The sequence below is a fragment of the Streptomyces peucetius genome (assembly GCF_025854275.1).
Classification (GTDB): Bacteria; Actinomycetota; Actinomycetes; order Streptomycetales; family Streptomycetaceae; genus Streptomyces; species Streptomyces peucetius_A.
In genome coordinates, this window is the sequence record NZ_CP107567.1 from 3,870,457 (window position 1) to 3,925,971 (window position 55,515).

At 70.0% G+C, this 55,515-nt stretch carries 55 protein-coding genes and 6 pseudogenes (2 of these 61 cut by a window edge); 35 read left to right on the top strand and 26 right to left on the bottom strand.

What is annotated here, in order from left to right; translation table 11 throughout:
* From OGH68_RS17750 to OGH68_RS17760, 3 genes and pseudogenes are all read left to right on the top strand, one after another.
* Positions 1–1,872: the 3' portion of an MFS transporter gene (locus OGH68_RS17750; RefSeq protein ID WP_264245148.1), read on the top strand. Its footprint begins 585 nt before the window's first position; 1,872 of the gene's 2,457 nt are visible here — the last part of the coding sequence; its start codon lies off the left edge, out of view; the stop codon is at positions 1,870–1,872.
* A gap of 183 nt (positions 1,873–2,055) precedes the next feature.
* Positions 2,056–2,914, top strand: a pseudogene (locus OGH68_RS17755) (YceI family protein).
* A 10-nt stretch (positions 2,915–2,924) separates the two neighbouring features.
* Positions 2,925–3,392: a PPOX class F420-dependent oxidoreductase gene (locus tag OGH68_RS17760; RefSeq protein WP_264245149.1), complete on the top strand. Its 468-nt coding sequence runs from the start codon at positions 2,925–2,927 to the stop codon at positions 3,390–3,392.
* Positions 3,393–3,433: 41 nt separating this feature from the next.
* Here OGH68_RS17760 and OGH68_RS17765 read toward each other — a convergent pair whose 3' ends face one another.
* The 6 genes and pseudogenes from OGH68_RS17765 to OGH68_RS17790 form a co-directional block, all read right to left on the bottom strand.
* Positions 3,434–4,204: a TetR/AcrR family transcriptional regulator gene (locus OGH68_RS17765; RefSeq protein WP_264245151.1), complete on the bottom strand. Its 771-nt coding sequence runs from the start codon at positions 4,202–4,204 to the stop codon at positions 3,434–3,436.
* 70 nt (positions 4,205–4,274) lie between these two features.
* Positions 4,275–4,915 (bottom strand): annotated as a pseudogene (locus OGH68_RS17770) (MFS transporter); the annotation flags it as partial.
* Positions 4,916–4,946: 31 nt separating this feature from the next.
* Positions 4,947–7,076, bottom strand: coding sequence for an ArnT family glycosyltransferase (locus OGH68_RS17775; RefSeq protein ID WP_264245154.1), 2,130 nt, complete (start codon positions 7,074–7,076; stop codon positions 4,947–4,949).
* Positions 7,073–8,362, bottom strand: coding sequence for a bifunctional glycosyltransferase family 2/GtrA family protein (locus OGH68_RS17780; protein ID WP_264245155.1), 1,290 nt, complete (start codon positions 8,360–8,362; stop codon positions 7,073–7,075). Before OGH68_RS17780 ends, OGH68_RS17775 begins: the two co-directional genes overlap by 4 nt.
* A gap of 26 nt (positions 8,363–8,388) precedes the next feature.
* Positions 8,389–10,137 carry a sensor histidine kinase gene (locus tag OGH68_RS17785; RefSeq protein WP_264245157.1) on the bottom strand — a complete coding sequence of 583 codons (1,749 nt, stop codon included), beginning with the start codon at positions 10,135–10,137 and terminating at the stop codon, positions 8,389–8,391.
* Positions 10,130–10,867, bottom strand: coding sequence for a response regulator transcription factor (locus tag OGH68_RS17790; RefSeq protein ID WP_319020214.1), 738 nt, complete (start codon positions 10,865–10,867; stop codon positions 10,130–10,132). Before OGH68_RS17790 ends, OGH68_RS17785 begins: the two co-directional genes overlap by 8 nt.
* 80 nt (positions 10,868–10,947) lie before the next feature.
* Here OGH68_RS17790 and OGH68_RS17795 point away from each other — a divergent pair, with 80 nt between their 5' ends.
* A complete protein-coding gene (locus OGH68_RS17795) occupies positions 10,948–13,680 on the top strand; it encodes a LuxR C-terminal-related transcriptional regulator (protein WP_413470997.1) in 2,733 nt (910 codons plus the stop codon).
* 427 nt (positions 13,681–14,107) lie between these two features.
* Positions 14,108–15,919 carry a S8 family peptidase gene (locus OGH68_RS17800; protein WP_264245161.1) on the top strand — a complete coding sequence of 604 codons (1,812 nt, stop codon included), beginning with the start codon at positions 14,108–14,110 and terminating at the stop codon, positions 15,917–15,919.
* Between the two features lie 238 nt (positions 15,920–16,157).
* Here the strand turns inward: OGH68_RS17800 and OGH68_RS17805 are convergent, their stop codons facing one another.
* The 3 genes and pseudogenes from OGH68_RS17805 to OGH68_RS17815 form a co-directional block, all read right to left on the bottom strand.
* Complete coding sequence (locus OGH68_RS17805; protein ID WP_264245163.1) at positions 16,158–17,051, bottom strand: amidohydrolase family protein; 894 nt, start codon at positions 17,049–17,051, stop codon at positions 16,158–16,160.
* 61 nt (positions 17,052–17,112) lie between these two features.
* Positions 17,113–17,368, bottom strand: a pseudogene (locus OGH68_RS36460) (antibiotic biosynthesis monooxygenase).
* A 140-nt stretch (positions 17,369–17,508) separates the two neighbouring features.
* Entirely contained in the window at positions 17,509–18,375 is an 867-nt protein-coding gene (locus OGH68_RS17815; RefSeq protein ID WP_264250142.1) for a DUF2797 domain-containing protein, read from the bottom strand.
* 232 nt (positions 18,376–18,607) lie between these two features.
* On the opposite strand from OGH68_RS17815, the gene OGH68_RS17820 reads away from it, so the two are divergent.
* The 5 genes and pseudogenes from OGH68_RS17820 (at position 18,608) to OGH68_RS17840 (ending at position 22,389) form a co-directional block, all read left to right on the top strand.
* Positions 18,608–19,891, top strand: coding sequence for a magnesium transporter (locus OGH68_RS17820; protein ID WP_264245164.1), 1,284 nt, complete (start codon positions 18,608–18,610; stop codon positions 19,889–19,891).
* A gap of 2 nt (positions 19,892–19,893) precedes the next feature.
* Positions 19,894–20,481 carry a hypothetical protein gene (locus OGH68_RS17825; RefSeq protein WP_264245166.1) on the top strand — a complete coding sequence of 196 codons (588 nt, stop codon included), beginning with the start codon at positions 19,894–19,896 and terminating at the stop codon, positions 20,479–20,481.
* Positions 20,478–21,227 (top strand): ATP-binding cassette domain-containing protein, encoded by a 750-nt coding sequence (locus OGH68_RS17830; protein ID WP_264245168.1) that lies wholly within the window; start codon positions 20,478–20,480, stop codon positions 21,225–21,227. Before OGH68_RS17825 ends, OGH68_RS17830 begins: the two co-directional genes overlap by 4 nt.
* A 286-nt stretch (positions 21,228–21,513) precedes the next feature.
* A pseudogene (locus OGH68_RS17835) lies at positions 21,514–22,051 on the top strand (GNAT family N-acetyltransferase).
* Positions 22,052–22,071: 20 nt separating this feature from the next.
* A complete protein-coding gene (locus tag OGH68_RS17840; protein WP_319020215.1) occupies positions 22,072–22,389 on the top strand; it encodes a hypothetical protein in 318 nt (105 codons plus the stop codon).
* Positions 22,390–23,278: 889 nt separating this feature from the next.
* Here the strand turns inward: OGH68_RS17840 and OGH68_RS17845 are convergent.
* A complete protein-coding gene (locus tag OGH68_RS17845; RefSeq protein ID WP_264245170.1) occupies positions 23,279–23,491 on the bottom strand; it encodes a hypothetical protein in 213 nt (70 codons plus the stop codon).
* Complete coding sequence (locus OGH68_RS17850; protein WP_264245172.1) at positions 23,488–23,883, bottom strand: carboxymuconolactone decarboxylase family protein; 396 nt, start codon at positions 23,881–23,883, stop codon at positions 23,488–23,490. The genes OGH68_RS17845 and OGH68_RS17850 overlap by 4 nt, the downstream gene beginning before the upstream one ends.
* 320 nt (positions 23,884–24,203) lie before the next feature.
* Here OGH68_RS17850 and OGH68_RS17855 point away from each other — a divergent pair.
* Positions 24,204–24,377 (top strand): annotated as a pseudogene (locus OGH68_RS17855) (IS3 family transposase); the annotation flags it as partial.
* A gap of 421 nt (positions 24,378–24,798) precedes the next feature.
* Here the strand turns inward: OGH68_RS17855 and OGH68_RS17860 are convergent.
* The gene (locus tag OGH68_RS17860; protein ID WP_264250461.1) at positions 24,799–25,029 is read right to left on the bottom strand and encodes a hypothetical protein; all 231 of its coding nucleotides are present in this window, start codon (positions 25,027–25,029) and stop codon (positions 24,799–24,801) included.
* On the opposite strand from OGH68_RS17860, the gene OGH68_RS17865 reads away from it, so the two are divergent.
* Positions 25,016–25,450, top strand: a complete 435-nt coding sequence (locus OGH68_RS17865) for a universal stress protein (protein ID WP_264250143.1) — start codon at positions 25,016–25,018, stop codon at positions 25,448–25,450. The two genes, OGH68_RS17860 and OGH68_RS17865, sit on opposite strands and share 14 nt — an antisense overlap.
* Positions 25,451–25,534: 84 nt before the next feature.
* Positions 25,535–27,199: a cation:proton antiporter gene (locus OGH68_RS17870; protein WP_264245174.1), complete on the top strand. Its 1,665-nt coding sequence runs from the start codon at positions 25,535–25,537 to the stop codon at positions 27,197–27,199.
* Between the two features lie 34 nt (positions 27,200–27,233).
* Here the strand turns inward: OGH68_RS17870 and OGH68_RS17875 are convergent, their stop codons facing one another.
* A complete protein-coding gene (locus OGH68_RS17875) occupies positions 27,234–27,668 on the bottom strand; it encodes a hypothetical protein (RefSeq protein WP_264245176.1) in 435 nt (144 codons plus the stop codon).
* Positions 27,669–27,997: 329 nt separating this feature from the next.
* Between OGH68_RS17875 and OGH68_RS17880 the strand changes: the two genes are divergently transcribed.
* Together OGH68_RS17880 and OGH68_RS17885 are read left to right on the top strand one after the other, a co-directional pair.
* Positions 27,998–28,468 carry a cation:proton antiporter regulatory subunit gene (locus OGH68_RS17880; protein WP_264245178.1) on the top strand — a complete coding sequence of 157 codons (471 nt, stop codon included), beginning with the start codon at positions 27,998–28,000 and terminating at the stop codon, positions 28,466–28,468.
* A 2-nt stretch (positions 28,469–28,470) separates the two neighbouring features.
* The gene (locus tag OGH68_RS17885) at positions 28,471–29,715 is read left to right on the top strand and encodes a cation:proton antiporter (RefSeq protein WP_264245180.1); all 1,245 of its coding nucleotides are present in this window, start codon (positions 28,471–28,473) and stop codon (positions 29,713–29,715) included.
* 515 nt (positions 29,716–30,230) lie between these two features.
* Here the strand turns inward: OGH68_RS17885 and OGH68_RS17890 are convergent.
* Positions 30,231–31,751, bottom strand: coding sequence for a potassium/proton antiporter (locus OGH68_RS17890; RefSeq protein ID WP_264245182.1), 1,521 nt, complete (start codon positions 31,749–31,751; stop codon positions 30,231–30,233).
* A gap of 624 nt (positions 31,752–32,375) precedes the next feature.
* On the opposite strand from OGH68_RS17890, the gene OGH68_RS17895 reads away from it, so the two are divergent.
* From OGH68_RS17895 to OGH68_RS17905, 3 genes are all read left to right on the top strand, one after another.
* Positions 32,376–33,332: a HAMP domain-containing sensor histidine kinase gene (locus tag OGH68_RS17895; RefSeq protein ID WP_264245184.1), complete on the top strand. Its 957-nt coding sequence runs from the start codon at positions 32,376–32,378 to the stop codon at positions 33,330–33,332.
* On the top strand, positions 33,329–33,991 hold the full coding sequence (locus OGH68_RS17900) for a response regulator (protein WP_264245185.1): 663 nt from the start codon (positions 33,329–33,331) through the stop codon (positions 33,989–33,991). Before OGH68_RS17895 ends, OGH68_RS17900 begins: the two co-directional genes overlap by 4 nt.
* A gap of 718 nt (positions 33,992–34,709) precedes the next feature.
* The gene (locus OGH68_RS17905) at positions 34,710–34,895 is read left to right on the top strand and encodes a hypothetical protein (RefSeq protein ID WP_264245188.1); all 186 of its coding nucleotides are present in this window, start codon (positions 34,710–34,712) and stop codon (positions 34,893–34,895) included.
* A gap of 115 nt (positions 34,896–35,010) precedes the next feature.
* On the opposite strand, the gene OGH68_RS36465 is transcribed toward OGH68_RS17905, so the two are convergent.
* Positions 35,011–35,211 carry a DUF2180 family protein gene (locus tag OGH68_RS36465; RefSeq protein ID WP_413471115.1) on the bottom strand — a complete coding sequence of 67 codons (201 nt, stop codon included), beginning with the start codon at positions 35,209–35,211 and terminating at the stop codon, positions 35,011–35,013.
* Between the two features lie 114 nt (positions 35,212–35,325).
* On the opposite strand from OGH68_RS36465, the gene OGH68_RS17910 reads away from it, so the two are divergent.
* The gene (locus tag OGH68_RS17910; RefSeq protein WP_264245190.1) at positions 35,326–36,222 is read left to right on the top strand and encodes a universal stress protein; all 897 of its coding nucleotides are present in this window, start codon (positions 35,326–35,328) and stop codon (positions 36,220–36,222) included.
* Between the two features lie 74 nt (positions 36,223–36,296).
* On the top strand, positions 36,297–38,123 hold the full coding sequence (locus OGH68_RS17915) for a glycoside hydrolase family 15 protein (RefSeq protein WP_264245192.1): 1,827 nt from the start codon (positions 36,297–36,299) through the stop codon (positions 38,121–38,123).
* Positions 38,124–38,389: 266 nt separating this feature from the next.
* Here OGH68_RS17915 and OGH68_RS17920 read toward each other — a convergent pair whose 3' ends face one another.
* The 3 genes from OGH68_RS17920 to OGH68_RS17930 form a co-directional block, all read right to left on the bottom strand.
* Positions 38,390–38,971: a TerD family protein gene (locus tag OGH68_RS17920; RefSeq protein WP_264245194.1), complete on the bottom strand. Its 582-nt coding sequence runs from the start codon at positions 38,969–38,971 to the stop codon at positions 38,390–38,392.
* 43 nt (positions 38,972–39,014) lie between these two features.
* Complete coding sequence (gene tatA / locus OGH68_RS17925) at positions 39,015–39,278, bottom strand: twin-arginine translocase TatA/TatE family subunit (protein ID WP_264245195.1); 264 nt, start codon at positions 39,276–39,278, stop codon at positions 39,015–39,017.
* Between the two features lie 76 nt (positions 39,279–39,354).
* Entirely contained in the window at positions 39,355–39,930 is a 576-nt protein-coding gene (locus OGH68_RS17930; RefSeq protein WP_264250145.1) for a TerD family protein, read from the bottom strand.
* A gap of 284 nt (positions 39,931–40,214) precedes the next feature.
* Here OGH68_RS17930 and OGH68_RS17935 point away from each other — a divergent pair, with 284 nt between their 5' ends.
* Genes OGH68_RS17935 through OGH68_RS17945 form a run of 3 tightly spaced genes read left to right on the top strand, consistent with a single transcriptional unit; the run spans position 40,215 to position 41,764 of the window.
* Positions 40,215–40,619: a BlaI/MecI/CopY family transcriptional regulator gene (locus OGH68_RS17935; protein ID WP_264245198.1), complete on the top strand. Its 405-nt coding sequence runs from the start codon at positions 40,215–40,217 to the stop codon at positions 40,617–40,619.
* 4 nt (positions 40,620–40,623) lie between these two features.
* Complete coding sequence (locus tag OGH68_RS17940; protein WP_264245199.1) at positions 40,624–41,562, top strand: M56 family metallopeptidase; 939 nt, start codon at positions 40,624–40,626, stop codon at positions 41,560–41,562.
* A 58-nt stretch (positions 41,563–41,620) separates the two neighbouring features.
* Entirely contained in the window at positions 41,621–41,764 is a 144-nt protein-coding gene (locus OGH68_RS17945; protein ID WP_264245200.1) for a hypothetical protein, read from the top strand.
* 23 nt (positions 41,765–41,787) lie between these two features.
* On the opposite strand, the gene OGH68_RS17950 is transcribed toward OGH68_RS17945, so the two are convergent.
* From OGH68_RS17950 to OGH68_RS17970, 5 genes and pseudogenes are all read right to left on the bottom strand, one after another.
* A complete protein-coding gene (locus tag OGH68_RS17950; protein WP_264245203.1) occupies positions 41,788–42,633 on the bottom strand; it encodes an alpha/beta fold hydrolase in 846 nt (281 codons plus the stop codon).
* A 268-nt stretch (positions 42,634–42,901) separates the two neighbouring features.
* A complete protein-coding gene (locus OGH68_RS17955; protein ID WP_264245205.1) occupies positions 42,902–43,357 on the bottom strand; it encodes a tellurite resistance TerB family protein in 456 nt (151 codons plus the stop codon).
* A 107-nt stretch (positions 43,358–43,464) separates the two neighbouring features.
* Positions 43,465–44,475 carry a sporulation protein gene (locus OGH68_RS17960; RefSeq protein ID WP_264245207.1) on the bottom strand — a complete coding sequence of 337 codons (1,011 nt, stop codon included), beginning with the start codon at positions 44,473–44,475 and terminating at the stop codon, positions 43,465–43,467.
* 78 nt (positions 44,476–44,553) lie between these two features.
* Positions 44,554–44,772, bottom strand: coding sequence for a hypothetical protein (locus OGH68_RS17965; protein WP_264245209.1), 219 nt, complete (start codon positions 44,770–44,772; stop codon positions 44,554–44,556).
* A gap of 83 nt (positions 44,773–44,855) precedes the next feature.
* Positions 44,856–45,950 (bottom strand): annotated as a pseudogene (locus tag OGH68_RS17970) (sodium:calcium antiporter).
* 191 nt (positions 45,951–46,141) lie between these two features.
* Here OGH68_RS17970 and OGH68_RS17975 point away from each other — a divergent pair.
* From OGH68_RS17975 to OGH68_RS17985, 3 genes are all read left to right on the top strand, one after another.
* On the top strand, positions 46,142–46,513 hold the full coding sequence (locus OGH68_RS17975) for a hypothetical protein (RefSeq protein ID WP_413470998.1): 372 nt from the start codon (positions 46,142–46,144) through the stop codon (positions 46,511–46,513).
* A 438-nt stretch (positions 46,514–46,951) separates the two neighbouring features.
* Positions 46,952–47,329 carry a DUF5958 family protein gene (locus OGH68_RS17980; RefSeq protein WP_264245211.1) on the top strand — a complete coding sequence of 126 codons (378 nt, stop codon included), beginning with the start codon at positions 46,952–46,954 and terminating at the stop codon, positions 47,327–47,329.
* A 257-nt stretch (positions 47,330–47,586) separates the two neighbouring features.
* Positions 47,587–48,345, top strand: coding sequence for a DUF6928 family protein (locus tag OGH68_RS17985; protein WP_264245213.1), 759 nt, complete (start codon positions 47,587–47,589; stop codon positions 48,343–48,345).
* 16 nt (positions 48,346–48,361) lie between these two features.
* On the opposite strand, the gene OGH68_RS17990 is transcribed toward OGH68_RS17985, so the two are convergent.
* On the bottom strand, positions 48,362–49,117 hold the full coding sequence (locus OGH68_RS17990; protein WP_264245222.1) for a GntR family transcriptional regulator: 756 nt from the start codon (positions 49,115–49,117) through the stop codon (positions 48,362–48,364).
* A gap of 80 nt (positions 49,118–49,197) precedes the next feature.
* Here OGH68_RS17990 and OGH68_RS17995 point away from each other — a divergent pair, with 80 nt between their 5' ends.
* From OGH68_RS17995 to OGH68_RS18015, 5 genes are all read left to right on the top strand, one after another.
* Positions 49,198–49,476 carry a hypothetical protein gene (locus OGH68_RS17995; RefSeq protein ID WP_264245224.1) on the top strand — a complete coding sequence of 93 codons (279 nt, stop codon included), beginning with the start codon at positions 49,198–49,200 and terminating at the stop codon, positions 49,474–49,476.
* 12 nt (positions 49,477–49,488) lie between these two features.
* On the top strand, positions 49,489–49,785 hold the full coding sequence (locus OGH68_RS18000; RefSeq protein ID WP_264245227.1) for a hypothetical protein: 297 nt from the start codon (positions 49,489–49,491) through the stop codon (positions 49,783–49,785).
* A 199-nt stretch (positions 49,786–49,984) separates the two neighbouring features.
* Entirely contained in the window at positions 49,985–50,248 is a 264-nt protein-coding gene (locus OGH68_RS18005) for a hypothetical protein (RefSeq protein ID WP_264245229.1), read from the top strand.
* The gene (locus OGH68_RS18010) at positions 50,217–50,948 is read left to right on the top strand and encodes a GntR family transcriptional regulator (RefSeq protein WP_264245231.1); all 732 of its coding nucleotides are present in this window, start codon (positions 50,217–50,219) and stop codon (positions 50,946–50,948) included. The genes OGH68_RS18005 and OGH68_RS18010 overlap by 32 nt, the downstream gene beginning before the upstream one ends.
* On the top strand, positions 50,945–51,286 hold the full coding sequence (locus OGH68_RS18015) for a hypothetical protein (RefSeq protein WP_264245233.1): 342 nt from the start codon (positions 50,945–50,947) through the stop codon (positions 51,284–51,286). The genes OGH68_RS18010 and OGH68_RS18015 overlap by 4 nt, the downstream gene beginning before the upstream one ends.
* Before the next feature lie 777 nt (positions 51,287–52,063).
* Here the strand turns inward: OGH68_RS18015 and OGH68_RS18020 are convergent.
* Positions 52,064–52,483: an Imm10 family immunity protein gene (locus OGH68_RS18020; protein ID WP_264245236.1), complete on the bottom strand. Its 420-nt coding sequence runs from the start codon at positions 52,481–52,483 to the stop codon at positions 52,064–52,066.
* Positions 52,484–52,757: 274 nt separating this feature from the next.
* On the opposite strand from OGH68_RS18020, the gene OGH68_RS18025 reads away from it, so the two are divergent.
* Both OGH68_RS18025 and OGH68_RS18030 read left to right on the top strand, forming a co-directional pair.
* Positions 52,758–52,940: a hypothetical protein gene (locus OGH68_RS18025; RefSeq protein WP_264245238.1), complete on the top strand. Its 183-nt coding sequence runs from the start codon at positions 52,758–52,760 to the stop codon at positions 52,938–52,940.
* Between the two features lie 207 nt (positions 52,941–53,147).
* Positions 53,148–53,480 carry a hypothetical protein gene (locus OGH68_RS18030; RefSeq protein ID WP_264245240.1) on the top strand — a complete coding sequence of 111 codons (333 nt, stop codon included), beginning with the start codon at positions 53,148–53,150 and terminating at the stop codon, positions 53,478–53,480.
* Positions 53,481–53,834: 354 nt separating this feature from the next.
* Here the strand turns inward: OGH68_RS18030 and OGH68_RS18035 are convergent, their stop codons facing one another.
* Positions 53,835–54,302, bottom strand: a complete 468-nt coding sequence (locus OGH68_RS18035; RefSeq protein ID WP_264245243.1) for an NUDIX hydrolase — start codon at positions 54,300–54,302, stop codon at positions 53,835–53,837.
* 18 nt (positions 54,303–54,320) lie between these two features.
* Here OGH68_RS18035 and OGH68_RS18040 point away from each other — a divergent pair, with 18 nt between their 5' ends.
* Together OGH68_RS18040 and OGH68_RS18045 are read left to right on the top strand one after the other, a co-directional pair.
* The gene (locus OGH68_RS18040; protein ID WP_264245246.1) at positions 54,321–55,100 is read left to right on the top strand and encodes a GntR family transcriptional regulator; all 780 of its coding nucleotides are present in this window, start codon (positions 54,321–54,323) and stop codon (positions 55,098–55,100) included.
* Positions 55,101–55,238: 138 nt separating this feature from the next.
* On the top strand, positions 55,239–55,515 hold the 5' portion of the coding sequence (locus OGH68_RS18045; RefSeq protein WP_264245248.1) for a hypothetical protein. The gene runs 80 nt beyond the window's last position; the window shows 277 of its 357 coding nt (coding positions 1–277); its start codon is at positions 55,239–55,241; its stop codon lies beyond the right edge, outside the window.

Below are 55,515 nucleotides of genomic sequence, written 5' to 3' on the forward strand. Positions count from 1 at the left end.
GTCGGCGTGCCGTTCGCGCTGATCGCCCTGATCGTGCTGCAGAAGACCCTCAAGCTGCCGGTGGTCAGGCGTCAGGTCAAGGTCGACTGGTCGGGCGCGTTCTTCATCAGCGCCGCCGTCTCGCTGCTGCTGGTCTGGGTGACCTTCGCCGGCGACAAGTACGACTGGTTCTCGTGGCAGACCGGCGCGATGGTCGGCGGCTCCGTCGTCCTCGGCGCGCTCTTCCTGCTGGTGGAGTCGAGGGCGAGCGAGCCGATCATCCCGCTGCGGCTGTTCCGCAACCGCACCATCACGCTGGCCTCACTGGCGTCGCTCTTCGTCGGTGTCGCGATGTTCGCCGGCACCGTGTTCTTCAGCCAGTACTTCCAGCTGGCGCGGGGCGAGTCGCCGACCATGTCGGGTGTGCTGACCATTCCGATGATCGGCGGCCTGTTCGTCTCGTCGACCGTCTCCGGTCAGATCATCACCAGGACCGGCCGCTGGAAGGCGTGGCTGGTGGCCGGCGGCGCACTGGTCACCGCGGGCCTCGGTCTGCTGGGGACCATCCGGTACGACACCGAGTACTGGCACATCGCCGTCTTCATGGCCGTCATGGGCCTCGGACTCGGCATGATGATGCAGAACCTGGTGCTCTGCACCCAGAACCAGGTCGACCCCTCCGACCTCGGCGCGGCCAGCTCGGTCGTCACCTTCTTCCGGTCCCTCGGCGGCGCGATCGGCGTCTCCGCGCTCGGCGCGGTCATGGCCAACCGGGTCACCGACTACGTCAAGGACGGGCTCGCGGAACTCGGCCCCGAGGGCGCGGCCCTCGGGCACGGCGGGACGGCCGGCGGCGGCATCCCCGACCTCGACGCCCTGCCCGGTCCAATCCGCACGGTGATGGAGACGGCGTACGGCCACGGGGTCGCCGACATCTTCCTGTACTCGGCTCCCTTCGCGCTGATCGCGCTCGTCGTGACGGTCTTCATCAAGGAGGTCGCCCTGAAGAGCAGTTCGCCCAACGACAAGTCCCCCGCGGTGACCGAGGCCCCCGAGGCCGTGGCTGCCGCAGAGGCCCCCGCCCCGGCGCAGGCGGTCGAGACCGAGCCGGTCGGCGCCGTGACCTCCGGGATCGCGGTGCACGGCGTGGTGCGCGGGTCGGAGGGCGCCGCGGTGCCCCGGGCGGCGGTCACGCTGATCTCACCGGCGGGCCGGCAGATCGGGCGCTCCGTCGCCCAGGCCGACGGCGGCTACACGCTGGACGCGCCGGGCGCCGGCTTGTACGTGCTGATCGCCTCGGCCGACGGCTTCCAGCCGCAGGCCTCCACGGTGGTCGTCGCCGACGAGCCGCTGGCCCACGACGTCCTGCTCGCCGGTACGAGCGGTCTCACGGGAGTCGTACGGGCCGCCGACGGCGAAGGACCGGTCGAGGGCGCGATGGTCGTGGTCACGGACGTGCGCGGCGATGTGCTGGCCACCGGTACGAGCACCGAGGACGGCGAGTTCGCCTTCACCGAGCTGGTGCCCGGCGCGGTGACGGTCGCGGTGAGCGCCGCCGGCCACCGGCCGCTCGCGCTGCCCGTCGAGATCGGCGGCAGGGGCGTGACCCGGATGGAGGCAGTGCTGCAGGCCGGTGCCGTGGTCAGGGGCACCGTACGCGCCGGGGCCGCCCGCCGACCGCTGGCCGACGCACGGGTGACCCTCGTGGACGCCGCCGGGAACGTGGTCGCCAGTGCCACGACCGGTGACGACGGGGCGTACGCCTTCGCCGACCTGGACGCGGGCCAGTACACGGTCATCGCGACCGGATACCCCCCGGTGGCGGGTCAGCTGACCGTGACCGGCCGTGGCGTCGACGGCCACGAGATCGAACTCGCCCACCCGGGCGAGTGACAGGCCCCCGGGCGGGCGCTCGTTCTCGGCGGAGACGGGCCGCCCGCCCGGCGGAGACGGGCCCCGGTGACGGGGCGGCAGGCAGGGGACGGCCGGCCGCCCGGGTCCCGGGGCCCGAGCAGTTGTCGAGCGACGCTTCCGGCGGGCCCGTGGGGGCCGGGAAATGAAACGGGATCGATGGGCATGGGACATCGCGCACAGGGACTTCGCGCACAGGTACGGACCCGCGACGGCCGGGCGGTCCCGCACACGGTCGTGACCGTGACGGACACGACCGGCGCACAGGTGCTGCGGGCGTGGGGGCACCTCCCAGGCCGAAGGCTCTGGGGGACGGCGCCGACGGCACGGTCAGCGACCCGACCGCGCTGCCCGCCGGGCCGTACACGGTGATCGTGACCGCGCTCGGCCACGCTCCGGTCGCCTCGACCGCGCTGGCACGGCGAGCGGACGGGTGGACGTGGGCACGGTCGTCCTGGCCCGCCGGGGCGGGATGGAGCTGCCGCCGCCGGGAACGTGGTCGCTGGACCCGGCGCACTCGTCGGTGGGCGCCACCGCGCAGCACCTCGGGATCTCCAGCGTGCGCGGACGCTTCACCGAGTTCGCCGGGCGGATCGAGATCGCCGAAGACGTGGAGCGCTCGCGGGTCGACGCGGTGATCTCGGCCGCCTCCATCGACACCGGCAAGGGGCTGCGCGACAAACACCTGAGGTCGCCGGACTTCCTGGACACCGAGCGGTTCCCGGAGATCACCTACCGGTCCACCGCCCTGACCCCGTCCGGGCCGGACAGCTGGCGGGTGCGCGGTGAGCTGTCGCTGCACGGCGTCGTGCGCGAGGTCGGCCTGGACCTGACCCACCTCGGCACCGGGCCCGACCCGTGGGGCGGTGTCCGGGCCGCGTGCCGCGCCACGACGGAACTGCACCGCGAGGACTTCGCGATGAACTACAACCAGGTGGTGCAGGCCGCCGGCATCTCCGCCATCGGGACGACGCTCAGGGTGGAGCTGGACACCCAGGCGGTGCAGGGCGCCGAACTCCCGTAGGGTGCGCGCCATGGCACGCCACATCGCCACCAACACCAGGGTGGAACTCGACCAGTTGCTGGACTTCGTGCGCCCCCGCCACCGGGCGGTCCTGCTGACCCGCCGTGCCGACGGCTCCCCGCAGGGCTCCCCGCTGACCTGCGGGGTGGACGACGCGGGCCGGATCGTCGTCTCCACGTATCCGGAGCGGGCGAAGACGCGCAACGCCAAGCGGGACGAGCGGGTCAGCCTGATCGTCCTCTCGGACGACTGGAACGGCCCCTGGGTGCAGATCGACGGCACGGCGGAGGTGATCGACTCCCCCGATTCGGTGGAGCCGCTCGTCGAGTACTTCCGCAACATCTCCGGTGAGCACCCGGACTGGGACGAGTACCGCAGGGCGATGGTCGAGCAGGGCAAGTCGATCATCCGGGTAACTCCGCGGCGGTGGGGCCCGATCGCCACCGGCGGCTTCCCGGCCCGGCTCGCCGAGGACTGAGGCGCCGCGCCGGGCGGGGCGGGCGGCTACGGGCCGGGCGGCTACGGGCGGGACTTCTCGACCATCGCCTCGATGCCCGCGACCAGCAGGTCGAGGGCGAACGCGAAGTCCCGCTCGCGCATCTCCGCCACCGTGTCGCCGCCCCGCGCCTCCATCAGCGTGTCCGCGTAGGCGAAGCTCTCGCGGTACCGCGGCTGTTCGCGGATCAGCCGCATGGCCCGATGGTGGTACTCGTCCTGGCTCAGCCCTGCCGTCGCGCAGCGCTCCACGAAGTGCCCCTCGATGGTGCCGAACCCGTAGACGAACTGGAAGACGGCGCTGAGCCCGCCCGTCTGACCGTGCGGCGGGAGACCGGTGTTGCGGACGATCCGCTCGGCCACCTGGGCGAACTCCAGCGAACGCGGTCCGATGTTCAGATACGTGCCGATCAGCGGCGACACCCACGGATGCCGGACCAGCAGGGCCCGGTAGCCGGCGGCCAGCGCGCGCAGCTGGTCGCGCCACTCGTCCGCCGCGTCGGTGGCCGGCAGCTCCACCGTGCCGAAGACCGCGTCGAGCGCCAGTTCCAGCAGGTCGTCCTTGGTGTCCACGTACCAGTAGACCGACATCGCGGTGACGTTCAGCTCCGCGGCCAGCTTCCGCATGGAGAACCTGGCCGCGCCCTCCGCGTCGAGGAGCCGGACCGTGGCGGCGATGATCTTGTCGCGGTCCAGGCCGGCCGGCTGCGTCGGCCTGCGGCCCCGCTCCGCCTTGCCCTCGAGCCAGACGCTGGTCCTCGTGGGGCTCTTCGTGCGGTCGGCCGCATCCACCATCGCGCACCCTCCTTGTCGCCTCCGGCCGGGCGGACGGCGCCGGAACACACCCGTCCGCCCGGCGTCGATGCTATGCCGCCGTGCTGCGCCGCTGCTCCTGAGCGCCTGCGGCCGGGTCCTCGTCGCCCTGTCCGGGAGCGTTCCCGCCGCCGGGGGCGCCTGCCCGTTCGGCCCTGCGCAGCAGCAGCGCCGCCAGCAGACCGCCCGCGAGGACGGCCGCCGCGCCGACGAGCTGGCTCGTCTCCAGGCCGGACGCGAAGGCCTGGAAATGCGCGCCTTCTCGTCAGCGCCGTCCGCCGCCGCGAGCGCCGCGGGCAGCGACGCAGCACCGACCGACGCGGGAACGAGGGCGGCGAACCGGGAATTGAGTACTGCGCCGAGGACCGCGACGCCGAGGCCGTTGCCGAACTCGGCGAGTGTGCCGTTGATGCCGGCGCCCACGCCCGCCTTCTCCGGCGGGATGGCGCTCATGATCGCGTTGGCCATCGCGGGCATGGACACGGCGACGCCGGCGCCCATCACGACCAGGCCGAGCAGCATCCCGCTGTAGCCGCCCCCGCCGAGGACCGCGATGGCGGCGAGGCCGCCGGACACCAGGGCCATGCCGAGAGCGATGGTGACCGGTGTCCCCAGTTTCAGCAGCAGCCGGGCGCCGACACCGCTGAGGTTCAGCACGACGACGGTGAGCGCCGGGGGAAGGTCCCGTACACCGTACAAGAGAGTTCCCATACGGCGTACAGCGCTATTTGGCGGCGGTCAGGTCGTAGAGGGTGGCGCCTCCGACCGTGACCTCGGTGAACGTCTCCTGGACCCAGGCGGCAATCGCCGAGCCGGCGTTGCCGCCGAGGCTCCCTGCCCCGCCGCCCGGTCCGCCGCCGCCGATGAAGAAGTGGATCCGCCCCTCGGCCACGTACTGCTTGAAGCGGTCAAGGGTGGGGGACGGGTCGCTGCCGTTGAAGCCGCCGATCGCCATCACCGGTTCGCCGGTCGCGAGCTGGTAGCTCGCGGCGTTCTGCGAGCCGACGGCCGCGGCCACCCAGGTGTACGCGTCGGCGGCCTTCTTCAGCGCGGCTTCGGCCTCCGCGCCGACGTCCGCGCCATTGAGCAGCCCGCCCATGCCGCCGCCCGTGCCACGGGCGCCGCCGTCCTCCCCGCGGCCGGGGAAGCCGCCGGGCGCCTGGCTCTGGCCGGAGCCGCCCTGGTCCTGCACGGCGCCGCCTCGGGGCTGCGCCCCGCCCGGCCCCGTGCTCTGCGCGCCGGGTGGCTGCGTCCCGGCGCCGCCGTCGCCGCCCCGGAAGCCGCCGGGACCGCCGCCGGGCCCTCCACCCGGGAAGCCGCCGGGGCCGCCACGGCCGCCGGCCACGGCGGGGCCCGCCGTCACGATCGAGCCCGCGTGTCCCTCGCCCACGGTCGTCAGCGAGTACGCCGCCGGGCCGGCCAGCGACACCGCGAGGCCCAGCGCGGCGGCCGCGAGGGCCGTCCGCCGCCCCGCCCGGACCGCGACCAGCAGCGCAACCGCCGACACCAGACCGCCGGCGAGCACCACCGGACGCAGCCACGGCAGGTAGTCCGCGGACCGGCCGAGCAGCACGTACGACCACCACGCCGTCAGCGCCACCGTGGCGGCGAGCACCGCGGCCCAGGCCGGTTTCGCCCGCTCCTCCCAGAGCATCGTGGCGCCCGTGCCGACGAGCGCGGCGATGTACGGCGCCAGGGCCACCGTGTAGTACTCGTGGAAGATCCCCGCCATGAAGCTGAAGATCGCGGCCGTCGTCAGCAGCGCCCCGCCCCAGGCGAGGAACGCGGCCCGCGCCGTGTCCGTCCGGTCCGCCCGCCCGGTCAGCACGAGACCGGCGACGAGCAGCAGCAGGGCGGCGGGCAGCAGCCAGGCGATCTGACCGCCGATGTTCCCGGCGAACAGCCGGTCGATGCCGGTCTCCCCCCAGCCGCCGCCACCGCCGCCTCCGACGCTGCCCGTCTCCTCGCCGTTGATCCGGCCGAGGCCGTTGTAGCCGAAGGTCAGCTCCAGGAAGCTGTTGTTCTGCGAGCCGCCGATGTACGGCCGCGAGGACGCCGGCCACAGCTCGACGATCGCCACCCACCAGCCGCCGGAGACGACCACCGCGAGTCCGGCGAGCGCCAGTTGGCCGAGCCTGCGCCGCAGCGCCGCCGGCGCGCACACGGCGTACACCAGGGCCAGGGGCGGCAGGACCAGGAACGCCTGGAGCGTCTTCGTCAGGAACGCGAGACCCACCGCGACGCCCGCCCACACCAGCCACTTCGTCCGCGCGCCTTCCAGGGCACGCAGCACGCAGTACACGGTGACGGTCATCAGGAGCGCGAGCAGCGCGTCCGGGTTGTTGAACCGGAACATCAGCGCGGCGACCGGCGTCAGGGCGAGCACCGCGCCGGCGATCAGGCCTGCCGCCGGCGTGAAGCGCCTGCGTACGGCCGCGTACAGCACTCCGACCGTCGCGACGCCCATCAGCACCTCGGGCACGAGGATCTGCCACGACCCGAGGCCGAACAGCCGCACCGACAGGGCCATCGGCCACAGGGCGGCCGGCGGCTTGTCGACGGTGATGGAGCCGGCGGCGTCCGAGGAGCCGAAGAAGAACGCCTTCCAGCTCTCGCTGCCGGCCTGCACGGCCGCGGAGTAGAAGGAGTTGGCGTAGCCGGAGGCGCTCAGGTTCCAGAGGTAGAGCAGGGCCGTGGCCGCCAGCAGGGCCAGGAACGCGGGTCGCACCCAGCGGGCGTCCGCCTCCCTGCCGCGCCACAGCCTCGCGGCGACTCCGTTGCGTGCGCGGCGGTCCGGGGCGTCGGCGGCCGCGCCCGCGACCGCGTCCGCGCCGGCCGGAAGGAGCCGGGTCATGCGGTCCCCCTCGTGCCGGTCGTGTCGCTCATGGTGCCGTCGGGCCGGTGGCGTTCGGGGAACACCCAGGCCCGGAAGAGCAGGAACCGCAGCACGGTCGCGGCCAGGTTCGCCGCGACGAGGACCGCCAGCTCGGTGCCGTGGGAGGGGCTGCCCGCCGCCGCGTCGAGGGCGGCGAGCGAACCGCTGGTCAGCGCGAGGCCGATGCCGAACACGACCAGGCCCTGCGCCTGGTGGCGTACGGCACGGTCCCGGCCGCGCACCCCGAACGTGAACCGGCGGTTGGCTGCCGTGTTGGCGACCGCGGAGAGCAGCAGGGCGGCGGCGTTCGCGGTCTGCGGGCCGGCTCCGGCGCGGAAGAGCGAGTACAGCAGCAGATAGAGCAGGGTCGAGAACACCCCGACCACGCAGAAGCCGACGAGCCGGCGGGCCAGCCCCCTCGGCACACCGCTGATTTCCCGGTCGCGCGGGTCGTCGCCGAAGGGGCGCGCCAGACGGTCGAGGGGCAGCGCGCCGACCGCCAGCGCGCGCCCCACCCGCCAGACCCCCTTGAGGTCCTCGACGGCCGTACGGACGATGCGGACGGTCGAGTGCGGGTCGTCGACCCAGTCCACCGGAACCTCGTGGATGCGCAGACCGGCCCGTTCCGCCAGGACCAGCAGCTCGGTGTCGAAGAACCATCCGGTGTCCTCGACCATCGGCAGCAGCCGCTGCGCCACCTCCCGCCGGACGGCCTTGAACCCGCACTGCGCGTCCGAGAAACCGGCCGCCAGCGACGACTTGAGGATCAGGTTGTAGGCACGCGAGACGAACTCCCGCCTGGGTCCGCGCACCACGCGCGAACTGCGGGCGAGCCGGGATCCGATCGCCAGGTCCGAGTGGCCGGAGATCAGCGGCGCGACCAGCGGCAGCAGGGCGTTGAGATCCGTGGACAGGTCGACGTCCATGTAGGCGAGCACCGGCGCGTCCGAGTGCGACCACACCGTGCGCAGCGCCCGTCCCCGCCCCTTCTCCTCCAGCCGGTACGCCCGCACCTCGGCGATGTCCGCCGCGAGGCGGGCCGCGACCTCGGGCGTACGGTCGGTGCTCGCGTTGTCGGCGACGGTGATCCGGAAGCCGTAGGGGAAGGTCCGCGTGAGGTGCTCGTGCAGCCGCGTCACGCACCGTTCCAGGTCGGTCTCCTCGTTGAACACGGGGACCACCACGTCGAGTACGGGTCGTTCGGCCGTGCCGGCGAGCAGATGCTCACGGGCCGGGAGGGTCCCCCATGGGGTGTCGGTTCGCATACCGACGACCCTCCGGGGGGCCGCTGTCACGGCCGTGTGACCGGCCTGTGGCCCGCCTGTGAGTCCGGCGTCCCCGCAGCGGGCCGCGTCGTCGGCGGGGCTTGCGTGCCCTCAGCGGGCCGGTCCGGCGAGGCCTGGTTGCCCGCCACGGGCCGGTCCGGCGGTGCCTGGTTGCCCGCTGCCGGCCGGTCAGGCGGACCGGCCGGCAGCGTGACCGTGAAGACGGTGCGGCCGGGCACGGACCGCACGGTCACGTCGCCGCCGTGGGCGGTGACGACGGCGTGCACGATGGCGAGCCCGAGACCCGTGCTGCCGGCCTGCCGGGACCGGGAGGCGTCGCCGCGGGCGAAGCGTTCGAAGATGTGCGGCAGCAGTCCGTCGGGGATGCCGGGCCCGTCGTCCTCGACCTCGAGCACCACGGCCGGCGCACGGCCGGGCGCCCCCAACGCTCCCGGCGCCCCCGGTGCCGCCGTCGGGTCGGGGCGGCGCACGCGCGCCGTGACGGCGGTCCCCGGGGGTGTGTGCGTGCGGGCGTTGGCGAGCAGGTTGACGAGGACCTGCTGGAGCCGTGGCCCGTCGCCCGGCACGGTCGCCGGTTCCGCCGGCAGTTCCAGCCGCCACACATGGTCCGGTCCCGCCGCGCGGGCGTCGGAGACCGCGTCCACGACCAGCGGCGAGAGATCAGTGCTCTGCTGCGAGAGCGGCCGTCCCGCGTCCAGCCGGGCCAGCAGCAGCAGGTCCTCCACCAGACCCGTCATACGGGTCGCCTCGGACTCGATGCGGCCGAGCGCGTGCCGGATGTCCGGCCCCACCGCGTCCCCCTTCCCGGGCGCCCGGCCCGGGGGTGTCCCCGTCTCGCTCCGCTCACGGCCGCGCCGCGTCAGCTCCGCGTAGCCGCGGATCGACGCGAGCGGCGTCCGCAGCTCATGGCTGGCGTCCGCGACGAACTGCCGTACCCGCGTCTCGCTCTCCTGCCGTGCCGCGAGCGCGGAACCGACATGGCCGAGCATCCGGTTCAGCGCCGCCCCCATCTGCCCGACCTCGGTGCGCGGATCGGCCTCGGCGACCGGGACCCGTTCGAGCAGGGCCACCTCGCCGCTGTGCAGCGGAAGTTCCGAGACACGCGTCGCGGTCGCGGCGACCCGGCGCAGGGGGCGCAGCGCCATCCCGACCAGGCCGGTGCCCGCGATCCCGGCGGCAACCAGTCCGGCGCCCGTGACGCAGACCTCGACCAGGACCAGCGTCCCGAGCGCGTCCCGCACGTCCGAGGTCGGGACGCCGACCAGGAAGGAGCCGCGCACCCCGGTCGCGGACCGCACGCGGTAGCCGCCCTTTCCCGGCAGGTCCACGGTGTGCGGCTGCCCGTCCCGCACGACCGCGGCCAGCGCCGCCGTCTGCGCCGCGTCGAGCGGGCTCTCGGTCGGCGCGGGCCCGGACGGCTCGAGCTGGGTGCTCGCCGCCGCCCGCCCGACGCTCCCGTCGTCCTCGACGATGGCGCCCACCGTGCCCACGGGCGTACCGCCGCCGGTCACGAAGTCCAGCGGCGGCCGCTGCGGCAGGTCCCCGGGCAGCCGCTCGGCGTCACCGGCCGCCGGCCCGGACGCCCGCATCGCGACGTCCGTCAGCCGCGTGTCCAGCTGCCCGTACAGATAGGTGCGGAACGCGATGGTCGTGACGGCGCCGATCACCGTGCCCACCACGGCGATCAGCACCACGGCGGAGACCACCAGCCGTGTCCGCAGCGACCACGGCCTGCGTGGCCTTGCGTCACTCACCGGGCTTGATCAGATATCCCGCACCGCGGCGCGTGTGGATCATCGGCGGGCGTCCGGCGTCGATCTTCCGGCGCAGATACGAGATGTAGAGCTCGACGACGTTGGCCCGGCCCCCGAAGTCGTAGCTCCACACCCGGTCCAGGATCTGCGCCTTGCTCAGCACACGGCGCGGATTGCGCATCAGATAACGCAGCAGCTCGAACTCGGTCGCCGTCAGATGCACCGGCTGCCCGCCCCGCGTCACCTCGTGGCTGTCCTCGTCGAGGGTGAGGTCACCGACGGTGAGCAGCGACTCGCTCCGCACCGCCGCCGTGCCGGAGCGCCGGATCAGACCGCGCAGCCGTGCCACGACCTCCTCCAGCGAGAACGGCTTGGTCACGTAGTCGTCGCCCCCGGCGGTGAGGCCCGCGATCCGGTCCTCGACGGCGTCCCGCGCCGTCAGGAAGAGCACGGGCACGTCGGGCGCCTCGCGCCGCAGCCGCCCCAGGACGGCGAGCCCGTCCATGTCCGGCAGCATGACGTCCAGCACCACGGCGTCCGGCCGGAAGCCGCGCACCGCACGGACCGCCGCCGCTCCGTCACCGGCGCTGCGGACGTCCCAGCCCTCGTACCGCAGGGCCATCGACAGCAATTCGCTCAGCGGCGCCTCGTCGTCCACGACGAGCACCCGCACGGGGCAGCCGTCGGGCCTGAGCATTTCGGTGCGCCCCCGGGGCGAGATCGTGGTCATGTCTCCAGGCTGTGACCTTGCCCTGAGAGGCTTCTTTCCTGAACCTGTGAATTCCCTGAGAAGGTCGGAGGACGGGCGGCGTGGTGACGGCACACGAATCCTTCTGGGGCCTGCGGCTGCGGCGGACGCTCGCCGGTGACGGCTCGGCCCCGGTGCTCGTCCTGGTCGAGGGCTGTGCCGGTACGGGCAAGAGCCGCCTGGTCCAGGAGTTGACCACGCTCCCGGAGGCGGCGCGGGCGACCTGCCTGCGGTGGGTGTGCGGCGAGTCGGCCGCACCCCCCGAGCTTCCGGACCACGGCCCGGTCCTGCTCGCCGTGGAGGACGTGCACCGCGCGGACGCCGAGGAGTTGGGGCTGCTCCGCCGGCTGCTGGAACAGCCGAGGCCGGGGCTTGCGGCCGTGCTCACCTGCCGCCCGGAGGAGCTGGCCGCCCCCGGCCTGCCCCTGGGCACCCCGCCGCCGCGCTATCCGCCCGAGCTCACCGTCGTGCGGCACCGGGTCCGGCCGTGGAGCGTGGAGGAGGTCCGCCGGGTCACGGCCGCCGCGCTCGGCGAACGCTGCACCGAGGAGGCGGTGGCCCGGCTGCACGAGCGCTCCGGCGGTGTGGCGCAGATCGTGGTCGACCTGCTGGCGGTCCTGCGGGACAGCACCCGGCAGCGGTGCACGGCCGGTGACGTCGACGCCGCGGGAGTGCCCGTACGGCTGGCCGATCTGAGCCTCGGCCGGACGGCCGCCCTGCTGCCCGAGCACCGGCCGGTCGTGTGGGCCGCCGCCGTCCTGGGCGAGCCGGCCGGCCGTGACGAGCTCGTCACCGTCTCCGGACTCGGCCGGTCCCTCGGCCGGCAGGCGCTGCTCGCCGCGCTCGCCGGCGCGGCGCTCACCGAGTCGGACGAGGGCTACGGGCTGCCGGCGCCCCTCGCGGCCCGCGCCGTGCACGAGTCCGTGCCCGGCCCCGTACGGCAGGAGTTGCACGCGCGGGCGGCGGACGTGCTCGCCCGCCGGCAGCCCGTGCCGTGGGCGTCGCTCGCCGGGCACCACCGGGCCGGCGGACGAATACGCGGCTGGCTGCGCGCCGTCGAGCAGGCCGCGCGGGAGGCCGCGGAGTCGGGGCGGCACCAGGAGGCCATCGGGCTGCTCGAACAGACCCTGGACTCCCCCTCGGTACCGCCGCAGACGCGCGCCCGGCTGGCGCCGATGCTGGCCCGCAGCGCGGTCGTCGGACTGCGCTCCGACCAGACCGTCCAGGTGCTGACCCAGATCGTCGACGACGCGGCCCTCCCCGCGGCCGTACGGGGCGAACTCCGGCTCGACCTGGGGCTGCTCCTGTGCAACCAGGTCGGCATGAGCGACAAGGGCTGGCAGGAGCTGGAGCGGGCCGCCGCCGAACTGCGCGAGGCCCGGCCCGACCTGTCCGCGCGGGCGATGTCCGCCCTGGTCATGCCCCACTGGCCCAGATCCTCGCTCGACGTCCACCAGGCGTGGCTCAGGGACGCCACGAGGACCGCCGAGGACAGCGGCGACGAGGCCGCCCGCTCGGCGGTCGCCGCCAACCGGGTCGGCCTCGCCATGAGTTGCGGCGATCCGCAGGCATGGGAGCTCGTCACGGAACTGCCCACGGACAGCCCCGACCCCCGGTCACGGCTGCACGCGGCCCGCGGACTGTGCAACGCGGCCGACGCCGCGCTGTGGCTCGGCCACCACGGGCGGGCGCAGGAACTGCTCGCCGAGGGCATCGACCTGTCCGGCAAGAGCGGCGCCCCCTACACCGAGCACACGGCGCTCGGGACCCGGTTGCGGCTGGAGTGGGTCACCGGACGCTGGGCCGGACTGGCCGACCGGTGCGACAGCTTCGTCGCCTCGACGGCGGCCATGCCGGTGATCAGCGCGGACGCCCGCCTGGTGCGCGGACTGCTCGCGCTGGCCCAGGGGGAGTGGGACTCGGCGCTGTCGTGGCTGTCCGGCGCCGATGCGTCGCCGCGCGACGAGGCCGCGCCGCCGCTCGCCGCCGCCACCTCGGGCGCCCTGATCAGGCTGGCCCTGGCCCGCCAGGAAGTGCCCCATGCTGCCCGGGAGGCGCGCGAGGCCTGGGCGAGAGCGCGGCGGAAGGGCATCTGGGTGTGGGCGGCGAACCTGGCGCCCTGGGCCGTCGAGGCGCTCGCCCGCTCGGGCGACACGGAGGCGGCGCGGGAGGTGATCGCCGAATTCGCCGCCGGCCTGGAAGGCCGCGACGGACCCTGGGCCGAGGCCGCGCTGAGCTGGAGCCGCGCCGCGCTGGCCGAGGCGGAGGGCCGGCACTTCGATGCCGTCCCGCTGTACCGGGAGGCGGCCGCCGGGTACGCGGCCATGCCGTGCCCGTACGCCCAGGCGCTGACCACGGAGGCGGCCGGCCGCTGCGCCCTGAGGGCTGACGGCGCGGAGGGGAGCGGCCACACGGGGGACGCGGCGAAGGCGCAGGCCGTCGCGGACCTGACCGCCTGCACGCGGCAGTTCACCGAGCTGGGCGCCGTGTGGGACGCCGCCCGCGCCCGTGCCCTGCTCCGCTCCCACCGGCCCGCCAAGGAGGCGCGCCCGCCGGGCCGGCCCTCGTACGGGGACCGTCTCTCGCCGCGCGAGCGGGAGGTCGCCGAACTGGCGGGAACGGGGCTGACGAACCGGGAGATCGCGACGACGCTGCATCTCTCCCCGCGTACGGTCGAGCAGCACGTCGCACGCGCCATGCGCAAACTGGGCACCACGTCGCGGCAACATCTTGCGGAAAAGATCGATACGGCTGTCCTGCCGGACGCCGTGGACGCCGTCGCAAACAGTGGTTAAGCGGACCGATCGCCGTACGGGCAGGGGTTAAACAGGTATCCGTAGCGGCACCCATCCGGATAGGCGTGTGACTGATTCCAGCCGTAGGTTCCCTGCCAACCGGCCGGTCGACGGCGCACCCGCAGCGGGGGAGCTGTCATTGCGTCCCGACCGACCGGTGACATGCGCGGCTGAAGGGAGCCGTGTGCGGGTGCCCTCGGCCCACAGGCCGGCAGCCCCGCACCGTGCGTCCCCAACATCCGGACACGAGTGCACCCCGAACCACTGGCGCTCGCGGACCGGGGCTCCCTTCGCCCGCCGCACATGACGGCCGCCCCCTCAACCCCCTGCATCCTGCTGCGGCCACAGGAACGCCTGGTTTGTCATGAACTGAACTAACTGTGCCTTTGGTTCCTGCTGCCAGGTCAAACCCTCGAAAGGCAATGCCTTGAACGGTTCCAGACGCATACGCATATCCATCCTCGCGGCGAGCTGCACCGCACTGCTCTGCGCGGGCACCGCCACCTCCGTCGCCGCACCCGCCCCGGCGGCACCCGCCCCCGCCCCGGCGGCCCAGGCCGACCAGGCCCCCGTCGAGCGCCTCATCGTCGGCTACAAGTCGATGACCACCGAGGCCAACTCCGACGCCGCCGCGGACAAGGACGCGAAGGCCAAGGGCAAGAAGGCCGGCGAGTCCCTCGGTTTCGAGCGCCGCCTCGGCACCGGAGCCGCGCTGGTCGACCTCGGCGGCGAGCTCGGCAAGAAGGACACCGCCGACGTCATGGCCGCCTTCCAGGCCGACCCGGACGTCGCCTACGTCGTCCCGGACACCCGGATGTACGCCACGGCCGTCGAGCCCAACGACACCGAGTACAACCGCCAGTGGGACCTCTTCGAGGCCCGGGCCGGCATGAACGTCCCCGGCGCCTGGGACAAGGCGACCGGCGAGGGCGTCAACGTCGCCGTCATCGACACCGGCTACGTCTCCCACTCCGACCTCGCCGCCAACGTGATCGCGGGATACGACTTCATCTCCGACCCGTTCATGGCCAACGACGGCGGCGGCCGCGACAGCAACGCGGCCGACCCGGGCGACTGGATGAACCGCGGCGAGTGCGGCACCGACCAGAACGGTCAGCCGGTCCCGGCACGCGACACCAACAACTCCTGGCACGGCACGCACGTCGCCGGCACCATCGCCGCCACCACCGGCAACAGCAAGGGCATCGCCGGCATCGCGTACAACGCGACCGTCCAGCCCGTCCGCGTGCTGGGCAAGTGCGGCGGCACCACGGCCGACATCATCGACGCCATCACTTGGGCGTCCGGCGGTTCCGTGGCGGGCGTGCCCGCCAACGCGAACCCGGCCGACGTCATCAACATGAGCCTCGGCGGCGGCGGCGCCTGCGACTCGGGCACCCAGAGCGCCATCAACGGCGCGGTGAACCGCGGCACGACCGTCGTCGTGGCGGCCGGCAACAGCAACGCCAACGCGGCCAACTTCAACCCGGCCAGCTGCAGCAACGTCATCACCGTCGCCGCCTCCGACCGCGAGGGCAACCGCGCCTCCTACTCCAACTACGGCAGCGTCGTCGACATCACCGCCCCCGGCGGCGAGACCGCGGTCAGCTCCACCAACGGCATCTGGTCCACGCTGAACACCGGCACCCGCAGCGTCGGCAGCGAGAACTACGTGGCGTACCAGGGCACCAGCATGGCCGCCCCGCACATCGCCGGCCTCGCCGCGCTGATGAACCAGACCGGCCCGTCGCTGACCCCGAGCCAGATCGAGTCGGCGATCAAGACCAACGCCCGTACGCTGGCCGGCTCCTGCTCCGGCGGCTGCGGCGCCGGCCTCGCCGACGCGGCGGCCACCCTCGGCGCCGGCGGTGGCGGCGGCGAGGAGCCGCCCACCGGCAACGTGTTCACCAACTCCGCCAATGTGAACATCTACGACAACGCGACGGTCACCTCGTCGATCGCGGTCAGCGGCATCAGCGGCAACGCCCCCTCCGCCCTCAAGATCGACGTCGACATCAAGCACACCTACCGCGGTGACCTCAAGGTCGAGATCGTCGCCCCCAACGGCGCCTCCGCCGTACTGAAGAACACCAGCTCCGGCGACAGCGCGGACAACGTCATCACCACCTACACGGTCGACGCCTCCGGCGTGGCCGCGAGCGGCACCTGGAAGCTGCGGGTCACCGACGCCTACAGCGGTGACACCGGCTACATCGACTCCTGGAGCCTGACCTTCTGACAGGTCCACACCTCCAGGCCGTATCAGGGGCCTGCCGATGTCGAGGAGGGCATCGGCAGGCCCCTGCGCCATTCGCCACCGGCTCCGCCACCGCCACCGGCTCCGGCTCCGCCACCGGCTCCGCCACCGGCTCCGGCTCCGGCTCCGGCTCCACAGCAACAGGCGCGCTTCGCTGCTCGATCCCGGGCAGCGGGCGCGCCTCGGCTGTTCGCCCCCCAGCAGCGGGTGCGCGCCGTCGTCACTCGTTCCCGAGCAGCAGGCGCGCGCCGTTGTCGTGGCAGACGGCCCGCAGCCAGTCGTCCCCGAGCCCCAGCCTCTCCAGCACCACCAGCTGATGCGCATACGGGTACGGGATGTTCGGGAAGTCCGTGCCCAGCACGATCCGGTCCCCCAGATCCGCCAGCCGCCCGCGCTCGGTCCCGGGGAACGGCGCGAACGCCTCGCTGAAGTCCGTGAACGCCATCGTCGTGTCCAGCCGGACCTCCGGGTAACGCTCCGCCAGGGCGAGGAAGTCGCCGTACTCGGGCATCCCCATGTGCGCCACCACCAGCCGCAGCCGCGGATGGCGCGCCAGCACCCGGCCGACCGGCTCCGGGCCCGTGTACTTGCCGGGCGCCGGGCCGGAACCGCAGTGCATCACCACCGGTACGCGCGCCTCCGCCAGCAGGCCCCAGGCCGGGTCCAGCAGCGGATCACCCGGGTCGTACGCCCCGACCTGGAGGTGCGACTTGAAGATCCGCGCCCCGCCCTCGACGGCCTCCCGCACATAGCCGGCCACCCCTTCCTCGGGGAACAGCGTCGCGGTGTGCGCGCAGTCCGGTGTCCGCGCGGCGAAGTCCGCCGCCCAGCCGTTGAGCCAGGCCGCCATGCCCGGCTTGTGCGGATAGAGCATCGACGTGAAGGCCCGCACGCCGAAGTCGCGGAGCAGCCCGACACGTTCCTCCTCCTCGTGCCGGTAGGTGATCGGCCACTCCATGCCGGTCATGGGGCCGACGGCGTCGAAATAGGCCCAGACCTTCCTCAGCACGCGCTCCGGCATGAAGTGGGTGTGCACGTCCACGAGCCCGGGCAGCCCGAGCCGCTGCCAGAACTCCCGTACCTCTGCGGCCTCTCCCGGGGTCCGGGCTTCCACCGTCTCCGGGGCCCGGGCTTCCGCCGTCTCTGGGCTCTGGGCTCCTCGGTCGCCCGCCGCCTCACTCCCGTTCAAAGCTGTGACTCCGCTCGACCTTGGCCACATGCACGCTGTAGCTCTCGTACCACTCGGCGCGGCCGCGCCGCTGCGCCGCCCGGTGCTCGCTGTTCCGCTGCCAGAGCGCGATCGCCTCTTCGTCCCAGTTCCTCCATGCGCTCGGCGGTCTCCGCGTATCCGTCGACGGCGGGCCGCTGCACGGAGGTGAAGACCACGGCGTAGTAGGGCGGCTCGACGTCCGCCACAGATCCGATGCTCATGAACCCCACCTTCCGGCGCGGGGGACGGCGACGTCCAGAGTGATCGTCGAAAGGGATCCAAGGCTTTGCCGTCCGCCGGCGCCTCGTCACAGCCGCCACACCCGGCCACCGCCCTCAGCTGATGCGTCACAGCCGCCGCGTCAGAAGAGCCCGTCCTGCGTGCCCTCGTCCCGTACATCCGCCGTGGGCACGCTCACTCCCGCCGTCGCGTCGGCCCCGACCAGCCCCCAGCCGGTCATCAGCCGGGTGTCGACGACGACGACCCCCTCCGTGGCCGTCCTCAGATGCAGATCGGGCCCGGCCGCCGCGACCAGCCGGCCCGCCACCACACCGCCGTCCACCAGCTCACGCACCACGGCCGTCGCCGCGGGCAGCCCCTCGAGCCCGAACACCCCGGCGTGATCGACCGCCTCGAACGGGACCGGCTCCAGGGCCTCCGCCCACCCCGACAACGCGAGCGCCCGTGCATGCAGCGCCTCGACCTCGGCGGCACGCTCCTCCGCGCTGCCCGGCAAGGCGGCCCGCACCGCGCGCTTACGGGCGTACGGGATCCGGTCCGGCACGTCGAGCGCGGCACGCAGCAGTTCCTCCGTACGCCGCGCTGCCATCAGCGGCCCCCGCCCCAGCCAGGCGAACACCACGGCCCCCTGCTCCAGCAGCCGCGCCGCCCCGCGCTGCTCCGCGGTGATCCCGACCTTGACCATGCCCGGTCCGAACCACGCCAGATACACCCGGTAGACGCGTGGATCGTCGGGCACGGCGTCCGCGGCCACGGAATGCGCCCGGTCCAGGCGCGCGCACTCGGGGCACCGGGCCTGCGTCGCCCGCCCGGGGACCTGTGCACGCAGCGGGCAGGCGTTCCCCCGCGCCCCCGTGCACCGGCGCACACCCTCCGCCCGGAAGCCCAGCTCCTTGCCCGGGAGGAGCGGACTGACACGTCCGCCTTCCCACTCGAGCACCCCGATCCGCGCCTCGGGCGGCCACCTGACCCCCGCACACCGCCACATCACCGCACCCGTGCTTCCACCGAGACCCGCATCCATCCATCCTGTCGGAACCGGCGGCCCTGTCGGAACCGGCGGCTCCGGGCTGCCGGATCGGACACCGCGACCGCAGGGCGCAGGCGGCTTTCGCCCCGGCCCCGCCGATTCCACTGATCTACGCTGACGATCTTGACGGGCCGCCACGCGCACGGCGTAGCGGCGGCCCCGGGTCCCGTTGTTCTCCCTGCGAGGCTTCATGCGCTTCTCCACCGCCCTTCGCACGCACGCGGCCGTGCCGGCGTTCCCCGTGCTGGGCCTCTTCTTCTGCTTCGTCTTCCTCACGACGACCCGGAACATCGAGCGGCTCATCGCCGTGCCATGGCCCGCACAGGCCGCGTCGTACGCCGTGCACGCCCCGGTCCCGATGGCCGCCGCGGCCGCGGCGGCCCTGGCTGCGGTGGAGGCGACACGGCTTCGCGCCCTCGGCACCTGGGAGCTGGGTGCCGCACGCGCCACCTGGCGCATCGCGGTCCGACCGGTCCTCGTCACCGTACTGTCCCTGACGGTCCTGACCGCCGGCGTCACGGCAGGAGGGCTGTGGGTAGTCGGCGTCCTTCCCGACCTGTACGTGCTGCAGCTGATGGGGATCGTCGTCGTCCTGCTCACCGCGCACGCGGTCATCGGGTTCGTCATCGGCCGGCGGCTCCACGCGATGTACGCCGCGCCGCTCGTAGCCGTGTTGATCTTCGTCGGCATCAGCTTCCCACTGGGGACGGACAGCCACTGGGCGCACCATGTCACCGGGTCCATCGGCTGGGTGGGGTTCGGGGAGGCGTACTCGCTGTCCATGACGGTGGCCGCGGTCCTGCCGACGGTCTGTCTGGCGCTTGCCTGCGTCGTCCTGGCGGGCCCCCGGCGCATCCGCGTCACCTCCGTCGCCGCCTCCCTGGTGATCGCGGCGGGCGGCCTGCTCGGCGCATACGGCATCACCAAGGACTGGCAGGCGATCGCTCCGGCCGCCACGGGCCTGGCCCCGGTCACCTGCGTGGGGAGCACGCCCGAGGTCTGCCTGCCGTCCGCCGGCGCCGGGCACATCAGGGACATTCAGACCGAACTCGGCGAGATGACAAGCCGATTGCAGGCCAGGGGGATCATCGCCGAGAAGCCCGCCCGCATCACCGACCTCACCGTGGCCGATGTCCGGCGGACCGACACCGGCGGAGCGGAGTGGACACTCGACCTCGTGCCCGGTGACACGGACCGGGTCCTCCGGGAGAACATCGCCATCGCCGTCGTCGGGACGCCTTGCGCGGCACCGGACTGGAACGCCCTGCACCACAGCACCCTCTGGGTCGCCCGGACCACCGGTGTGGAGGGCGAGTACCTCGCCTGGCTGTCGCGTGAGACCCAGGGGTTCAGCCAAGGGCAGAGCAGAGAACAGCTCCTCGCCGAAATGGCCAGGGTGGACGGTCTTCCACCGCAGGAGCAGCGGACCTGGTACACCGAGCGGCTTCGGCAGGCCTGCCGGGCAGGTCGGTGAACATGATCTGGTGGCTGCGCCAGCGGGGCGCCCTCGGCCTGCTGCCCGGTGCGCTGCTCGGCTTCGCCCTGGGCGTCGGACTCACCCTGAACGTGGCCCTCGTGTTCCCCGCGTTCCTGGGGAACTACGCGATGGCGACGGAGCTGAGCAACTTCCTCTGCCTCATCCCCTGCGTCGCTCTGATCGTCTGCCTCGAACGGCGGGTGCCCTCGGTGGAACGGTCCGCCGTCCGCCGGCTCGACGCGCGCGACATCACGCTGGTGTCCGGCTTCGCGCTCCTGGCGTCGGTGCTGGCCCTGGCCATGTTTCCCCTCGGCACGGAGGCGATGTGGACGGCGGCACGGAACAACCTGCTCTTCTGTGGACTCGCCCTGGGCGCATGGCCGCTGCTCGGACACCGCGCGACCCTGCTCCCCGTCCTGTGGATGATTCACTCCATGTTCGTCGGGGGCCGGAGCCACGGCGATCCTTACCCCTGGGTGATCGTCACGGAGGAGGCCCGCGTCGCACAGGCCGCCGCAGGCGCCGCTGTTGTCTTTCTGGCGGGGATTCTCTCCCTCGTCTGCTTCGCACCGAGGACCGACCGATGACTCTGCTGCTCGACCGCGTCACCTTCAGCCATCGCCGCTGGGTCCGCCCTGTACTGAACCGCCTCACCTACGAGGTCCCCGGTCAGGGCCTGACGATCCTGCTCGGCCCCAACGGGGCGGGCAAGTCCACGACGATGGCTCTGCTCGCGGGCACGGTCCTGCCGAAGGCCGGCAGAGTCGTGTTCAGCGGCTCCGACCTCACCTCCGCGAGCCGTGCATACCGCCGCCACGTGGCCTGGCTGCCCCAGCGAGTACCCACGTCACGGCAGTTGACCGCTCGCGAGTACGTGGCATACGTCGCCTGGCTGAAGGGCGAGAGCCGCTCCCGTGCCTGGGAACGCGCCGAGGCCGCCCTCGACCGGGTCGGCCTCGCCGAGGAGACCGGGCGAAAGACGGCCAGGCTCTCCGGGGGACAGCTCCGCCGTGTCGGCATCGCCTGCGCCCTCGCCCACGACGCCCGCGTCATCCTGCTGGACGAACCGACGGCCGGGCTCGACCCCCACCAGCGCACCGTCTTCCGTGACGTACTGCGGGAGATCGCGGCGCAGACCCCGGTGCTCATGTCCACACACGACATCGTCGACCTGGCCGACGAAGCGGACACCGTCGCACTCATGGACGGCGGCCGCGTCCTTCACCACGGCGACACCCGGAGCTTCCTGACCCACGCCGCCCCCGAAGCCGTACCGGCCCGCCGGGCCGAATCGGCCTACACCGCCCTCATCCACCCGAACGCCTCCCGCTGACCGCGCGACGCCCACCGGCAGGCACGTCGCGGTAGCGGTAGCCGGTGGGCGTGATCGCGGACGCCGTGTGGCGCCGACCGGATGCCCGCACGCGGGTTGCCGTCACCCACTGCCGGACACCTGCGGTCGCTGTGGTTGCGGTACCGCGCTGCCGTACAGCTCTGGGCCCGGCGGGGACTGCTCAGGATGCCGATCGATTGCCACGCCCGGTAGTTGATACTCGGGAGCGCGGCCCGTCGGACAATTCAACTGTGGTCCGGTCCCCCGCGTGATACTCCTACCCGCTATGGGCGATCTTGTGACATCACGACTCATCCTTCATCCGATGACCGTCAGCGAGGCTGAGCGAGTGGTGGAAGGCGAGCCGGACGGCGGCGCCCGATGGGCGCCCGGGGTATCCGATCGATGGGGACGTGGCCGCCGCTAAGCGCTTCCTGGCCACCTGCGCGAGTACCGGTGATCCCCGACCGTTCGGCAACTACGCGATCCGTCGCCGCGAGGACGGTCAGGTGATCGGCGGTGTGGGTTTCCACGGCCCTGCGGACGAGGACGGCAGTGTCACCATCGGTTACGGCCTCATCCCGTCAGCGCGAGGCAAGGGATACGCCTCCGAAGCCCTTCGCGGACTGCTGCTGTTTGCACGGGCACGCGGCGTCACTTGCGTGAAGGGCGACACAGACCACGACAACACCCCGTCCCAGCACGTCATGATGGCAGCCGGCATGCGGCCGGCCGGAGAAGACGAACGTGTCAGGTACTTCGAGATCACCTGGACCGGCACGACGGCGAATACGGACTCACACTCCGTCGAAGAAGTGACTTGATCTCCTACTGAACCACGCACATGGGACAGTGCACCCGGAGGCAGCGATGGCTCCCCACCCGGCTCGTGATCCTGACCAACGAACTGCCGCACTTCGGCGACGCCTCCGGGGTCATCGCCCGCCGCTTCGTCGTGCTCAACATGACAGTCTCCTGGCTCGGCAAAAAGGACATCGGCCTGACCGGCGAGCTCGCCGCCGAGATACCCGGCATCCTCAACTGGGCCCTCGAAGGGCTCGCCCGCCTGAAGCGCACCGGCCGGGGCGCCGACGCTCGCACGATCACGGCGACGCTCGGACACAGCGCGATCACCAGACCCTCGACACCCACGCGCACGTGATGCAGACGACCTTGCACGCGGCCGCCGAGCGAATGGATGACGCGCTCGGAGTGAACGAGCCGGACGAGATTGACGGGGGAGACACCGAGCCGGACGCCGCCGCCCGAGTCCGTCGGCGGGGACGTTGATGTCACTCGCTGATGTCAGAAGCCCCCCGGGATGATCCCGGGGGGCTTCTGAACTGTGTGCACTCGGCAGGATTCGAACCTGCAACCTTCTGATCCGTAGCTCTAGCCGGATCGATCAGCGACGGCCATACCTGCCGTTCCAAGGCCCCGGAGGGACGGTGGCGGACAGGGGCGGTTGCTGTGGTTGCGGTACTGCGCTGCTGTACACCTACCACTAAGCGCCGGTCTTGCCACTCGGGCGAGCCATCCCGCGATAGATCACCCAAAGGCTGACGAGAACCAGGAGTGCTCCGCCGATCGGCCATGCCACGGATCCGCCATCGCGGTAATCCCTGATGCCGATCGCAAGGAGGAGGGCGGACGGGATCAATCCTGCCCAGTCGAGAGCTCTGCTCAGTCTTGTGGCGATCGAGGACTCATTCACGGTCTGATCCTGGCAGGCGCTCGGGTCCTTCACCAGACACGAGCGGGCTGCAGGCGCATCCTCAACGGCGCGGTGCGCCGGTCTGGTGCACCAGTTCGGAAGATCCCGTAACCGGATGTCGACTGACCTGGTGGGACGTTGACCTCGGCGTTCTCAAGTCGTTAGCCGACGTTCCCCGTTGGTCCCCGCCTGTTACTGCTCGATCGGGCACGCAGAGGCACGTGTGGCGCTCTCCGGTCCTTCCAGGCTGGGCGTTGCTCACGGTGGTCAGGCAGTCCTAGTCGGCGGTCAGGTCGCCTGTCCCGAGGGGCGCACGCGTCCTTCCCTCACTCCCGATCTAAGAGTCAGAAGGCGTCTCGGTGGTGCCCAGGCGTTTGGTCTGCGCGTCGTACTCCTTCAGGACCTCCCGAAGGTGCTCAAGTGCCTCCTCGGGGATGTCCGGGGGAGCGGAGTCGGTTACGTACCGGGCCGCCGCCACCAGCGCGGCCATCTCGTAGGCGTGGGACGTGACGCGCAGTACGCCGGGCCGGGCCCACTCGAGCTGCATCATCCGGCCGTTGACTGGATGTATTCCTTGATCTGCTCCAGTTCCTTGGCGAAGTCGTCGTAGTCCTCGCGGATGCCGTTGATGTACGCGCTCCAGCCCAGACTGGTCTTGGCGTAGTGGACGGCTTCCTGGATCTCCTCGTCCGTGGCGCCGAAGAGCTTCGCGGCCTCGGTGTGGAAGAGGGTGCAGTAGTGGCACTTCGTCTCGGAGTGCAGGCCCACCCCGATGAGTTCCTTGTACTTGTTCGGGATGAGCGTTTCCCCGAGTTCAAGCTTCTTGAAGATCGCCCACTCATGTTCCAGCAGGTCATCCGGTACGCGGGAGAAGAAATGCGGAACGAGTCCCAGCGTTTCCTTGATCTCCGCCTCGACCTCGCCGCGGTTTCGGCCAGCCATCCTGACCACTGCCTCTCACTCACGCGAATATGTGGCGTATGTCTAATTTTATTCCAAAAGGAGCATGCAGCGACCCGTGGGTAGGCCTGCTCCACAACTGCGTTGCTCCCCCGCATCTCGGCCACTGGCGCGCTTAGGTTCCCTGCGTGGCTCATCTGGCCGTCGCCGTCGCCGCGTCCATGGCCTGCAGGCATGCCATGTGGTCGGTGTAGCCGCTTTGGGCGGGAGCTGCCATGGGGGGAGAGATCGGGGCCCGTAAGTTTCCGGCGAGTCGGGCAGTCTGTGGACCTGCCCGCAATAGCGCGATGTGGGCCCCGATGTCGTTCTTCGCCACCTTGAAGAACGAGCTGATCGGCACCCAGCCCTGGCCGAGCAGGTCCGCCGCCCACACCGCGATCTTTGAGTGGATCGAGGGCTGGTACAACTTGCACCGACTGCACAGCAGCCTCGGCTACCGCAGTCCCGCCGACTACGAGACCGCACTCGCAGCCTGACCACCACACCGATGGTGTCCGTCAAAGCGGAACAAGCTCACGGGCAGTGTCTTGGTCTTGTCGAGGTGTCGCAGCCCCACATTCGAGGCCCCAGGGTTCCTGTAACACCCGGCCCCGCGCCACTCAGACCCGGGATACGCGAGCGGACAGGGCCGGAACCGCGCAGACACACACAGTGCCTGAGTGCAGGCTGGGTCGGCTCCTCGTCGTAGCCTGGAAGTAAGCCCTCAGGGAGCCCGTTGATGGCGACGAGCGCGGCGTGCCCGGACCGGTGTGGGTGGCGATCGACCTGTCGGATCGCTCAGCGCACGCCGCTGGCCGGGCTGCTCCACTCGCTCATCTGCTCGCGGTGCCGTTGCGCCCCGTACCTCTTCTACGGAGTGAGTTCGGCGGAGGCGCCGGGACGATGGCCGTGGTCTGTTCACGCCTTGTCGCGCAGGTCCGCCGACACACTGCGGGCGTGCCGGTGCAGCCGGTGGTTCGCCAGGGCCAGGACGGCGCCGACTCGTGCGGCGCGCTTGCGGGTAGGGCGGCGGGTCTGTTCCGTGATCGCGGCGTACGGCAGGCAACAGACAGGCAGCGGTCGCCGGGACGCCGTTTCGTCGGGCCTGGTGCGGGTCAGCCGTGTGCCCTTCCTGATGATTCGAACCATTCCGGAGCTGCCCTACCGCCGCGTCCTGTGCGCAGTCGATGGGACGTGGGACTCACCGGACTCGGAACACCTTGTCGTGCACGCCTGCGTTGTGCCGGGAGAGTTCGTGCTGGTGATGCGGGGCGTGGACGCGGGTGGAATCGCCGAGCTGCGTCGTGCGGCCGTCGCTCAGCCCCGGTCGTCCATCGAACGCGTGGCGGCTACGCTGCGACCGCGTCCCCCGCAGGTCGTCGTCACTGCTGGGTGCCCGCGGACGGCTCTGGCCGACCTGGCAGGACACTACGGCGCGGATCTTGTCGTCGTCGAAACGGGTGGCCGCTCACGACTCGGCCATGCCCTGTTCGGCAGCGTGGCACAGGAGGTGATGGCGCGGGCACCGTGCGATGTCCTCGCCGTCGCCGTCCCTGTCGTTCCGCCATGACCATGCCCCCGCAGGCGCAAGCTCTCGCTCCTGGTCACCGGCACAGCAGACCGTCCCCTTCGTGAACGGCCCCGGCCTATGGAAATGCATGGCTTTGCCCTCTTCGCCGCCGTCCTCGCCCTGGCTGCTGCCGTGGGGCTGGTGGCCACGTGGCTGCGGCAGCCGCTGATCGTCGCGTTCATCGGCGTGGGCATCCTCGTCGGGCCGACGGGCGTGGGGTGGGTGGAACCGGAGGAAGCCCTCGAACTGCTTGCTCAGCTGGGTATCGCGGTGCTGCTGTTCCTCGTGGGCCTGCGGCTGGACCTTCACCTGATCCGCACCACCGGGCCGATCGCCCTGGCCACGGGGCTGGGGCAGGTGGTGTTCACCTCGGTGATCGGCTATCTGATCGCCATTGCCCTCGGTATGGACACCGTCACAGCGATCTACGTCGCGGTCGCGCTGACGTTCTCCTCCACGATCATCATCGTGAAGCTGCTGTCCGACAAACGGGAGCTGGAACAGCTTCACGGCCGTATCGCGGTCGGGTTTCTCATCGTCCAGGACATCGTCGTCGTCCTGGTGATGATCGCTCTGACGGCCGTCGGTCAGCAGTCCGGGGACGACGTGGCCTCCGACATCCTCGGCGTCTTCGCCAAGGGCCTGGGCCTCCTCGCCGGCATTGCGGTCCTCATGCGCTGGGTGCTGCCCTGGCTGCTGCACCACATCGCCCGGTCGCAGGAGCTCCTGGTCCTCTTCGGTGTCGCATACGCCGTGCTCGTCGCCGCGGTGAGCGACTGGCTCGGCTTCAGTACCGAGGTCGGCGCCTTCATAGCAGGGGTCTCCCTGGCGACGACCCCGTACCGCGACGCGCTGGGCGCCCGCCTGGTCAGCCTGCGCGACTTCCTGCTGCTATTCTTCTTCCTCGAACTCGGAGCCCGGCTGGAGTTCACCAACGCCGGTCAGCAGATCACCGAAGCGGCGATCTTCTCGGTCTTCGTCCTCATCGGCAACCCCCTCATCGTCGTCGCGATCATGACCCTCATGCGCTACCCCGTCCGCGTCGGCTTCCTCGCCGGCCTGACCGTCGCCCAGATCTCCGAGTTCTCCCTCATCCTGGCCACACTCGGCCTCTCCCTCGGTCATATCACCGGAGCGACCGTCAGCCTGATCACGGTGGTCGGTCTGATCACGATCGGCGGTTCCACCTACCTCATCCACTACTCCCACCAGATCTACGCCCGCCTCGAACGCTGGCTGAACAAACTCGACCGGACCGACCGCCGCAAGTCCGCCGAACCCGCCGGTGCTCATGCGGATTACGACGTCATCCTCTACGGCCTCGGTCGCTTCGGCGGGCTCCTCGCGACCGAACTCGCGCAGGCCGGCCACCGGGTCCTTGCGGTCGACTTCGACCCGCACCGCGTGGCACGCAACGTCCGCCCCGGTGTCACCGCCGTGTTCGGCAGCGCGGAGGACGTGCACTTCCTGGAGAGCCTGCCGCTGTCCCGCGCCCGCTGTGTGGTCAGCGCCATTCCATTGCTCGACACCAATAGAGCGCTGCTTCACGCACTGCGTCATCACGAGTACCGGGGCAGGACAGCACTCACGGCCCACACGCCACGCGATGCCGAAGCGCTCCAGGCGGAGCCCGGAGCGGATCTCGTTTTCCAGCCGTTCGTCTACGCCACGACGAGTGCCGTCGAGGCGCTGCGTAATCTCCTGGGACCCGAGGGCGGGACCGACGGCGACAGACGGGGCTCAGCCTGACCATCGGGGCGCAGTGGTCCGCGCAGCATCCTGGTCACAGCCGTGGAGCAGGCCGTGACCACTGCGGTTGTGTCATGGAGCTCAGACGGCAGTACGCGGCGCGGGCGTGCCGCAGACGGGCGTACAGGGTGCCCACACCTGCCGCGAGGAGGAGCAAGCCGAGCCGCTTCCAGTCGTCCTGGACGGCCCAGGAGAACCGGCCCAGCGGTGGTAGGGCGAAAAGGCTGAAGAACGCCCAGCAGACCAGTGCGGTGCCGGGGGCGGCGGTGAGACGCGCGGACAGCCCCAGCACGGCGCAGAGCGCGCTCAGGGCGACAAGGTCAAGCCAGGGGTCGCCCTGGTCGTCGAGCAGATTGTGGGCCGCGATCACCGTCGGTGCGCAGACCGCAGCGGCGAGCCACGTCACCGATGTGTGCACCGGCTCCGGCACCGGCCTCGGGCCGACACCGATCAGCCTCCACTGGATCACCTGCCCGCTCCTTCACGTATGCCGATCCTTCATCAGGGCCATCGACATGATGCACGGACCGCGCAGAACCGATCGCCCGCGTTGGCGTAAAGAACGTGCCCGTCGCGGCTCGAGTTCGGCGACTGTCACAAAGCGGCCAAGGGTGGCCCTCCGGCCAAGGAGATGCCCGTGCCCTTGGCGTGCCGGCACCAGCCGGCATGAGGGAATTTATGGCGAATCGGGCATTTCGGTGCCCAGGTAAAGTAATTGCCAAGACGGCATCCCTATATGACTCGTCTCTGAATCCGCGTCATTCATGGCCAAGGAGTTCCGCTGTGCCCGCTCCGCGTATGAGCAGTACGCCACTGCCCGGGATCGGGGTCCGTTACGACCTCACGACCCGTGAGGATCGCCGCCTGTCGGTGGTTGCGCACCGCGAGGGCGGGCGCATCCTCAGTGCCTACCGCCGTGACGATCCCGACGAGTGCGCCCTGGCGGTGAAGCTGACGGCCGGTGAAGCGGAGGCGCTGATCGACGCGCTGATGCCGTCGCACCACAGTCCGAACCTGTTGTCCACGACGGACCTGGGGCTGGTCGCGGAGCGGGTCGAGTTGTCGTCGACCTCGTACTGGAACGGCCGGCACCTGGGTGACACGCGGATGCGGACCGAGACGGGCGTCTCTGTCGTGGCCGTCCTGCGGAGGGCCGAGGCCATCCCCTCTCCGGGGCCGGAGTTCCGGCTCTCCGGCGGGGACACGCTGATCGTCATCGGCACCCGCGAAGGCGTCGATGCCGCCGCGGCGATACTCAACAGGGAGTGACCGTGCACTCGTCCGCCATCTTTCTCATCGAGTTCGGTGCGATCATCCTCGGCCTCGGCCTGCTCGGCCGTATCGCCGGACGGCTGAAGTTCTCTCCCATCCCGCTCTACCTGCTGGCCGGCCTCGCCTTCGGAAAGGGCGGGCTGCTGCCGATGGGCGCGAGCGAGGAGTTCGTGGCGATCGGCGCCGAGATCGGCGTCATCCTGCTCCTGCTGATGCTCGGTCTGGAGTACACCGCCAGCGACCTGGTCTCCAACCTCAAGACGCAATACCCGGCCGGTCTGGTCGACTTCACTCTCAACGCCCTGCCAGGCGCCGGGATGGCGTTGCTGCTCGGGTGGGGGCCGGTCGCCGCCGTTGTCCTGGCCGGCGTCACCTGGATCTCCTCGTCCGGCGTCATCGCCAAGGTGATGGGTGACCTCGGCCGTCTCGGCAACCGCGAGACCCCGGTCGTCCTGAGCATCCTGGTCCTCGAAGACCTCGCCATGGCCGTCTACCTCCCCATCATCACCGCCCTACTGGCCGGGGTGAGCCTGGCCGCCGGCAGCCTCACCCTCGCCATCGCCCTCGGCGTCGCCGGACTGGTGCTGTTCCTCGCACTGCGGTACGGACGGGTCATCTCCCGCTTCGTCTCCAGCGACGACCCCGAGAAGCTCCTCCTCGTCGTCCTCGGCCTCACCCTGCTGGTCGCCGGCATCGCCCAGCAGCTCCAAGTCTCCGCAGCCGTCGGCGCGTTCCTCGTCGGCATCGCCCTGTCCGGCGAGGTCGCCGAGGGCGCCCACAATCTGCTCAGCCCCCTCCGGGACCTGTTCGCGGCCGTGTTCTTCGTCTTCTTCGGCCTGCACACCGACCCGGCCAGCATCCCGCCCGTCCTGCTCCCCGCTCTCGCCCTGGCCGTGGTGACGGCCGGCACGAAGATCGCCACCGGGTACTTCGCGGCCAAGCGCGCGGGAATCTCGGCGAAGGGCCGCTGGCGTGCCGGTGGCACGCTGGTGGCACGCGGCGAGTTCTCCATCGTCATCGCGGGCCTCGCCGTCACCGCGGGCATCGAACCCGCCCTCGGGCCGCTGGCCACCGCCTACGTTCTGATCCTCGTCATCATCGGCCCGCTCACCGCCCGCTACACCGAGCCCATCGCCACACGGCTCACCGGCCGCAACCGCCGCTCCGGTATGGAGGGGGGAGGCGCTCCGCCGAAGGAAGAAATGCTCCACCCAGTGGAAGACGGCACCGGCGGCCGGGCGTGATCACGGCATGGGCGAGGAGTCCTGGGCAACGTGCACAGGCCGCGGCACCGTACTTGTCCTGGCGGCTGTGGCGATCTACCTCGGCAGATGCCTGGGTTCGCCAGGCATCTGCCCCGGACCCTGAACCGCGTCACGGCCCGCAGGCGGGGAGCGAAGAGCATCCCGTCTCCAGCGCCGCCGTTCTCACTCTTCTGATCGTGACGTGGCCCCTGAGCGCACCGTTCCTTGCTTGGCGCGTCAGCGCCGGGCAAGGCGGCCGTCCTTGAACGTGACGACGCAGTGGGTCAGTCCGCGCCCAGGAGTTCCTCCCTCAACCGGCCGCGATGATCGCCCCCGGTCGTCCGAACCCGATTACCCTCCGTCTGGATCACTGTCACCACACCATCAGCATGGCGTTCTCCACCGCACCGCACTCGGTGCACACCACCGGACACCGCTCCGCCGGATCACCCGCGTGCATGCATACGCGCCCTCCCGGCCGCCTGGAACGGGAGACGTCACCCCTGCTGTCGCCTTCAACCGGTAGGTGTGTCATGGGGCAGGGGATCGCCGGTTTCGCCGAGCCAGCGGGCGAGCTTCCCGCGCCGTCCCACGGCCCGTAGCCGCCGTTCGGCCGCGTCGCGTACGTCCGGTGTCGTGATCAGCAGGAGCTCGTCTCCGGCACGCAGGACGGTGTCCGGGCGGGGTACGAGGGTGGTGCCTTCACGCAGGATCAGCGTGAGCACGGTCGGGGGCGGGAGGCGGAGTTCGAAGGCCGCGACGCCGTGGAGCCGGGACTTGTCGGGAACGGTGAGGGTGAGCAGGTCGGCGCCCAGGACGTCCAGCGGCGCGGTCTCGACCTGGGCGTCCCGCAGTGCGTCGGCGCGGGTGAGGCGGAGCAGGCGGGCCATGGCCGGGAGGCTGGGGCCCTGGACGAGGGTGAACAGGACGACGAGTACGAAGACGATGTTGAGGAGCCGGTCCGCGTCCTCGACGCCGGCGACGATGGGGAACGTGGCGAGGACGATCGGAACCGCGCCGCGCAGCCCGGCCCAGGACATGAACGCCTGCTCGCGCCACGGCAGCCGGAAGGGAAACAGGCACACCAGGACGGAGACGGGCCGTGCGGCCAGCAGCAGCACGAGCCCGACGACCACGGCGGGGAGGACGGCGGCGGGCAGTTCGCTGGGCGTGACCAGTAGGCCGAGCATGACGAACAGGCCGATCTGCGCCAGCCATCCGGCGCCTTCCGCGAAGGAGCGGGTGGCCGCGCGGTGCGGGAGCTTGGCGTTGCCGAGAACGAGGCCGGACAGGTAGGCGGCGATGATGCCGCTGGCGCCCGCAGCGCCACCGGCTGCGAAGGCGACGATGCCGAAGCCGACGGTCGCCAGTGGGTAGAGCCCGGTGGCGGGGAGCGCGATGTGCCGCAGGGCCGCAGCGCCCAGCCGGCCGATGACGAGCCCGAGCAGGGCGCCCACGACGAGTTGGTAGAGGACGTTGCCTGCGATGTGGGCCGGGTCGGGAAGGTCCGCGGCGGCGGTGCTGAACACCAGGACGAGGATGATCGTCGGTGCGTCGTTGAATCCGGACTCGGCCTCCAGCAGGCCAGTGACCTTCTGCGGGAGCGGCAGGGCGCGCAGTACGGCGAAGACGGCGGCGGCGTCGGTGGAGGACACGATCGCGCCGAGCAGCAGGGCCAGGTGCCAGTCCATGCCGAGCAGCCAGTGTGCGCCGGCCGCCGTGACCAGGACCGACAGGGCCACGCCCGCGGTGGCCAGGAAACCGGCCGGCAGCAGCAGCCGCCGGACGTCGCTCCACTGGGTGGTCAGGCCGCCCTCGACAAGGATGACGGCGAGTGCGGCCGTGCCGAGGGACTGGGCGAGCGCCGCGTTGTCGAAGTGCAGGCCGAGGACGTCCTCGCCGATCAGCACGCCGACACCGAGGAACAGCAGCAGGCTGGGCAGCCCGAGGCGGTTCGCGGCCCGGGCGGCGGCGATGCTCGCGAGCAGCACCACGCCACCTACCAGGAGGGTCAGGTACAGCTCCTGGAGCGTCACCCGGCCACTCCTCCTCGCCCCGTCCGGATCAGCACGATCGCGGTGAAGTCACCGTGGCGGGTCGAAGAGGTGTCCGGCGAGGCCGGCGGCCACGATGCCGGAGGCGAGCAGCAGTCCATTGGGCAGGATGATCCCAATCGTGAACGCCACCACGGCCAAGGCCGACACGAACCATGCTGCCTTTCGCCCATGCCGGCGCCGCCGGTACTCGCGCGGAGCGCGAGGCCGCCCGGATTCCACAGCAACGAACGCAGGGTCGTTCCGGTGGCTCCTGGCCGCAGGGGACTCCGGCGGCCGGTCGTCGAAGCTCGCCATCGCTCCTCCTCCTCCGCCACGGCACAGCGACCGTCCACGTACGTTCTGCGAGCGGCCGACTGCGCTCCATGCCCCACGTGTGCTCCTCCACCGGTCGTGCCACCTTCGCTTCCATGCTTCCGGGCACGGCGGCTGACGGGTATCGGGGCCGGCACCCATTTCCGCAGCGTGTACGGAGATCTACGATGGGTGCTGCCACCGATGGACGCATGCCCCGAGCGCTGTGACGCTGAGCGTATGGGTGAGGATCAGAGGCACGTTCCGGCGAACCGCGAAGAACCTGGACGTCAGCTTCCACTCCCGCCCGGCATGTCCCTGTTCTGGCGGGTGTTCCTCCTCAACGCCGTGGTTCTGGTGGCAGCGACGACGGCGCTGCTGCTCGGCCCGGTGACGGTGTCCACGCCCGCGCTCCTCACCGAGGCGATCGTCCTCGCCACCGGACTGGCCGTACTACTCATCGCCAACGCGCTCGTTCTGCGCGTCGGCCTTGCGCCGCTGGCACGGCTGGCCCGCACGATGACCACCATCGACCTGCTCCGCCCGGGCCCTCGCCCCGCCGCCGGCGGTCACGGCGAGATCGCCGAGCTGATCGCCGCCTTCAACAGCATGCTCGACCGGCTCGAAGCCGAGCGCGCCGCCAGCTCAGGCCGCGCGCTGTCGGCACAGGAAGCCGAACGCCGCCGCATCGCCCAGGAACTCCACGACGAGATCGGCCAGACCCTCACCGCCGTCCTGCTGGAGCTCAAGGGCGTCGCCGACCGCGCGCCCGAGCCGCTCCGCGCGGACCTCCACGAGGTCCAGGAGACCACCCGCAACAGCCTCGACGAGATCCGCCGCATCGCCCGCCGCCTGCGCCCCGGCGTCCTGGCAGAACTCGGCCTGACCAAGGCCCTGCGCGCCCTGGCCGGGGAGTTCACCGGCCCCTCACTCAAGGTCCGCCACCACATTGATCCCGACCTGCCGCCCCTGAACGACGAGACGGAACTCGTCCTCTATCGCGTCGCCCAGGAAAGTCTCACCAACGCCGCCCGCCACGCCCACGCCCGCAACGCCGATGTCCGGCTGCGCCACCTGCCCCGAGCCGTCGAGCTCCGCGTACGCGACGACGGGCACGGCATCCGGCAGGCCCCCGAAGGCGCCGGCATCCGCGGCATGCGCGAGCGCGCCCTCCTCGTCAACGCGAACCTCGAACTCGGCCCCGCCCCCGGCAGCGGCACCGAAGTCCGCCTGACCGTCCCCGTAACCGAACGGAACACACCGGCATGACCGCACCGACCGCACCGACCCGCGTCCTGCTCGCCGACGACCATGCTCTGGTACGCCGCGGGGTGCGCCTCATCCTGGACAGTGAACCCGACCTCACCGTCGTCGCCGAAGCCGGCGACGGCGCAGAGGCTGTCGAAGCCGCCCGCGCCCACCGGCCCGACCTCGCCATCCTCGACATCGCCATGCCCCGGCTCACCGGCCTCCAGGCCGCCCGCGAACTCGCCCGCCGCCTTCCCGGCATGCGCATCCTCATGCTCACCATGTACGACAACGAGCAGTACTTCTTCGAAGCCCTCAGCGCCGGAGCCTCCGGCTACGTCCTCAAGTCGGTCGCCGACCGCGACCTCGTCGACGCCTGCCGCGCCGCCATACGCGGCGAATCCTTCCTCTACCCCGGCACCGTCAGCACCCTCGTCCGCAGCTACCTCGACCGCGCCCGCGAGGGCGAGGACCTGCCCGCCAAGCCCATCACCGACCGAGAGGAAGAGATTCTCAAACTCGTAGCCGAGGGCCACACGTCCAAGGAGATCGCCGGCCTCCTCCACATCAGCGTCAAGACCGTCGAACGCCATCGCGCCAACCTGCTGCAGAAACTCGGCCTCCGCGACCGCCTCGAACTCACCCGCTACGCCATCCGCGCCGGCCTCATCGAACCCTGACCCCGCAGCCAGCCGCTCGAGGGCCGTCCGTCACGGTCCACCGCCAGCAGCGCCGGCAAGCGCTGCCCAACAAACAAGCGGGCCGCATCCACCGCGTCGTCGTCCGTGCTCACCGTCGGATACGGCTCCGCCATCGTCCTGCCTCACTCGCGCCCCAGCAGAGGCAGCCAGTCCAGGTACCGGCTCTCGACCCAGCCAGTGGTTCCACTGGCGCGGTCGTATACCTTGAGGTATCCATCGCAGCCACCTCCGTCCGCTGCCGCGTGAGCATCCGGGTCGGTGCTCCGGCCTCGCAAATAGCGTGGACGTACGACGGCGAGCCGCCGGCTTCGGCCACTGGGGGCAGACCGGAGCGGAATGCGGCGAGCACCGCAGTAGTTGAGAACATCTCCTGAACGCACGGAGCGCCCTGGTGCCACCGCGGAGCAGGGGACGGGCGTCCACCAAGCCGTCCACAACAGGCCCAATGGCACAGCAAGCAAGCTGGCAACGATCGCGATCGTGAACGGGCTCGTCCTGCCGAACATCAGACTGGTGATCCCCGTCGCGAGACCGATCAGCAATACCAGCAGACCGGCTGACACCCACGGCCGGGGAGGCTCGTCCTCAGCACGCATCACACAGCCCTTTCCTGGCTCTGCCCTTTGGAGGAAGGCGCAGCAGCGTACCTCGCCATAAATGGCTGAATTCAGGCTAATCCAGCACCCACGCCACTCCGATGCGTGTCGGTGACTCCCGCCCCGAACTCGACCATCTCGCGCCACGCGTGGACGTCGACCCGTACGCGCTCGCCGACGTGATGGACGACGACTCGGGCAGTGACGGCACCGGCCGCAACTTCCCCGACCTCTGTGCCCGGCTCGCTGCCCAGACAGGCCACGACCGCGCCGCCGCCGAGCTCTGAACCGTCGGCGGGCCCGACGCCGGCAGACGGGGCTTGGCCTGATATCGGATGCAGTGGTCCACGCGGGCACCTGTCGCCTGATCGGGCCGTCTACGGCGGGTCGTCATGCAACCCCTTAGGGGTGCTTGCTGTGCTCGGCTCGATCACACACAGGGCACGTGACACGCCGAGCCGACGCTGTGCGGGCAGGCCCGGGACCCACTGGTTCTGAGACTTCTTCCTTGCTCATCCGCACGTGTTCCTTGCACACCGCTACGCCGCATTGCTGGCAGACCGCTACGGCTGGAGTGGGCTCATCGCACTCGTAGCAGTTCATCTCGAAGCTCCCTTCCTCGCTGCCCTTTCCGACCTCGAGCAGGCGCAGGGCTTGATCGGCCTGATACGGGTACCCGTCGATTCCAGATAGCACCACTGCGCACCGGGAGCAGCCATGGCCAGCGCCGACAGCCCGCAGGACCGGCCCGTCATCGCCGGTGTCGACCGCGGGCCCCACCAGGATGATGTCGTACGCTTCGCGGCCCGCGAGGCGGCACTGCGGCGGCGCCCACTACTGATCGCGCACGCCATCGACCTGCCCCTGCCCGGAGCATCCCCCTCGGACCAGGAGGGGAGCGGCTCCGCCGCTGAGGCCGGGGCACGGCTGGTCGATCATTACGAGCAGCTGGCCCGCAAGGAGTCACCTTCCCTCTCCGTCGCAGGGGAGCTGCACATTGGGCATGCGGCGGCCACCCCGATCGAGCGCTCAGCGGACGCCGAGATGATCGTGGTCGGCCACCGGGGCGGTGGTGGGTTTCCACGGCTGCCGCTCGGCTCGGTGAGCTGGCAGGTGGCCACGCACGCCGAATGTCCTGTCATCGTCGTGCGCCCTGACGGCACTGAGGACCTGCCGGACAACCGTGTCGTGGCTGGTGTGGACACCGATGAAGCTTCCCTTCAGGCGCTGGACGTGGCCTACGAGGAAGCCGCGCTGCGTGACGCGCGCCTGGACATTGTCCACTGCGCAGTCCACATCGCCACGTCCCCCGCCGCGGCAGTCACCACGATGCCGGTTGATTTCCCCGTGCCCAGGGGTGGGCCGCAGGAGTTCTTCGACGAGGAACTGGCCAAGCGTCGTGAGCGGTATCCCGATGTGGAGGCAAATTTCTGCATGAGGCACGTGCCGCCTGCCCCGCAACTTGTTGAAGCCTCCGGCAATGCCTGTCTTCTCGTTGTCGGCTCGCGTCGGCGCACCGGGGTGCGAAGGTTCCTGCTCGGCTCGGTCAGCGGTGAGGTGCTGCACACCGCGCACTGCCCGGTCGCTGTGGTTCCTGTCCATGGCGACGCCTGATCTCGTCGCGGGCTCGCGCCGACACGGGGGGAGTGAGAGGGAGTGCGGCTGTGGCCACGAATGAGCGGCGGTCCTTGGACAGGCAGGATGGCTACCTGCCCATCGCCGACCACGGGTTGATCGGGGACGGTCGCGGCTCGGCCCTGGTCGGTCGCGACGGCGCGATCACCTTCATGTGCGTACCGCGCTTCGACTCGCCGCCCTTGTTCTGCGGCCTGCTCGACCGGCGCCGTGGCGGCCGCTTCCTCATGGCTCCGGATGACGTCCGGCACAGCACCCAGCGATACATTCACCACAGCGCGGTCCTGGTCACCGAGATGCGCACGCCGACCGGCATCGTCGAAGTGACCGATGCCTTCGCGCTGCACCCGGCGGCGCGGCTCGAGACGAACGGCCGGTCAGGGACCGGAAGACTGCTCCGCACCGCTCGCGTCACGCACGGCGAGGTGAATCTCCACGTGTCCCTGCGACCTCGGGGAGGCGGACGGGTCACCCGCGCACCGCACGGCTGGCACGTGCAGTGCACGGCGCAGCAGCTGCCTCTTCACCTCACCTGCTCCCATGCCCTTGCCGGGCTCGACAGCACCATCGACATGACTGCCGGAGACCAGCTCTCACTCACCCTCGGCTGGGAACCCACCACCAGCCCCGGGAACCACGACGCAGTCGACGCGGCTATGAGGCAGACCGTACGGGCGTGGCAGCGCTGGTCGGCCCACGTCGTACAAGCTGTGCCGCAACCCGAACTGGTACGACGCTCCGCCATCACCCTGAAGCTGCTGGACCACATGGACAACGGCGCCATTGTCGCAGCCCCCACCTCCTCACTGCCCGAGTGCATCGGCGGAGCGCGCAACTGGGACTACCGCTACGTCTGGATCCGCGACGCGGCATACGCGGTCTTCGCGCTACGCCGCATCGGTCTGCCGCAGGAGGCCGGGCGCTTCCTGCACTGGGCTCTGAGCACCGCCCAGTGGCAGGAGCAGCCCCTCGTCCTGTACGACGTCGACGGACGCCCCCCTGCCCCCGAGAGGATCGATCACGACTTGGAGGGCTACCGCCGCTCACCACCGGTGCGGTGGGGGAACGCCGCCGCGGAGCAGATCCAGCACGACATCTACGGGGAGATCCTGGACTGCGCGTTCCAGTGGTCCGCCACCGGCGGCACGCTGGGCAGCGAGCTCTGGCAGCGCCTGGCCCACCTCGCCCAGAAGGCCCGAACCGCATGGAGCACACCCGATCACGGTATCTGGGAGGTAAGAACCCCCGGGCGGCCGTTCACGTACTCCGCCGCCATGTGCCAGGTCGCCCTCGACCGCGCCGCCCGTCTCGCGCACCGCCTTCACCTCCCGGGAGACGCCGATGCGTGGGCCAAGGAGGCCCACCACCTCACCGAACGCATCCTGAAAGAGGCGTGGGACGACGCAACAGGAGCACTGACCGAACACCTGGGCACGGGCGGAGCCCTGGACAGTTCACTGCTGGCCCTTCCCCTGCGGCGCGTCCTACCGGCCGACCACCCCCGAATGATCGCAACCACGCGCGCCATCGCCGACCGGCTCGGCGCCGGCCAGGGACTGCTTCACCGATACCTTCCGCAGCAGTCCCCCGACGGCATCGACCAGCCCGAAGGCGCATTCCTGCTGTGCAGCTTCTGGTTGGTCGACAACCTGGCCGGCCAGGGCCGCATCGACGAAGCCCACCAGCTCTTCGACCGACTGTGCTCCTACGCGAACCCGCTCGGACTGCTGCCCGAGGAGATCGACCCCACCACAGGCATGTTCCTGGGCAACTTCCCGCAAGGGCTCAGCCACGTCGGCCTCATCTCCAGTGCGGTCGTCCTGGCACGCACCCTCCGCGGAGACCGACCGGAATTGTCCACGCAAGCGTGGTTCAGCTGACGCTACGGGGCTCCTGCCCAGCCCCTTCCGCAGAACCAGTGCTGCCGATGAACTCGCCGCTGAGTTTGCAGTGGATACGTCGAGCAGGCGGTGAACGATGTGCGACCAAGTGAGTGGTCGCAGCGCTACGGGCGCTCATCCTGCTGCGAGCCGCCAGTACCGCCAGCGTCACTCGAGTCGCCGGACGTTGCCGGCAAGTGGCCGCAGCCGTATCCGCGGTCCTGATCGCCGCTGCGCATGCACACGCTGACGGACTTGCTCCCTGGTTACAGGTGTGCGGCGATGGCGGGCATGAGGTCCTGGAACGTGCGCCCGTCCGCAGGGCTGCCGATGGCGGCCATCTGCCAGCCGGTCCCTGCACGGTGGACCTTGGCCATGACCTGGGCGGTGTAGCGGCCGCCGCCGGTGAGGGTGTAGCGGGCCAGCTCCTGGCCGGTGGTCTCGTCCAGCAGGCGGCAGAAGGCGCTGTCGACCTCCTCGAAGGTCTGGCCGGTGAACGAGTTCACCGTGAAGACGATCTGATCGATGTGTACGGGGACACGCTGCAGATCCACGATGATCGACTCGTCGTCACCGCCCTGGCCCGCACCGCCGACCCGGTTGTCGCCGGTGTGGCGTACGGAGCCGTCGTCGCTGGTCAGGTGCTGGAAGAAGACGACGTCCACGGGCTGCTTGTCGGCGAAGAGCACCGCCGAGGCATCCAGGTCGACCTCGCGGGCGGTCATGCGCGCGAGGAACCCCTTGCGGGGCGCGGACTTCCAGCCCAGTCCCATCCGTACGACGCTGAGCGCGCCGCCGTCGGACTTGCTCAGGCTGATCTGCTGGCCCTTGGTCAGGTTCACGGACATGACATGCCTCGCTGTTCGCTCGTGTGTGGTGGCTGTGGCCGGCTCAGGGCCGTGTGGGCCCGTCGCCCGTCGTGGTGCCGCCGCTGCCGTGCGGGCCGGTGTCGTCGACCTGTTGGCCCTGGATGACGCGGGGAGCCGACTGCTGTGTGCTGTCCGCCGTTTGCTCCTGTGCCTTCATCGCTTTGGCCTCGCTCTTGAGGATACGTGCCGCCTTGCCCGCGTTGCGGGCCAGGTCAGGGAGCTTCTTCGCGCCGAACACGATGAGGATGACGATCAGGAGTATCGCGAGCTCGCTGAGTCCGAACACCTGTTTCCGCTCTCTCGAAGTGCCCGCAGGGCCCTTGAATGGATCGTTGACGCACGGTGCCGCGCCTGAGTGCAGGTCAGACGTTGACGCCGAAGTCGGCGGCGATGCCTGCGAGTCCGGAGGCGTAGCCCTGGCCGACGGCGCGGAACTTCCATTCGGCGCCGTTGCGGTAGAGCTCGCCGAAGACCATGGCGGTCTCGGTCGAGGCGTCCTCGGAGAGGTCGTAGCGGGCGAGTTCGGCGCCGCCGGCCTGGTTCACGACGCGGATGAAGGCATTGCGGACCTGCCCGAAGCTCTGTCCGCGGGCCGTGGCGTCGTGGATGGAGACCGGGAAGACGATCCTGGCGATGTCGGCCGGTACGGCGGCCAGGTTCACCTTGATGGATTCGTCGTCGCCCTCGCCCTCACCGGTGAGGTTGTCGCCGGTGTGCTCGACCGAACCGTCGGGGCTGGTGAGGTTGTTGTAGAAGACGAATTGCTGGTCGGAGGCGACCTTTCCGGTCTCGTTCAGCAGCAGTGCGCTGGCGTCGAGGTCGAAGTCCGCGCCGGAGGTGGTGCGTACGTCCCAGCCCAGGCCGACCAGTACCGCGGCCAGGCCGGGCGCCTCCTTGCTCAGTGAAACGTTGCCGCCCTTGCCGAGGCTCACACCCATCTCGAATCCCTTCCCCATACGAGTCTTCGGATCGCCGGCCCGCGATGGGACCGATCAGAATCTACATCACTGTAGAAGGTGTGTGGCTCCCATGCGTGTGACTGCCCGGATTCCTCCGGTCGGGGTGGGGTGTCTCCAAACTTTTGGTGCTCGTACGCTCGCGCGGCCTGTGACGAACAGCCCAACGCTGAGGGAACGCCGGCCTACGGCGGCACCCCTTGCTCAGTACGATGAACCGCTCCAGCGCCAGGTGCGCGGGCCGGAGAGAACGGGAGGGAGACGGCATGACGGGCCAGAACCAGGGCGGCGGCCCTCAGCAACCTCGCCGACGGGGCCAGGGCGAGCTGGAGGGCCAGGTGCTGGCAGCTCTGCGTGAGGCGCCGGGGCCGGTGAACACCGCGTGGGTGCAGGAGCGGCTCGGTGGCGATCTCGCCTACACCACCGTCATCACCATCCTGACCCGGCTGCATGCGAAGGGTGCCGTCTCTCGTGAGCGCGCGGGCCGGTCCTTCGAGTGGACGCCGACAGCGGACGAGGCGGGGCTCGCCGCCCTGCGGATGCGGAAGGTGCTGGACGCGGAGGCGGACCGGGAGGCGGTGCTCGCCAGCTTTGTGACGGCGCTGCCTCCAGCGGACGAGCAACTGTTGCGGGACCTGCTGGCTCAAGCGACCGAGGAAGGGGAAGGCTGACCGTATGGGGGTCTTCGTCTTCCTTCCGCTCGTACTGCCCTTGAGCGCATGGCCGGTCGCGCGCCTGGCCGAGCAGCATCTGCATCCGCGCGCTGCCACCTGGCTGCTGTCGGCAGTCGCCGGCGTGCTCGCCGTGTGCAGCACGCTGTGCCTCGCGTTGCTCGTCGTGGTCGGTACGGCGCAACTGCCCGGCAATCCGCTGCCCGACGGCTGGTCCGATCCCGAGGTGCGGGAGGCGGTTCCGTACGACGAGGTCGCGGGCAAGGCGGCCATTCCCGCACTGATCGTCGTGCTCGCCTCGTGCTGCAGAACGGCATGGCGTCACCACCGTGTACGGAGCAAGGCCGCCCAGGCGCTCTCCGCGCTGCCGCAGCGTTCGGTGGCGGTACTGCCTGATCGCACGCCGTACGCGTACGCGCTACCCGGCAGGCGAAGGGACCGGGGCCGGGTCGTGGTCACGACCGGCATGCTGTCCGGGCTGAAAGCGTCCGAGCGCCGGGCGCTGTTCGCGCACGAGCGGGCCCATCTCGTCGGTCGTCATGACCGCTTCCTGCTGACAGTGCAGCTGGCTGCGCGGGCCAATCCATTCCTGAGGCCCTTGCGTACCGTGGTGACGTACACGGCGGAGCGGTGGGCGGACGAGGAGGCAGCCGCAGCGGTCGGCAGCCGGCGCGCGGTGGCACGCGCGATCGGCAAGGCAGGGCTGATCACGCGGGGGGCGCCCGTCGCGACGCTCGCCGGGTTCGCCGCCGTGGGACCCGTCCCGCGCAGGGTGGCGGCCCTGCTGGAACCGGCACCGGCGGCACACGTCTGGCCGCCGCTGTCGACCACGGTCGGCCTCGCCGCGTGGGGCGCCGCCGCCGGTACCACGGTCTCCGCCCTGTCGTCGGCGAACTCGGCGGTCACCTTGTTCTTCATCCTCAAGGCGGCCACGCCGCTGTAGCCCGCCGCGTGCTTACGCTGGAACTGCGGCGTCTCGTGCCGGCGACAGGGGGAACGACATGGCAGGCAGCCACCGTTTCCACCTCGACCAGGGAGGCCACTCCGTCACGGTCCAGCTCCGGCACGCACGCGGCGAAGTCGAAGTGCTGGTCGACGGCAAGGTGGCCGCGTACCGCAGGGGGCTCGGCAAGGCCCTTCCGTAGAGCCCCTCTGCAGCAAGCGGGGGTCACTGGGCGGGGCGGCGGGGTTCATCGGCTCCTGTTGCCCGGATGAACCTGGTGAGGGCGGTCGTGTACTCGTGTGGGTGGGTTACGTGCGGGATGTGGCCCGCACCCTCGAAGATCTGGCGCCGTGCTTGCGGCATGGCAACGGCCAGCCGTTCCAGGACCGTGGAGAACCAGGGGGGACTTGCGGTGCCGCGGCTCAGCAGTACGGGCACGGTGCAGGCGGAGAGCCCGTCGAGGTCCAGTACGGCCCAGGACGGGTCGGTCTGTTCGTCCAGCCACGTCTGGGCGTGGGTCACGAACGTGTCACGAAGGGAAGCGGGCAGCTGGTCCCACATGCCAGGGCCCAAGGCCACCTCCTCGACGAACAGGCGTGCGCCCTGCTCGTTCTCGGCTTTGCGAAGGTGGTCCATCGCCGAGTCGGTGGAGGCCATGGTCGGGCGCAGCTGTGCCAGGGAGTCCGGGTCGTCGGCCACGACCCCCACCAGAGGGGGCTCGTGAACCGTGATGCTGCGGAACAGCTCGGGCCGGCGTGCGGCCAGGCCGAGGACGATCGACGCGCCGAAGGAGTTTCCGGCAACGTGTGCGGGGGCGCGGCCGAGCAGTTCGATCAGCGCCGCCAGGTCGTCCTCGTCCTGTCTCCGGGTGCCTTGGCCCGGCACGTTGCCGCTCTTGCCATGGCCGCGGCGGTCGTACGTGACCACGGTGAAGGACGCGCGCAGGTCGGCTTCGACAGCGGGCAGCCAGCTCTTGTGATCGTTCCACGAGCCGTGGACGAGTACGAGTGGCTCCCCGTCTCCAACGACCTCGTAGTAGAGATTCACACCGTCGGCGCGTACCTGTGGCATGCCGCGAAACTCCTCGAAGGGAAGGGCGACGGGTTCCCTGGCGCCGCCACGCAGATCTCTATCAGCACCGTCCGGCGTCTCGGTCGCCGCCACGCCGCACCAGGGCCCCTCGCAGGCCGGGGCGTTGCGGATGCCCTGGTCCAGCGCCTTTCGATGCGCAGCTATGACAGTGCCGTCATTTCTCCTCAGTATCCACCGGTCGGCTGATCGCCACCTGCCTCCGCAACCTGTCGACCAACGCTGTTCCTGGAGATGAACGAAGCCGGCCTCAGAGGTCGAACTCGTGCGGCGGCAGGTCGAGGGTGTAGCAGGCTTCGCGGACGACGGCCTGCTCGGTCTTGTCGAAGTCGCCGTCGGCGCCGCCGATGACGATGCCGATCTGGATGACGGCGCGCGCCTCGGCGGGCTTCTTCTTCGCCTTGGCGATCTCCTGCATGACGCTGACCTTGCCGAAGTCGAAGTCGGCGGTCAGCTTGTTCAGGTTGTCGTCGAAGCGGCGCTGGAGGTCGTCGGCGGGAAAGTTCTGCAACACCTCATTGGTGGCGATCAGTTGCGCCACCCGGCGCCGCTCCGACGGGTCGATCGTGCCGTCGGCCGCGGCGACCAGGGCGCACATCGCCATGGAGGCGTCACGGAAGGCGCCGCTCTTCAGATCGTTCTTCTTCGCCACGAGCTGGGTCTGCATCGTCGATGCGGATTCCTTGATGCGGTCCCACAGGGCCATGAGAACTCCGTATGTGTCAGGGGCGGTCCGGGCCGGACGGGGGGCCGGCCCGGACCGCCATCTTCTTCTACAGTGATGTAGAAGTTACCAGGGTCGGCGCCGGCGTCTCAGCCTTCGCCGCCCTCGTCCTCGTCGCCTTCGAAGAAGTCGCCGACTTCGTCGACGACTTCGGCCGCGACCATTCCACCGACGACGCCGACCGCGAGGCCGGCCGCGCCCGCTGCGACGACGGTTCCCATGCCGGGGCCGGACCGGTGCCCATGACCCTCGTTGTGATGCTTGTCGTCGTGGTGGCCGCCGTGATGGGTGTCGCCGTGTCCGTACGAGGAGTGGCTGCCGTAGCTGGAGCGGTGCTCGACGAGGCGGCGCACCCAGCTGTCCACCTCGGCGTTCCAGTCGGTGTGCTCGATGCCGTGCTGGCTGACGGTGAAGCGGGTCAGTGCGTCATGACCGTCGGTGAACGGCCCGCCGCGCTTGTCGGCCTCCAGGACGACCTCCATGCCGCCCGGGGTCGCGAGGAAGGTCACCTCGATCTCGTTGACGGCGTGGGCGTACTGCGGCGGGGGTGTCAGCTCGATCTCCTGGTAGAAGGACAGCTGCTGCCCGGTGCCGCCGATGCGGCCGTATTCGAGGTCCGCGGACCTGAACCCGAAGCCGGTCTGGCCGAACGCCTCCAGGATCGCCTCCTGGACGGGCAGTGGCCGCACGGAGAGGGCGTCGAGGTCACCTTTGTCCTTGGCGCCGGCGACACCGAGCTCGGTGCGTACGCCGAGGACGATCCCCAGCGGCTGCCCGTGCAGCACGCTGATCGGGGTCTCCCACGGGAGCGTCACCGTGAACGGCACGCTGCGTTGCTCACCTTCGGCGAGGCGGAAGCCGCCCCCGACGCCGAACCGTTCGAAGACGACGGCTCCGTCGTGCTCCCCGTCGTCGGTCTCCGCCTCGACGCGGGCCACCAGCTCCAACGTGATGTGTTCGATGTCGAAGTCGGCGTTGCCTCCCCTGAGGTGGACTTCCCCGGTGAGGCTGCCGCCGGGCGGCACGGCGCCCGATGTCAGGATCGTGTCCACGGCTGGGCCGCCGACGCCGATCGAGCCGAGCAGGCGTTTGAACACCATCGTGGCGTTCACTCCTTCGTGATGCGTGGTGCTTGCGTAACGCCGCCGTCATCCCTTATCGGGGCGGCGGTCCGGTGACTACTTCGCTGCGCCCAGGGCGGCCAGCGCCTGCGCCCAGCGGACGTACTTGAGGTCGGCGAGGTCGGCTACTGTCTCGACGCCGAACGCCTCCTTGAGAAGCTCACCGTCCCGGTCCGACACCCCCTTGAGTGCGGCGACCGGTGCGGCAAGAACATCGGCGAGCGGCTTGTCCGCCCACGCCTTGTCCAGAACCTTGCCCAGATCGATCGACGTCACGGCTACCTCCTGAAGGGCGATCTTCTACATTCGCGTAGAAGCATAGGGGTGCTCGTATCGAACGAGGGGCGAATCCCGGCCTTTCATGGGCACGTCCTGAAACAGCCGCCCGGGTGCGCGGGCGGCACCCCGGGCGTACTTCTCCTGCCGGAAGTGTGGACGGCGTGATGTCGCAGGACACCGTCGAACCCCACGCGCAGCCGGCCGGCCCTCTGGCGCACGAGCAGGCCGCAGAAGAACAGCGGTCATCACCAGTGCACCGCTGGTGAGGAACAGTTCGTCCGGAGCCGCAGCATGGAAGAGTGATCCTCCTCTGTAGGCGACATCGCCCACGACCAGGTTGAGGGCGTCGAGACAGTTCCCGCCGATGATGGCCGCGACGGCCAGGGTCACGGCCCCACGGCGCACCGCGGCGATGGACGTGACGGTCTCCGGGAGTGCGTTGACCACTCCCATGAACACCGCACCGACGAGCCCCGCACTCAGACCAGTGCGTTCCACGAGGCTCTCAGCGGCACGGGCCACGGCCCACCCGCTGACCATGACGAGGATGGCAACGGCGGTGAACTCCGTCCACAGTCGCCGGCTGCTGCGAGCCGCCAGGGCGTCGTCGCCGGTGTCGTCGGCGGGGACGTCCGCCAGCGTGTCCTTGGTGCGGACCGCTCGCCACATGGGCGCCACCTGCCCGCGTACGAGCCGCAGGCCACCCCAGTACAGAGCCACCATGGCGACAGACGCCGGGTGCACCCCCAGCACGGTCACGCCCGGACTGAACGTGGCCATCAGCGCGATGCCCAGCAGCACGATGAGCAGGCAGCCGAACATCATGTTCTGCAGCGAAGCGGCAGCATGCTCCAGGTTGGACTCCCGGTCAAACGCGTCTGCCACGGCGATCGCCACGGTCTGCGCGGCGATTCCGCCTACGGCATTGCTGTACGCGAGCTGCGGTTGATCCGCAGCTGCGCTGACGCCGTCATCACGACGCCGGACAAAGACGTGACCAGGCCGAACAGCACGGCCCCGAGAAACGCCTCGCCCCAGCCCGTCCGATCGGCCAACAGGTCTCCCACACCCGCCAGCCGAACACTGCAGACCACGGTGACGCCCGTGGCCACAAGGAAGACACCGATGCTCCAGCCCAACGGCCACAGCTCATCCAGGAATGCGGGCACGATCATCCTTCAGACGAGTCCGGGGGACGTCAGGGTCGGGCATCTACCCCGGCTTCCTCTTCTTAGTGCGTGCTTGCCGCTGCTGTTGCGTGCTCGCGTATCACCCTTCAGGTGACCGATGCGACCGTGACGGACAGGGCCGACATCCCCGGCAGCGTTCTCGCTGAGCTGATCAGCGCCTTCGGGCTCGGAGAGGTGTGGGAGAGTACGCCCCGACGTGGGTCGCCGAGCGCGGTCTCTCCGCCACTACGGACGAGTTGTACCGCCGCTTGCTGCGGTTGCACGTCCTTCCCGTCTTCGGCGCCCTGAACCTGGATGAAGATCACCCCGCCGGCGGTTCCCTCCTGGAGGCGGAGCGTCTGGCGGCCACAGGTGCCACGACCGTCGCCAAGTCCTACCGCCTGCTCAAGGCGATCACGGAGATCGCGACCGACGACGAGCTGGTCCGCCGAAACCCGTGCCGGATCAAGGGCGCCGGCAGCGAGAAGCCAAGGGGGCGCCTTGTATGGGCTGTTTCGCGCCGCCATGCCTTTGAGGAGGCGATGCCACCAGTCCGACCCGGGAGGTGACGCAGGTCATGCGAAGGTAATCTCGGGATCCGCGAGAGATACTGGCGTCATGTGCTGCGAGTGGTGCGCACAGGCCCTCTGGACAGGGCATTCCGGCGAGTTAGGGCACGCTGAGGGCGCGACAGGTCGAAAGAGGTCTAGACAACAAAGAAGGCCCGGGCCGCTGGCCTGGAGCTTTCTCTTGGAGCGGGTGACGGGAATCGAACCCGCGCTCTGAGCTTGGGAATCACCGCGCCTCTGGGCGTAGTTGGCCACCTGACCAGCGGCTACGGGTGCCAGGGCGAAGCCTTGAGCTCTCCCTGGCACCCGCTGTTGACCCTGGTTTACCGACCTGTCGGGCACGGATCGGGCACGGACGTGCACACGGAACACGCAGAACTGGGCTGCTCTCAGGCGGCCGTGGGCGTACCGTCGGCCTGATCGCTTGGGGGGGAGGCTGTGTTGTACGCGCACGAGGTGATCCTGAACGAACTCGCACAAGGGCTCAGATCCACGGCTGAGGGTGTCGAGTGGTTCGAGAGCCTGCCGGAGGATGACCAGCGCAAGGTCTTGCACGCGCTGGTGCTGTTCTGCGGGCAGGCCCGTGCCCGAGAGGACGACGTTCCGGAGAGCATCTCGCGTTCTGGAGTCCGCCCTACCCACACCCCTGCGGTGATGCTCACGAAGTGGCGCTTCGGGATGGAACACCTTCCGGCTTATGAACTCACCAAGTCATTTCGCCTGCTCGTCGCCCTCTTCGGGATCGCTGACACTCGCAGGCGGACGCTGCACTGCGCCGACGGATGCGGTCACGAGTGGCACAACTTGTCGGCTTAGTCGAAGGATTCGCGTAGGGCTTCTTCCTACCCTGGGGTCTTGCCGGGGATCTTGGCGACCTGCGCTTCCGCTGGTCCGGGGGCTGCTTGGGCGTCCCTTGCCAGTCGACATTTGTCGTCGTTGGCCGCCTCCGATCGGCCTCGGACGGCCCAGAGACGGCCTGGAGTAGCCCGAGTAGCCGGGCGGATGACCTGCTCCTGTGTCGTAGTGGAGGGATACGGTGCAGCCACGTTGAGCATTGCGTTTGGGGAGGGGCCTTGGGAGCCAAGACCGGTCTGCTCGTGTACGCCGACGGCGATGTGCCCGGCCTGCTGCGGCACGTGGGCGCGGCGGATCCGGAGCTGACGTCCGTGATGGTTCGGCATCTCAATCCGGGGTGCGAGATCGAGGAGAGCGAGGGCTCGGACCTGTACGACGGCGTGTATCCGCCGGATGGAGCGACCTATGCCGCAAGCTGGCCCGGCGTGGACATCGTCTGCGACCGGCGCGTAATGATCGATTCCCCGTCACAGCTCCCGGAGCATCTCGTCGCGGCGAGTGCCGGCCGACGGTTGGTCCTGCACGCCATGCACAGCGTGGTCGACTGGCTGGCGTTCGCGCTGTGGGAGGACGGACGTCTCATCCGGTCGCTGAGCCTGTCACCGGACCACGGGATCATCGAGAACATCGGGGAGCCGCTCTCCTTCGAACTCCCCTACTGGGCCGGGGATCGTCCGGCGGACATCATTCCGTGGCCGGGCGAGGAAGAGGAGCCGTACGCACTGCCCTTCCATCCTCTGGAGCTCGGCGAAGACGCGCTGCGTGCGCTCTGCGGCTTCATCCAGGAGGGCATGCCGGAGCCGGGGGACGTCGACGCGGAGAACATCGAACTCCATGGCTTCCTCGTACGGGATTCGAACGGCCCCGACCCGGCCGAGAAGGAAGCGGAGATGCGCAGAGCAGTGGAGGCGATGGGACCGCCGCGGGTCTACACGATGGGATCCGACGGCGTGCTGATCGAGCAGGACGGCCTCTAGCTCGGCATCGCTCCCGCTATCGGCTGATGGGGATCTCGTAGACGATCTCGCACAGAGCAGCGGGCACGACGATGTCCGCTGTCTCCACGGGCTGTCCCTCGTCGCTGTAGTACGTCCGCCGGATGTGTGTGACCAAAGCAGCCTTGTGGATGCCGAGGAGTGACGCCTCCTCGGCATCGGCATGCCGCGGCTCCGGCTGCTCCACGGCGTGGCTGACCGTGATGCCGATCTCGGCCATCCGTTCCACGACTCCCGCCCCGGCGAGCGGCCCTCCCTCGGGGAGGACGACGAGCGTGCCGGCGGTGAGGTCGTACGGCTCCCAGCTCGTCGAGAGCTGTACGGGCTTGCCGTCGGCGAGGAACTCGTACACGGTGCGGACGCACAGGTCGCCTTCGCCGATGCCGAGCCGCGTCGCGATCTCGGCCGGCGCCGGGACCTTGGCCTCGGTGCGGCTCTCCCAGTCCCCCTGCTTGCCCGCGGCCTTCATGTCCGCGCGGAACGGGGAACTGCCGCGCTGCTCGCGCGCCGTAGAGCGGACCACTCGTACCCGCCGACGAGGTTCGGCGACGTACGTGCCGGAACCTGCGCGGCCTTCCAGCACTCCCTGGGAGATCAGTAGCTCCTGCGCCCGGCGGACCACGTTCTCGCCGACGCCGCATTCCTGAGCGATCTGGGCACGCGAGGGGAGGCGATCTTCCGGCGTCCACTCGTGCTCCGCGATCCGCCGCCGCAGTACGTCGGCGATGCGGAGATAAGGAGGCTGCTCAGGCATATGGAAAATCTAGTCCACTAGCTCTAATCTAGTTAACTAGCTTCACGTAAAGTGATCGCCTGGCGACGGAGGCTCCCCCTGTGTCCGCTTCGGAAGTGAGGGCCGAGTCCATCGCCGCCCGGTTATCCGCCGTCGGCCTCGCCGTTCGCGTGGAAGCGCACGCCCGACACACATCGATCGAAGCGGAGGTGACGGAACCGCTTCCCCCGGAGTCATGGCGGGAGGTCTTGGAAGTCTTGGCGGAGGCCGATCGATTCGGGCTTCTCGCCAGCAGCTTGAACGGCCGCACCCTATGGGCCGCCATACATGAAGCGGTCCCCGCGACGGGCGATGTCCGGGGACCTGGCCATCAGCGATAGGAGCTGATCAGCGTGCTCAACCGTATCCGCCGTGCCGTCTCGCGAACCAGAGTGCGGTACTTCCCGAAGGGCCGGCACCGCCGCTCCTTAACCCCTGCCCAGCCGACCGTCGCCCCCCTCGGGATCTCCCACGGGCCGACGCTCCTCATGGGCCAGCGCCGAGACCGTGAGGATGTTCTTGTAGGCGAGGAGACCGCACTCGTCCGCCCGTACGTGCTGGCCAGCGAGGAGAACGCCAGGCGGCGCTCGACCGCACCTCACGAGCGCTTCGCCCACTACACCTGTTTCGTGCCGGCAGGGGCTCTCTGATGCCTCCTCGTCAGCAGACTCGCGTGACGCACGGGTCGGCCGTCCCCTACCGGTCGAGCTCGTGCCGGATCGGTACGCACCGCGAGTGCGCTCAGTCCTCCCCCGCAACAGCACCGGTCGGGGTCCCCGTCGTCTACGAAGCCTGCGATTGCTCATGCCATACGGCAGTCGACCGCGGCACACCCACGGAGGTGACCCCGTGAGGGGATGGGCACCCAGCGGCGCGCTGGCCGCCAACGTCGAGATCACCTCGGCCAGCGTGCAGCGTGGCGACGTTCTCCAGATCGGGGGCCAGCCTTGCCGTGTGGCCGACCTCTTCCAACTGCCGAGTGGGGCCAAGCGGCTTCATTTCGAGTCGGGTGAACTGCTGACCATGCACTCCCGAACCCGCCTCGTCGCCCTGCGGATGCTGAGAGGCGGTGATCCACTCCGTGCCTTCTCGCCGCCACGTCATCGCCGATGACCTCCGGAACGAGATTGCGACCGGTCGCATCAAGACCGGCGAACGTCTCCCCTCTGAGGCGGAGCTCGCCTCCCGCTACGCGGTCAGCACACCGACGCTGCGGAGCGCCCTCGCCGTCCTCCAGGGCGAAGGGCTCGTCGAGAAGATTCACGGCAAGGGGAACTTCGTCCGCAACCCCCTGCGCAGAATCACGTACGTCGGCGGCGGTTGCCTGTCCAGCGTGCGAACCATGGCTGACCCCGCCCTCGAAGTCACGATCCGCACGAACAGTCTCCGGGCGCAGGGGGACCTCGCCGCCCTGCTCAAGGTCTCGGCAAGCAGTCCGCTGACCGAGTTCCGCTGCCTCAGCCACGACGGGGAATCTCCGCACAGCCTTGCCCGGATCTACGTTCCTCGCGACCTGGCACCAGCCAACGTGCCCAGCCCGTCACCCTGGTGCAAGGGGACGGAAGCGGAGCTGACGGCGCTCTTCCCCCGACTGGCGTACGTCCAAGAGACGGTCAGTGCCCGCCTCCCGACACCGGAAGAAGTGGCGACGCTTCGGATCAGCTCAGCCCTGGCCGTTCTCGCGATCACCCGGGTCGCGGCCGACGTCACCGGGCGCGTGATCGAGGCCGCGCTCCTGGTGCTCCCCGGCGACCGCGCCAACGCGGTCTTCACTACACACCACATGACCGAAGAGAGAGGGCTGGAAGGATGACGACTCACAGCGAACTGCGCCTCCTCCCGTGGGCCGGCCCTGAGGGCAAGCCCTGCTACCTGAGCACCGACGACAGCGACGGTCACCTGTCCCGCCTAGCCGACCACACCGAAGCGGTGCAGCTCGGCATGGCGGCGGGACTCCTTGAGCACGCGTCAGAAGCGCTCCACGATGCAGAGCCGGAAGAGCTCCGGCTCCTAGCGACAATGCTGACGGGAGCGCTCCGGGCCACGCTCCGCGTGGCGACAAGCCGCGGCCACCGCCTAGCGACACGAGACCTGGCCGCTCGCGACGGAGACGACGAGGGCCCTCGGCTGCCGGCGTCGGCTTTCGGATAGCCGCAACGCACAGCCAACAACGAAGAGAAGCCCCGGGCTTACAGCCTGGGGCTTCTCTTCTTGGACCGGTACGCCATTTGCTGGGTGAGCTGGGGCGACACCCGCTTTGTAAGTTCGCTCCATCCGCGGCAGACACACGAAGTCAGGCGGTTGCATCGTCTACCGGCAGCTACGCAGGACCGCTGACATCCGCCACTGTTGATGTCAGCGGTGGATGTCAGCCCGCGCCACGAACGCTGGACTCAGCCCGGCACTGCTGCACCCGTCATCAAGGCGAAGCAAGCCCCGCCAACGACGCCTTCACAGAAGCCAGCAACCATCTGTCGACCAGCAACCATCAGGGAAGCCACCATAGCCATCACCCTCTCGCACACGGTCTGAGACGTTCCGGCACGGTTGGAGCGAGCAACGCGACGGCACACAAGTGCCACGAGTGCACACAGTCCGGAACCCAGCAGTGCTGGGCTCAGTCCAGCGTCGCGTCAGTATCGCAGCAATGGATCCAGCCTTGTCCAGGCCTGATTGTTGCCACGCCGGCGGTGGCTTGCCTTGCATGGTGGACTTCTTCGTCCCGAAGCAACTTGGGTGGGGACTCTGCCTTGGACCGGTGTGTCTCTCAGCTGCGCCGATGGTCCGCAGACGTTCGCCCTCGTCCGCCGCTGTTCGTTGGCGTTGTCACGCAGTTAGACACTCATCCATCGCCGCTGCTCCTCACCCGACGCTTGAGGTCCTCACCGACAGGACCGGCGAGATGCTGACCAGGTGGGGCCGGCGGATTCAGACTCCGATCACGATCGGCAGCGCGTCGGGTCGGCCGTAGGCGAGGATGCGCGTGAGTGCCTCTGTCATGCGAGCTATGTCCTCGGCTGGCGCATGCAGGACTGCCTCCACTACCGGGTCATCCAAGTACAGGTCTTCGAGGTATGCGGGGTCGAATGTGACCCGCAGGACATTCCCTTCCAGCTCCACCGTGCGCACGCATCCGTACGCGGTGTTCTGGTCGGGAGTGACAACGCAGTACGAGTCGCAGCCGGTGCGGATGTCCTGTTCGTCTGGTTCCTCGAAGCCACCTTGAAACTCGAGCGCGAAGCTCTCTTCGTCTTCTGACTCGGCAACGCCGGCAGTCGGGACGTAGATGTCCGGCGGCTGCTTCTCCTGCCACCCGTAGGCGATGTTCGCAATAAATCTGTATGTCACACGCGTGTTCTACCAGGCTGCGGCTGACCCTCAGAGGTCGGTGGAGTCTCAATGGTCGAGCCAAGCGGGGCCAGCCTGCTCTGCTGCCCTTGTTTGGGAGACCACGGATGCGGATGGCTCGCTGGGGGTTCTCTGACCTGCGCCCCACTGGCTGAACGACCGCTGTTCCCCGTGGTTCCCGCTGCTGCGGTTCACACCGGGCACGCCTCGGGCACGTACATGGTGGCCGATCCACCAACTCTCCTATGCTGTGTCGGCCTGAGTGGGGGGCTCCATGCACGGACGAACCGTTCTGATCGCGGGTGGCTGCATCGCCATCGGCGCGGCCTGCGTCGCGTTGCTGTACTTCGCGGTGCCCAGCGTTCCCCTGGCGCTCGCTGTCGTCATCGGGTTCTGGCCCAGTGTGCTGATTCTTGTGCGGCAGCGCTTGCGGGGCACATCTCGCGACCGGGACTGACGCACCAAGGTCGGTGGAGTCTCAATGACTGAGTCAAGCATCGTCGGCCAGGCGTGGAGCACTTCTTTGGAAGACGCCGTATGCGGATGCCTGCTGGCCTGCGGACACGCTGACCTGCGAGGGAGCGGGGTTGTGGCTGTCGTTCCCCGTGGCTCCCCTTTGGGCTCCGGTTGATCGGGCACGCGAAGGGCACGCGATGCTGACGTCATGACACGTGATCGGCTCGCCGCCGCCTTGGCTCTGAATGGCAGCGGCTCGGCGCGGGAAGCTCGCACCCTGTTGCTCGACGGTGCTGACTTCACCTGGCTGTCGGACGGGCACAAGACGATCTCCGCGCACAGGTTCTGGGACACATGGTCCTGGCGACTTGAAGTGATGCGCGACACAGGCGTCACGCCACGGTCGGGGCTTGCCGAGGCTGTTGATCAGCTTCGAGCCGCTGGTGATACTCAAACGCATCTCGCCACCATCGTGGGGACTGGGGGCCGGTTCACGGTCTTTCTCTCGGCCGATCTGGCGACCTGCATTGCCTGCATGTGAGCGGAGCGGTGGGCAGGGATCAAGGTCGGTGGAGCGGCTTTGGGCGGGAGCTGCCATGGGGCGAGAGATCGGGGCCCGTACGCTGGTCAGCGAAATCGGGCAGTCTGTGGACCTGCCCGCTCAAGCCCGATGTGGGCCCCGATCTTCGAGGCTCGCCCCATGGTGGCTGCCTAAAGCCGTGGAGCCGACCGCCCCAGCCACAGCGGGCCCCTCCACCGTCAACCCTTCGCCGTTTCGGCGTGCGGCCGGCGGGTCGGGTCGCGCCGGGCGAAGACAGTGGCGCGGGCCGACCCGCCGGGCCGCGCGCTGCCGCGCCGTGCGCGGCAGAAGCGCCTTGATCGAGTAGAGAAACTCTTACCGCGCTTGGATCAACTGCTTGCCGTCATGGCTCCGGACATGGGGCCCGTGCCCGTCCAGCGCATCAAGCAGGCGCACCGCGTAGACCTCGGCCATCCGCTCTCGGACCTCATCAGGAGTGAGCCAGTCAACTGCCGTTGACTCTGCAGAGGTTCGTTCAACACCGCCGGACGGCTTGCATCGGAAGACCAGGGCGACGATGCCACGCGTCGTGTTCTTGTAGACCCCGGTGAGCTCGTCCACCTCGACCCGGATGCCCGTTTCTTCCCAGACCTCGCGGGCCACTCCGTCTTCCGGGGCCTCGGTGAGCTCGAGCACGCCGCCCGGGAGCTCCCACGTTCCGTTGTCGGCTCGGCGGATCGCCAGGAGTCGCCCGTCCTCGCGCACGACTGCTCCCGCGACGGACACGGAGTGCAGTGGCGTTGACTGGGTCTCTCGGGCGCTGTTACTCATGTACAGGAGCATAGGAGAGTGAGAAGGACTATGGGAACAGCCGTAGGAGGTGGGAGGGCCGTACCTCGGTACGTTCAGATCGCCGACGAGATCATTCAGCAGATCCGGGCAGGCGTCCTCAAGCCTGGTGACCTGGTGCCGAGTGAATCCGAGCTGGTGGAGCGCTATGGCGTTTCCGGCGGCACCATTCGTAAGGCCATGGTGGAGGTCCGGGCCAGCGGGCTCGTGGACACCCGCCACGGCAAGGGCTCGATCGTGAAGGACCGGCCGCCCGTGCGGCTGCGCTCCTCGGACCGGTTCCGGGCCTCGCATCGCCGCGGCGGTAAGGCCGCGTATCTGGCCGAGTCGGCCCAGTCCGGCGCCACGGCCAAAGTGAGCGTCCTCTACATCGGCCCGATGGAAGCCCCCGAGGACATCACCGAAAGGCTCGACGTTCCCGCCGGCACTCAGGTCCTCGCCAGGCGGCGGCTCTACTTCCGCAACGGCGTCCCCGTCGAGACGGCCACCTCGTACCTGCCGTGGGACGTGGTCAAGGACATCCCCGAACTGTTCGCCGAGAACCCCGGCCCCGGCGGCATCTACGCCCGCCTGGAGGACGACGGCCATACCTTCGCCGAGTTCGTCGAGACGCTGACAGCGCGCCCGGCCGCCAAGGCTGAGGCATCCGAACTGGCGCTGAGCCCCGGCGCACCCGTCGTGCACCTCCTCCGTAACGCAGTCACCGAAGCTGGTCGCGTGGTGGAGGTCTGCGACACCCTCATGGCCGCTGACCAGTTCGTTTTCGAGTACCGCATCCCCGCGGCCGACTGACGCTCGCTCAACTCTTCTCAACCCGCCGGGACTTCTTCGCCCTGGCGGGTTGACTCATGTATAGGAGTCGTGCACTCTTCTTCCTGTCACTCATATACATGAGTGACAGAGTCCAGCACTTCTAGAGGAGTGATCTCTGTGCGTCAGATCCCCGTCGACACCTCCGCCGCCTCCGTGATGGTGGCCCAGCCCCCGCAGCCCAAGGTGAAGGACCGCCGTACCGGCGAGCGCGCGATGGACGCCGAGTCCGGTGCCGCGCTGTCGACCGTGGACGTGATGTTCGCGGCGAACGGCGAGGTGGAGATCCTGACCGTGACCGTGCCGGAGAACAGCATCTCCGGTGAGCTGGTCATGGGTACGCCGGTCGCGATCACGGGCCTGATCGCCCGGCCGTGGGAGAACGAGTTCAACGGGC

Coding starts and splice junctions, on each gene's coding strand:
- OGH68_RS17765 (WP_264245151.1), bottom strand. CDS start 4,204: ATGGTGGATGCGGCCGACCGCACGAAGAGCCCCACGAGGACCAGCGTC.
- OGH68_RS17790 (WP_319020214.1), bottom strand. CDS start 10,867: ATGACCACGATCTCGCCCCGGGGGCGCACCGAAATGCTCAGGCCCGAC.
- OGH68_RS17950 (WP_264245203.1), bottom strand. CDS start 42,633: ATGCCACAGGTACGCGCCGACGGTGTGAATCTCTACTACGAGGTCGTT.
- OGH68_RS17860 (WP_264250461.1), bottom strand. CDS start 25,029: ATGGTTCGAATCATCAGGAAGGGCACACGGCTGACCCGCACCAGGCCC.
- OGH68_RS17870 (WP_264245174.1), top strand. CDS start 25,535: ATGCATGGCTTTGCCCTCTTCGCCGCCGTCCTCGCCCTGGCTGCTGCC.
- OGH68_RS17760 (WP_264245149.1), top strand. CDS start 2,925: ATGGCACGCCACATCGCCACCAACACCAGGGTGGAACTCGACCAGTTG.
- OGH68_RS17935 (WP_264245198.1), top strand. CDS start 40,215: ATGACGGGCCAGAACCAGGGCGGCGGCCCTCAGCAACCTCGCCGACGG.
- OGH68_RS17910 (WP_264245190.1), top strand. CDS start 35,326: ATGGCCAGCGCCGACAGCCCGCAGGACCGGCCCGTCATCGCCGGTGTC.
- OGH68_RS17990 (WP_264245222.1), bottom strand. CDS start 49,117: ATGCCTGAGCAGCCTCCTTATCTCCGCATCGCCGACGTACTGCGGCGG.
- OGH68_RS17780 (WP_264245155.1), bottom strand. CDS start 8,362: ATGCGAACCGACACCCCATGGGGGACCCTCCCGGCCCGTGAGCATCTG.
- OGH68_RS18030 (WP_264245240.1), top strand. CDS start 53,148: ATGACACGTGATCGGCTCGCCGCCGCCTTGGCTCTGAATGGCAGCGGC.
- OGH68_RS18035 (WP_264245243.1), bottom strand. CDS start 54,302: ATGCTCCTGTACATGAGTAACAGCGCCCGAGAGACCCAGTCAACGCCA.
- OGH68_RS18015 (WP_264245233.1), top strand. CDS start 50,945: ATGACGACTCACAGCGAACTGCGCCTCCTCCCGTGGGCCGGCCCTGAG.
- OGH68_RS36465 (WP_413471115.1), bottom strand. CDS start 35,211: ATGAACTGCTACGAGTGCGATGAGCCCACTCCAGCCGTAGCGGTCTGC.
- OGH68_RS17840 (WP_319020215.1), top strand. CDS start 22,072: ATGGGACAGTGCACCCGGAGGCAGCGATGGCTCCCCACCCGGCTCGTG.
- OGH68_RS17955 (WP_264245205.1), bottom strand. CDS start 43,357: ATGGCCCTGTGGGACCGCATCAAGGAATCCGCATCGACGATGCAGACC.
- OGH68_RS18040 (WP_264245246.1), top strand. CDS start 54,321: ATGGGAACAGCCGTAGGAGGTGGGAGGGCCGTACCTCGGTACGTTCAG.
- OGH68_RS17930 (WP_264250145.1), bottom strand. CDS start 39,930: ATGGGTGTGAGCCTCGGCAAGGGCGGCAACGTTTCACTGAGCAAGGAG.
- OGH68_RS17865 (WP_264250143.1), top strand. CDS start 25,016: ATGATTCGAACCATTCCGGAGCTGCCCTACCGCCGCGTCCTGTGCGCA.
- OGH68_RS17905 (WP_264245188.1), top strand. CDS start 34,710: ATGCGTGTCGGTGACTCCCGCCCCGAACTCGACCATCTCGCGCCACGC.
- OGH68_RS17850 (WP_264245172.1), bottom strand. CDS start 23,883: ATGGCTGGCCGAAACCGCGGCGAGGTCGAGGCGGAGATCAAGGAAACG.
- OGH68_RS17775 (WP_264245154.1), bottom strand. CDS start 7,076: ATGACCCGGCTCCTTCCGGCCGGCGCGGACGCGGTCGCGGGCGCGGCC.
- OGH68_RS17880 (WP_264245178.1), top strand. CDS start 27,998: ATGAGCAGTACGCCACTGCCCGGGATCGGGGTCCGTTACGACCTCACG.
- OGH68_RS17830 (WP_264245168.1), top strand. CDS start 20,478: ATGACTCTGCTGCTCGACCGCGTCACCTTCAGCCATCGCCGCTGGGTC.
- OGH68_RS17920 (WP_264245194.1), bottom strand. CDS start 38,971: ATGTCCGTGAACCTGACCAAGGGCCAGCAGATCAGCCTGAGCAAGTCC.
- OGH68_RS17845 (WP_264245170.1), bottom strand. CDS start 23,491: ATGATGCAGCTCGAGTGGGCCCGGCCCGGCGTACTGCGCGTCACGTCC.
- OGH68_RS17895 (WP_264245184.1), top strand. CDS start 32,376: ATGTCCCTGTTCTGGCGGGTGTTCCTCCTCAACGCCGTGGTTCTGGTG.
- OGH68_RS17815 (WP_264250142.1), bottom strand. CDS start 18,375: ATGTGGCGGTGTGCGGGGGTCAGGTGGCCGCCCGAGGCGCGGATCGGG.
- OGH68_RS17960 (WP_264245207.1), bottom strand. CDS start 44,475: ATGGTGTTCAAACGCCTGCTCGGCTCGATCGGCGTCGGCGGCCCAGCC.
- OGH68_RS17945 (WP_264245200.1), top strand. CDS start 41,621: ATGGCAGGCAGCCACCGTTTCCACCTCGACCAGGGAGGCCACTCCGTC.
- OGH68_RS18025 (WP_264245238.1), top strand. CDS start 52,758: ATGCACGGACGAACCGTTCTGATCGCGGGTGGCTGCATCGCCATCGGC.
- OGH68_RS17825 (WP_264245166.1), top strand. CDS start 19,894: ATGATCTGGTGGCTGCGCCAGCGGGGCGCCCTCGGCCTGCTGCCCGGT.
- OGH68_RS17940 (WP_264245199.1), top strand. CDS start 40,624: ATGGGGGTCTTCGTCTTCCTTCCGCTCGTACTGCCCTTGAGCGCATGG.
- OGH68_RS17820 (WP_264245164.1), top strand. CDS start 18,608: ATGCGCTTCTCCACCGCCCTTCGCACGCACGCGGCCGTGCCGGCGTTC.
- OGH68_RS17900 (WP_264245185.1), top strand. CDS start 33,329: ATGACCGCACCGACCGCACCGACCCGCGTCCTGCTCGCCGACGACCAT.